The organism is Erwinia sp. B116 (genome assembly GCF_002865965.1).
GTDB lineage: Bacteria > Pseudomonadota > Gammaproteobacteria > Enterobacterales > Enterobacteriaceae > Erwinia.
On the sequence record NZ_JRZZ01000007.1, the window covers coordinates 137,327 to 180,502 of the forward strand.

At 56.6% G+C, this 43,176-nt stretch carries 47 protein-coding genes and 3 pseudogenes; 26 read left to right on the top strand and 24 right to left on the bottom strand.

Going from position 1 to position 43,176, the window contains the following annotated elements; translation table 11 throughout:
• The 4 genes from NV64_RS23970 to NV64_RS07780 all read right to left on the bottom strand — a co-directional run.
• A partial coding sequence (locus NV64_RS23970; protein ID WP_233208952.1) for an ATP-binding cassette domain-containing protein occupies positions 1–888 on the bottom strand: 888 nt, incomplete at its 3' end.
• Between the two features lie 347 nt (positions 889–1,235).
• Entirely contained in the window at positions 1,236–2,024 is a 789-nt protein-coding gene (locus tag NV64_RS07770) for an ABC transporter ATP-binding protein (protein WP_101505680.1), read from the bottom strand.
• Complete coding sequence (locus NV64_RS07775) at positions 2,024–3,043, bottom strand: iron ABC transporter permease (protein WP_056241256.1); 1,020 nt, start codon at positions 3,041–3,043, stop codon at positions 2,024–2,026. Before NV64_RS07775 ends, NV64_RS07770 begins: the two co-directional genes overlap by 1 nt.
• On the bottom strand, positions 3,040–4,032 hold the full coding sequence (locus NV64_RS07780) for an ABC transporter substrate-binding protein (protein WP_056241762.1): 993 nt from the start codon (positions 4,030–4,032) through the stop codon (positions 3,040–3,042). The genes NV64_RS07775 and NV64_RS07780 overlap by 4 nt, the downstream gene beginning before the upstream one ends.
• Positions 4,033–4,154: 122 nt before the next feature.
• Between NV64_RS07780 and NV64_RS07785 the strand changes: the two genes are divergently transcribed.
• Positions 4,155–5,351, top strand: coding sequence for a GTP-binding protein (locus tag NV64_RS07785; RefSeq protein ID WP_056241253.1), 1,197 nt, complete (start codon positions 4,155–4,157; stop codon positions 5,349–5,351).
• A gap of 213 nt (positions 5,352–5,564) precedes the next feature.
• Positions 5,565–5,984 (top strand): TraR/DksA C4-type zinc finger protein, encoded by a 420-nt coding sequence (locus NV64_RS07790; protein ID WP_056241251.1) that lies wholly within the window; start codon positions 5,565–5,567, stop codon positions 5,982–5,984.
• A 57-nt stretch (positions 5,985–6,041) separates the two neighbouring features.
• Here the strand turns inward: NV64_RS07790 and NV64_RS07795 are convergent, their stop codons facing one another.
• Positions 6,042–7,514 carry an amidase gene (locus NV64_RS07795; RefSeq protein WP_101505681.1) on the bottom strand — a complete coding sequence of 491 codons (1,473 nt, stop codon included), beginning with the start codon at positions 7,512–7,514 and terminating at the stop codon, positions 6,042–6,044.
• Positions 7,515–7,516: 2 nt separating this feature from the next.
• Positions 7,517–8,839: an MFS transporter gene (locus tag NV64_RS07800; RefSeq protein ID WP_056241247.1), complete on the bottom strand. Its 1,323-nt coding sequence runs from the start codon at positions 8,837–8,839 to the stop codon at positions 7,517–7,519.
• A gap of 566 nt (positions 8,840–9,405) precedes the next feature.
• On the opposite strand from NV64_RS07800, the gene NV64_RS07805 reads away from it, so the two are divergent.
• Positions 9,406–10,305 carry a LysR family transcriptional regulator gene (locus NV64_RS07805; RefSeq protein WP_101505682.1) on the top strand — a complete coding sequence of 300 codons (900 nt, stop codon included), beginning with the start codon at positions 9,406–9,408 and terminating at the stop codon, positions 10,303–10,305.
• Between the two features lie 111 nt (positions 10,306–10,416).
• On the opposite strand, the gene NV64_RS07810 is transcribed toward NV64_RS07805, so the two are convergent.
• The gene (locus NV64_RS07810; RefSeq protein ID WP_056241244.1) at positions 10,417–11,433 is read right to left on the bottom strand and encodes a lipoate--protein ligase A; all 1,017 of its coding nucleotides are present in this window, start codon (positions 11,431–11,433) and stop codon (positions 10,417–10,419) included.
• 207 nt (positions 11,434–11,640) lie between these two features.
• Here NV64_RS07810 and NV64_RS07815 point away from each other — a divergent pair, with 207 nt between their 5' ends.
• The gene (locus NV64_RS07815) at positions 11,641–11,850 is read left to right on the top strand and encodes an osmotically-inducible lipoprotein OsmB (RefSeq protein WP_056241241.1); all 210 of its coding nucleotides are present in this window, start codon (positions 11,641–11,643) and stop codon (positions 11,848–11,850) included.
• A gap of 53 nt (positions 11,851–11,903) precedes the next feature.
• Here NV64_RS07815 and NV64_RS07820 read toward each other — a convergent pair whose 3' ends face one another.
• Entirely contained in the window at positions 11,904–12,263 is a 360-nt protein-coding gene (locus NV64_RS07820) for an MmcQ/YjbR family DNA-binding protein (protein WP_056241239.1), read from the bottom strand.
• Between the two features lie 236 nt (positions 12,264–12,499).
• On the opposite strand from NV64_RS07820, the gene NV64_RS07825 reads away from it, so the two are divergent.
• Entirely contained in the window at positions 12,500–13,429 is a 930-nt protein-coding gene (locus NV64_RS07825; protein ID WP_101505683.1) for a nucleoside recognition domain-containing protein, read from the top strand.
• Here NV64_RS07825 and NV64_RS07830 read toward each other — a convergent pair.
• Complete coding sequence (locus NV64_RS07830) at positions 13,418–14,518, bottom strand: Fic family protein (RefSeq protein ID WP_056241232.1); 1,101 nt, start codon at positions 14,516–14,518, stop codon at positions 13,418–13,420. The genes NV64_RS07825 and NV64_RS07830 overlap by 12 nt on opposite strands.
• Before the next feature lie 352 nt (positions 14,519–14,870).
• Here NV64_RS07830 and NV64_RS07835 point away from each other — a divergent pair, with 352 nt between their 5' ends.
• From NV64_RS07835 to NV64_RS07855, 5 genes are all read left to right on the top strand, one after another.
• On the top strand, positions 14,871–15,353 hold the full coding sequence (locus NV64_RS07835; RefSeq protein ID WP_056241229.1) for a GNAT family N-acetyltransferase: 483 nt from the start codon (positions 14,871–14,873) through the stop codon (positions 15,351–15,353).
• Positions 15,354–15,674: 321 nt separating this feature from the next.
• A complete protein-coding gene (locus NV64_RS07840; RefSeq protein ID WP_101505685.1) occupies positions 15,675–16,784 on the top strand; it encodes an ISNCY family transposase in 1,110 nt (369 codons plus the stop codon).
• Between the two features lie 102 nt (positions 16,785–16,886).
• Entirely contained in the window at positions 16,887–17,777 is an 891-nt protein-coding gene (locus NV64_RS07845; protein WP_101505686.1) for a LysR family transcriptional regulator, read from the top strand.
• Positions 17,778–17,969: 192 nt separating this feature from the next.
• The gene (locus NV64_RS07850; RefSeq protein ID WP_233208953.1) at positions 17,970–19,028 is read left to right on the top strand and encodes an alpha/beta hydrolase; all 1,059 of its coding nucleotides are present in this window, start codon (positions 17,970–17,972) and stop codon (positions 19,026–19,028) included.
• Between the two features lie 12 nt (positions 19,029–19,040).
• On the top strand, positions 19,041–20,159 hold the full coding sequence (locus NV64_RS07855) for an NADH-dependent flavin oxidoreductase (RefSeq protein WP_101505687.1): 1,119 nt from the start codon (positions 19,041–19,043) through the stop codon (positions 20,157–20,159).
• Between the two features lie 296 nt (positions 20,160–20,455).
• Here the strand turns inward: NV64_RS07855 and NV64_RS07860 are convergent, their stop codons facing one another.
• From NV64_RS07860 to NV64_RS07875, 4 genes are all read right to left on the bottom strand, one after another.
• A complete protein-coding gene (locus NV64_RS07860; protein WP_233208954.1) occupies positions 20,456–20,638 on the bottom strand; it encodes a type II toxin-antitoxin system YoeB family toxin in 183 nt (60 codons plus the stop codon).
• Positions 20,619–20,864 (bottom strand): type II toxin-antitoxin system Phd/YefM family antitoxin, encoded by a 246-nt coding sequence (locus tag NV64_RS07865; RefSeq protein WP_056238463.1) that lies wholly within the window; start codon positions 20,862–20,864, stop codon positions 20,619–20,621. Before NV64_RS07865 ends, NV64_RS07860 begins: the two co-directional genes overlap by 20 nt.
• A 127-nt stretch (positions 20,865–20,991) precedes the next feature.
• On the bottom strand, positions 20,992–21,531 hold the full coding sequence (locus tag NV64_RS07870; RefSeq protein ID WP_056237929.1) for a GrpB family protein: 540 nt from the start codon (positions 21,529–21,531) through the stop codon (positions 20,992–20,994).
• Positions 21,532–21,569: 38 nt separating this feature from the next.
• Positions 21,570–22,325, bottom strand: coding sequence for a DeoR/GlpR family DNA-binding transcription regulator (locus NV64_RS07875; protein WP_101505688.1), 756 nt, complete (start codon positions 22,323–22,325; stop codon positions 21,570–21,572).
• An 86-nt stretch (positions 22,326–22,411) separates the two neighbouring features.
• Between NV64_RS07875 and NV64_RS07880 the strand changes: the two genes are divergently transcribed.
• Both NV64_RS07880 and NV64_RS23975 read left to right on the top strand, forming a co-directional pair.
• The gene (locus NV64_RS07880; RefSeq protein WP_056237935.1) at positions 22,412–22,996 is read left to right on the top strand and encodes an NUDIX domain-containing protein; all 585 of its coding nucleotides are present in this window, start codon (positions 22,412–22,414) and stop codon (positions 22,994–22,996) included.
• Positions 22,997–23,011: 15 nt separating this feature from the next.
• A pseudogene (locus tag NV64_RS23975) lies at positions 23,012–23,140 on the top strand (NUDIX hydrolase); the annotation flags it as partial.
• Between the two features lie 91 nt (positions 23,141–23,231).
• On the opposite strand, the gene NV64_RS07890 reads toward NV64_RS23975, so the two are convergent.
• The 4 genes from NV64_RS07890 to NV64_RS07905 all read right to left on the bottom strand — a co-directional run bounded on the left by NV64_RS07890 (position 23,232) and on the right by NV64_RS07905 (position 26,224).
• Positions 23,232–24,209, bottom strand: coding sequence for a GlxA family transcriptional regulator (locus tag NV64_RS07890; protein WP_101505689.1), 978 nt, complete (start codon positions 24,207–24,209; stop codon positions 23,232–23,234).
• A gap of 100 nt (positions 24,210–24,309) precedes the next feature.
• Positions 24,310–25,086, bottom strand: coding sequence for an MBL fold metallo-hydrolase (locus tag NV64_RS07895; RefSeq protein WP_056237947.1), 777 nt, complete (start codon positions 25,084–25,086; stop codon positions 24,310–24,312).
• A 235-nt stretch (positions 25,087–25,321) separates the two neighbouring features.
• Positions 25,322–25,567 (bottom strand): DUF2543 family protein, encoded by a 246-nt coding sequence (locus tag NV64_RS07900; protein WP_056237949.1) that lies wholly within the window; start codon positions 25,565–25,567, stop codon positions 25,322–25,324.
• 150 nt (positions 25,568–25,717) lie between these two features.
• Positions 25,718–26,224: a GNAT family N-acetyltransferase gene (locus NV64_RS07905; protein WP_056237951.1), complete on the bottom strand. Its 507-nt coding sequence runs from the start codon at positions 26,222–26,224 to the stop codon at positions 25,718–25,720.
• A gap of 199 nt (positions 26,225–26,423) precedes the next feature.
• On the opposite strand from NV64_RS07905, the gene NV64_RS07910 reads away from it, so the two are divergent.
• From NV64_RS07910 to NV64_RS23400, 3 genes and pseudogenes are all read left to right on the top strand, one after another.
• Entirely contained in the window at positions 26,424–26,834 is a 411-nt protein-coding gene (locus NV64_RS07910; RefSeq protein WP_056237954.1) for a GFA family protein, read from the top strand.
• 253 nt (positions 26,835–27,087) lie between these two features.
• A complete protein-coding gene (locus NV64_RS07915; RefSeq protein WP_056237957.1) occupies positions 27,088–27,423 on the top strand; it encodes a gamma-glutamylcyclotransferase family protein in 336 nt (111 codons plus the stop codon).
• Positions 27,424–27,644: 221 nt separating this feature from the next.
• Positions 27,645–27,772: pseudogene (locus tag NV64_RS23400) on the top strand (NUDIX domain-containing protein); the annotation flags it as partial.
• 209 nt (positions 27,773–27,981) lie between these two features.
• Here NV64_RS23400 and NV64_RS07920 read toward each other — a convergent pair.
• From NV64_RS07920 to NV64_RS07930, 3 genes are all read right to left on the bottom strand, one after another.
• Entirely contained in the window at positions 27,982–28,506 is a 525-nt protein-coding gene (locus NV64_RS07920; protein WP_101505690.1) for a GNAT family N-acetyltransferase, read from the bottom strand.
• A gap of 108 nt (positions 28,507–28,614) precedes the next feature.
• Positions 28,615–28,995, bottom strand: coding sequence for a DUF4354 family protein (locus tag NV64_RS07925; RefSeq protein WP_056237968.1), 381 nt, complete (start codon positions 28,993–28,995; stop codon positions 28,615–28,617).
• A gap of 216 nt (positions 28,996–29,211) precedes the next feature.
• Entirely contained in the window at positions 29,212–29,823 is a 612-nt protein-coding gene (locus tag NV64_RS07930; protein ID WP_056237972.1) for a GNAT family N-acetyltransferase, read from the bottom strand.
• A gap of 226 nt (positions 29,824–30,049) precedes the next feature.
• Between NV64_RS07930 and NV64_RS07935 the strand changes: the two genes are divergently transcribed.
• Positions 30,050–30,685, top strand: a complete 636-nt coding sequence (locus tag NV64_RS07935) for a carbonic anhydrase (protein WP_056237973.1) — start codon at positions 30,050–30,052, stop codon at positions 30,683–30,685.
• Positions 30,686–30,880: 195 nt separating this feature from the next.
• Here NV64_RS07935 and NV64_RS07940 read toward each other — a convergent pair whose 3' ends face one another.
• Entirely contained in the window at positions 30,881–31,843 is a 963-nt protein-coding gene (locus NV64_RS07940; RefSeq protein ID WP_056237976.1) for a LysR family transcriptional regulator, read from the bottom strand.
• A gap of 655 nt (positions 31,844–32,498) precedes the next feature.
• On the opposite strand from NV64_RS07940, the gene NV64_RS07945 reads away from it, so the two are divergent.
• The 8 genes from NV64_RS07945 to NV64_RS07980 all read left to right on the top strand — a co-directional run bounded on the left by NV64_RS07945 (position 32,499) and on the right by NV64_RS07980 (position 37,591).
• Positions 32,499–33,677: a Gfo/Idh/MocA family protein gene (locus NV64_RS07945; protein WP_101505691.1), complete on the top strand. Its 1,179-nt coding sequence runs from the start codon at positions 32,499–32,501 to the stop codon at positions 33,675–33,677.
• 9 nt (positions 33,678–33,686) lie between these two features.
• Positions 33,687–34,628: a sugar phosphate isomerase/epimerase gene (locus NV64_RS07950; RefSeq protein WP_101505692.1), complete on the top strand. Its 942-nt coding sequence runs from the start codon at positions 33,687–33,689 to the stop codon at positions 34,626–34,628.
• Between the two features lie 184 nt (positions 34,629–34,812).
• Positions 34,813–35,247 carry a 6,7-dimethyl-8-ribityllumazine synthase gene (locus NV64_RS07955; protein ID WP_056237983.1) on the top strand — a complete coding sequence of 145 codons (435 nt, stop codon included), beginning with the start codon at positions 34,813–34,815 and terminating at the stop codon, positions 35,245–35,247.
• Between the two features lie 376 nt (positions 35,248–35,623).
• A complete protein-coding gene (locus NV64_RS07960) occupies positions 35,624–35,935 on the top strand; it encodes a hypothetical protein (RefSeq protein WP_056237985.1) in 312 nt (103 codons plus the stop codon).
• Positions 35,936–36,187: 252 nt separating this feature from the next.
• The gene (gene ycgZ / locus NV64_RS07965) at positions 36,188–36,430 is read left to right on the top strand and encodes a regulatory protein YcgZ (RefSeq protein ID WP_056238465.1); all 243 of its coding nucleotides are present in this window, start codon (positions 36,188–36,190) and stop codon (positions 36,428–36,430) included.
• Between the two features lie 40 nt (positions 36,431–36,470).
• Positions 36,471–36,761 carry a hypothetical protein gene (locus NV64_RS07970; RefSeq protein WP_056237988.1) on the top strand — a complete coding sequence of 97 codons (291 nt, stop codon included), beginning with the start codon at positions 36,471–36,473 and terminating at the stop codon, positions 36,759–36,761.
• 88 nt (positions 36,762–36,849) lie between these two features.
• Entirely contained in the window at positions 36,850–37,104 is a 255-nt protein-coding gene (locus NV64_RS07975; protein ID WP_056237989.1) for a biofilm development regulator YmgB/AriR family protein, read from the top strand.
• 178 nt (positions 37,105–37,282) lie between these two features.
• Entirely contained in the window at positions 37,283–37,591 is a 309-nt protein-coding gene (locus NV64_RS07980) for a hypothetical protein (protein ID WP_056237991.1), read from the top strand.
• A 194-nt stretch (positions 37,592–37,785) separates the two neighbouring features.
• On the opposite strand, the gene NV64_RS24485 is transcribed toward NV64_RS07980, so the two are convergent.
• The gene (locus NV64_RS24485; protein WP_369878862.1) at positions 37,786–39,021 is read right to left on the bottom strand and encodes a hypothetical protein; all 1,236 of its coding nucleotides are present in this window, start codon (positions 39,019–39,021) and stop codon (positions 37,786–37,788) included.
• Between the two features lie 212 nt (positions 39,022–39,233).
• On the opposite strand from NV64_RS24485, the gene mqo reads away from it, so the two are divergent.
• Positions 39,234–40,889, top strand: coding sequence for a malate dehydrogenase (quinone) (mqo, locus tag NV64_RS07990; protein WP_101505693.1), 1,656 nt, complete (start codon positions 39,234–39,236; stop codon positions 40,887–40,889).
• Between the two features lie 84 nt (positions 40,890–40,973).
• Here the strand turns inward: mqo and NV64_RS07995 are convergent, their stop codons facing one another.
• Positions 40,974–42,026 carry a hypothetical protein gene (locus tag NV64_RS07995; protein ID WP_146005462.1) on the bottom strand — a complete coding sequence of 351 codons (1,053 nt, stop codon included), beginning with the start codon at positions 42,024–42,026 and terminating at the stop codon, positions 40,974–40,976.
• A gap of 456 nt (positions 42,027–42,482) precedes the next feature.
• A pseudogene (locus NV64_RS08000) lies at positions 42,483–42,698 on the bottom strand (VF530 family DNA-binding protein); the annotation flags it as partial.
• A gap of 188 nt (positions 42,699–42,886) precedes the next feature.
• On the opposite strand from NV64_RS08000, the gene NV64_RS08005 reads away from it, so the two are divergent.
• A partial coding sequence (locus NV64_RS08005; RefSeq protein ID WP_233208955.1) for an SrfA family protein occupies positions 42,887–43,176 on the top strand: 290 nt, incomplete at its 3' end.

Below are 43,176 nucleotides of genomic sequence, written 5' to 3' on the forward strand. Positions count from 1 at the left end.
CAGCAGCCGGTCCGCCGCCAGCGCCTCACCGGCCAGACGCAGCTGCCAGCGCGAACCGGCGCTGACCCCGGTCTGCTGCTCCTGCAGGCGCGCCACCTGCTTCTCCATCTGTTTCGCCTTGCGCGCCAGCCCTTCGTTGTCATAGTCGCGCCCCCACAATGCCAGCCGGCGGGCGCTTTTGGCCACCCGGTCGATCTCGTTTTGCTGCGCCTGACGCCGGTGGCGGTCGGCATCATCCTGCTCCGCCAGCGCGGCGCGTGCCGCCGTGCAGGGCAGCGCAATGCTGACTATCTGACGGTCACGCAGGATCCAGCTCACGTTGGTGACGGCGTCCAGCAGCTGGCGGTCGTGGGAGACCATCACCAGGCTGCCGCGCCACTGCTGTAAAAACTGCTCCAGCCACAGCAGCGTCGGCAGGTCGAGGTGGTTGCCCGGCTCATCCAGCAGCAGCAGGTCCGGCTGGCGGATCAGCGCGCGGGCCAGCAGCAGGCGGGTCTGCTGGCCGCCGCTCAGTTCGGCGGCGGTTTGCTGCCAGAGCGGGGGAGCGAAACCGGTCTGCTCCAGCAGTAGCTCAGCCTGCCAGCGCTGCGGCGGTTCGGCGTTGCCGGGCAGGCCGTGCAGCAGCACCTCCGGCAGAGGCAGTCGCGCCAGTTCCGGCGGCAGAAACTGTTCCACCTGCGCCACCACGCAGCGGGCGGCACGGGTGAGGCTGCCACGGCCGGGGGCCAGCCTGCCGCTGAGCAGGTTTAACAGGGTACTTTTACCGCAGCCGTTATCGCCGATCAGGCCGATACGGTCGCCGGTATTGAGGGTGAAGTTCAGGTCAGACAGCAGCGGGCCGCCGGCCAGATCGAGGCTCAGCGCCTGGGCAGAAAGAAGTGTACTCATAATGACTGGTCCAGTTTTTTGGGCGTAACAATGCCCTCGTCATAGTCGCTGACGATAACCGGTAAGCCGGAGGGAAGAACTCAGATTAGTGGGCTTCGCTCAGACCCGTTATCGCAGCACGATAGCAGAGAGGTCTGAGCAGCGACGATCGCTGATGACAGGTGAATAAAGAAACCATTCACGTGTGAGCATAGCCATCCTCCTTAATATATTTATCTGAGTGAATCGGTGAAAAAAGTATAAGCAACAACCGCAGCGGCGGCCAGCTAAATAATAAAACTGGCCGGATTAGTGCGGCTTCAGGGTTAAGTTAAATAGCGGCAAATCAGCGCTGAATTGTTGGCTGGTTATCCCGCCGTAACACCAGCTGCACAGAGCGGGCAGTGGAAATCGATGCGCATCACCCCCGGATGGCGCTGCTCGACGCTGGCATCCACCTGCCAGATGGCGGCGATACGCTGCGGCGTCAGTACCTGCTGCGGCGTGCCGGCGGCGGCGACCTCACCCTGCTTCAGCACCACCAGATGCTGGCAGTAGCGCGCGGCGAGGTTGAGATCGTGCAGCGCCACCACCACGGTAACCGGCAGGCTGGCGATCAGCTGCATCAGCGCCAGCTGGTGCTGAATATCCAGATGGTTGGTCGGCTCATCCAGCAGCAGCACATGCGGCTGCTGCGCCAGCGCACGGGCAATCTGACAGCGCTGTTTTTCGCCGCCGGAGAGCTGCTGCCAGCGGCGCTGGCGCAGCGGCTGCAGGTGGGTCATCTCCAGCGCGGCGGCGACCGCCTGTGCGTCCTCTCTCTGCCACGGGCTAAAGGCTCCCCGGTGCGGGCTGCGGCCAAGACGCACGATCTCCTCCACGCTCAGCGCATCTTCTGCCTCGGCGTGCTGGCTGACCAGCGCCAGCCGCTGCGCTCGCTGGCGGGCCGAGAGCAGGCGTAAGGGCTGCCGGTCAAGCAGCACCGTGCGCTGCGGAGCGGGATGCAGCCCCGCAAGGCACTTGAGCAGCGTCGATTTCCCGCTGCCGTTCGGCCCCAGCAGGCCAACGGTCTGCCCGCTGGCGGCGTCAAAATCAATCCGTTGTAAAATCGTCTGCGCCTGGCGGGTCAGGGTCAGCTGCCGTGCGCTAAGCTGCATCAGGCTGCCCCCCGTTGCCGCCAGAGGATCGCGGCAAACACCGGTGCACCGACCAGCGCGGTAACCACGCCGATCGGCAGTACCTGATGGGCAATCAGGCTGCGCGACAGCAGGTCGGCGATAATCATAAAGTGTGCCCCGGCGAGGAAGGCAGCCGGCAGCAGCCGCAGATGCGGCGGTCCGATAAAGAAGCGGGTCAGATGCGGGATCACCAGCCCGATAAATCCTACCGCGCCGATAATGCTCACCAGCACCGCGGTCAGCAGCGCGGCGGTCAGTAACAGCAGAATACGTACCGGTGTGACGGCGGTACCCAGCGTGCTGGCCACCTCCTCACCAAAGCTGAACGTGTCCAGCGTGCGGGCAAACGACAGAAACAGCAGCAGCGCCGGACCGGTAACTGCCATGCTCAGTAGCACGTCCGGCCAGCGCACGCCGCTCAGGCTGCCCAGCAGCCAGAACATCACGCCGCGCGACTGCTCGGCGTTGGCCGAGGTGCTGACCACGCAGGCGGTAAGGGCGTTAAACAGCTGCGTTGCCGCAATACCGCTGAGGATAATGCGCGCCGGGCCGTCGCGCAGCCCGCGCGCCAGCAGCATAATCACCGCAAACGCCGCCAGCGCGCCGAGAAACGCGCCGCCGCTCACCGACAGCAGGCTGCCGCCGAAACCCAGTAGCATCACCAGCACCGCGCCGGTGGAGGCACCGGCGGATATACCCAGCAGATAAGGTTCGGCCAGTGGGTTACGCAGCAGAGCCTGCAATACCACGCCACAGATCGCCAGCCCGCCACCGCTAAACGCCGCCATCACCGCCCGACTCATCCGGTACTGCCAGACCACGCCCTGTTCGATAGCCGGCAGCGGATACTGGCTCACACCCAGCCCGTTACTCACCGCCTGCAGGGTATGGCTGAAGGAGACCGGCAGCTCGCCGCTGGCGGCGGCCAGCAGGGTGAGAGCACCCGTGCTCAGCGTTCCCGCAGTCAGCAGCAGGGACGTTTTCAGCAGCGGGTTCATGGCTGCGCCGCAGAACGGGCAATCTGCTGACCGATCAGCTCAACGGCGTCGACGTTACGCAGCGACGGATTGAGCGACATCGCCGGTACCACGATCAACTGGTTATTTTTTACCGCCGGTAGCTCTCTGGTCACCGGATCGCTGTGCAGAAACGCCATTTTCTGCGTGATATCGTCTGCCGGGTAGAGGCGGCGATCCATACTGGCCAGCACAATGACGTCCGGCTGCAGGCGGGCGATCTGTTCCCAGCTGACCGCCGGCCACTCCTGATTTGACGCAATCACGTTTTGCAGGCCCAGCGTGCGGCTGATCCAGCCCGGCGCGCCATCGCGCCCGGCCACCCAGGGATCGCCGTTCAGCCGGGTGCTGGAGAACCAGTAAAGCACCTTCAGCGGCCGCACCTGCGACGCCTTCAGCTGCTGCTGTACGCGGGTAATGCGCCCGGCCAGCTGTTCGGTCAGCGCCAGCCCACGCGGCTCAACGTCAAAAATCTGCGCCAGCTGGCTGATTTCCTGGTAGATCGCATCCAGCGAGAATGGCGCGCTGCGGGCACCGTCACCGTTTGATTCCGCCGTCACCGCTTTGCCGATGCAGTCAGCGGGGGAGAGCCAGGTGTTGATCCCCAGCTGCTCAAAGCGTTCGCGGCTGGCGACTTCCCCCTGGGGGCCGAGATGCCAGCTGTACTGCGCTAATACCAGATCCGGCTTCTGTGCCACTACCGCCTCAAAGCCGGGGGCATTATCGGCCAGTCGCTTAAGATCCTTTCCGGCTGCCCGTACCCCATCCGGCAGCGGACCAAACCACACCGAAGTCCCGGCAATTTTCTTCTCCAGACCCAGCGCCAGTAGCAGTTCGGTTTCATGCTGACCGATGGTTACCACCCGCTGTGGGGCGGCCTGAAAGGTTTCATCGCGATCGCAGTTATGCACGGTTAGCGGATACGCGGCAGAGACGGAAAGAGAGACGGCAAGGGAGAGGGCGGAGAGCATCGGCAACAGCAGTTTTCTGGATTTCACGGGGTTAACACCTGAATTTAGATATGTTATAACATAACAATTATTCTGCATTCAGGCGTATCCCGAGTCAAGCGCCGTGACAGTGAGATCTCAGCATGCAACCGCGACTTCCCCTGACCATCCTTAACGGCTTTCTTGGCGCCGGTAAAACCACCCTGCTGAAAAGCCTGCTGCAGCAGGCCGGGCAACGGTCGCTGCCGGTTAGCGTGATCGTTAACGACATGAGCGAACTGGACGTGGACGGCGTGCTGATTGCCAGTACCGGTATCGCCGGCCACGAAAACCGCTTTATTACGCTCTCAGCCGACAGTATCAGCAGCGTTACCGGTGTTCAGAAGCTTGAGCTGGCGCTGCAACGGCTGGTTTCCGGCAATCGCCCCGCACATATCCTGCTGGAAACCTCGGGGAGCAGCCATCCGCTGCCGCTGGTGAGAGCGCTGCGCGACCATCCCTTAGTCCGGTTAACGGGATTTCTGACGCTGATGGATGCGGTGATGCTTAACGGCGACTATCACGGCGGCGCGGACCTGCTGCCACGCTGGCAGCGTCATCTGGCTGCCGGGCAACGCGGCGTGGAGAACCTGCTGGCCGAGCAGCTGCTGTTCTGCAGCCAGCTGTTGCTGACGAAAACCGACCGGCTGACGGCAGAGCAGGTGGTCAGTATCGCCCAGGCGGTACATCCGATTAATCCGGGCGTGGCGGTGATGGCCCTGCCGTGGGGGAATCTGCCGATAGAGAGGGTGCTCAACGCGCCGGACTATGACTTTCATCGCGTGGGACGGCTGATTGAGGAGCTGGCGCCGCAGGTGGACCGCATGACGCCGCAGCGCGCGCCCTATGATATTGAGTCACGGGTGATTGAGGATGACAGACCGTTCCACCCGCAGCGGCTGTGGGATACCTGGCAGCAGTTTACCGGCATGGGTATCCATCGCAGTAAAGGCTTCTTCTGGCTGCCGGGGCGCGACGATCTGGCGTTGCTGTGGAACCAGACGGCGGGCAGCATCGGGCTGGAGTTTATCAGCTACTGGAAGGCGGGGGTGTTGCGCCACGAGGATAACCGACTCAATGCCGGGGAGCGGGCGATGCTGCAACAGCAGCTGGACGCGATGCCGGGGCGCTTTGGCGACCGGCGCTGCAGCCTGACGGTGATTGGCCTGCGCGACCAGCTCGATCCGTTTGTCGCGGCGCTTAAACGCTGTTTTCTGACCGAACGGGAGATCGCCTGGTGGCAGGCGGGCGGGGAGTTTAGCGATCCCTGGCCGACGAGCGTGGCGCGGCTGCAGGTTTGACCGCCACCACTCAGCTTCAGGGAAAGGCCCCGCGTCCATCGACGTATTGGTCATACATAGCCGCTGAACAGTCAAAACCCTTTGCGTGAGCGAATCACGCGGCTACGGCTTTGACCGGAGAGTGTGCAGAGCACGTAAAGAATCATGACTACTACCGCATCAACTATCTACTAAGACGGCGTGATGACCGTTCATAAGCAGCAGAGGGCAAAGATGCCAGCAAAGAAACAGACCGAAGAACAGAAAATCCTGGCGATGAAACCAGAGCACTATATGAATACGCAACAGCAGGCATTTTTCCGTCAGCGGCTGGAGCAGGAGAAACAGGCCCTGCTGCTGCATATTGCCGAGCTGAAGCAGGGGCTGCAGGGCGGCGATAATCACGGTGACGAAGCGGATAAAGCGTTAAGAGAGGAGGAACTGCGGCTGCTGTTCCGGCAGATCGATCGCCAAAGTCGTCTGCTGCCGAAAATAGATGCGGCGTTGCTGCGTCTGCGTAACGGCGAATACGGCTACTGCCTGGAGTCCGGCGACCCAATCGGCCTGCCGCGCCTGCTGCTACGGCCCACGGCGGAGCTGAGTATTGATGCCAAGGCAGCGCAGGAGATTCGGGAACTGGGGTACAGGAAGTAACTGTTTTGAATCCGTTTAAGCCGCGATAATCTGATGATTTATCGCGGCTTTCTGTTTTTACCCTGTCACGTGCACCATTGGCTGGTGGCCAATACCAAATCGTCCGCCCAGCGCACGTTCCAGCTGGGCGGCCAGCTGCAGCAGCTGCGCGTCGTTGCCCTGGCGGGTCTGCGCGTGAATGCCCAGCGGAATGCCGGACTGCTGGTGGCCGAGCGGCAGGGAGATTCCGGGGGTACCGGTGACGCTGGCCAGCGGCGTATAGGCGAAGATATCCCACAGGCCGTAGAACCAGTCCAGCACGTCCGGGTTGTCGCTGGTGGTCAGATAGCGTTTATCACCGAGCAGCGGCGTCGGTTTGGCAAAGGTCGGGGTGAGGATAATATCCCACTGCTGATAAAAGTTACCCAGCCGCCGTGCGGTAGTGTTAAACACGTCCTGCATTTTCCAGCGTTCGCCGTAGCTCATATCAATGCCTTTCTGCCAGATCTTAATATTGATTGGTTCGACAAGATCTTCCGGCGGCGCGTCCAGCCCCTTTTTCTCCAGCAGGCGGGCGATAAACTGCGCAAAGTTGCCGATATAGCAGCTGGTCTGCGCGGCAAACGCCGCCTCAAAGTCGATATCCGGCACCTGCCACTCTACCTGATGCCCCAGCTCGGCCAGCAGCCCGGCGGCGCGCTCCAGTTCGCGAACAAAGTGCGGGTCGGCGCGGTAATCCCCCCACTCATGGGAGATAGCGATGCGCAGCGGCGGCGGGTCGCGTTTGATCAGCTCGCTGCACGGCTCCGCGCTCTGCCAGTAGGGCATAAACTCCCCCGGCGCACCGCCGCGGCAGCTGTCGACAAACAGGGCGCTGTCCCGCACCGAGCGGCTGACGCAGCCCTGGGTGGAGACGTAGCCGCTGATATCGGAGAGCGCCGGGGCGATGGAGAACACGCCGCGCGAGCTTTTCAGGCCGATCAGCCCGTGCGATCCGGCGGGAATACGGATCGAACCGCCGCCGTCGGTGGCGTGCGCCAGCGGCAGCACCCCGGCGGCCACCGAGGCCGAAGCCCCGGCCGAAGAACCAAAGGTGGTGTATTCCGGATTCCACGGATTGCGGGTGACGTAGATGTCAGGGTTTTCCGCCGAGCCGCAGACGCCAAACTCCGGCGTGGCGCTGCGGCCGATAATGTTCAGCCCGGCGTGGCGGATCTGCTGCGTCAGGAATGCATCCGCCGCCGGGCGATTGCCGCGCAGAAATTTCGATCCCTGCTCCTGCAGGCGGCCTTTAACGCCCGGGCCGAGGTCTTTCATCAGGAAGGGTACGCCAGCAAACGGGCCATCCAGCCGCGTACCGTCGGTGGCCGGCGCGTGGATGGCGTCGTCAAACAGTTCAACCACCGCGCCAGTCGTCGGATTGACGCGGGCAACGGCGTCGGCGGCCTGATGGGCGAGTTCCGCCGCCGTTACCTCACCCGATTTAACCTTTGCCGCCAGCGCGACGGCATCCGCGGAGGCCCATGCCTCCCAGCTCATTACAGTGCTCATAGTCAGAGATCCTCAGGGTTTAACAGAGGGCGATGCGTGATGACCGGCGGCCGCGACGAGGTGCGGGTCTTAATCAGCGCCACCGAGATCAGGCACAGAATATTGGCGGCAATCAGATACCAGCCGGGCGACACCGGGTCGCCGGTGCTTTTGATCAGCCAGGAGAAGACGATCTGCGCGGTACCACCGAACAGGGTGATGCCGAAGGCATAGGCGATGGAAAAACCGGTGGAGCGGATCGCTTTCGGGAAGTTCTCGCACAGCACGACCAGAACGCCGGAGCCGCTGATGCACTGCAGTGCCGCCAGCACGGCGATCACCGCAAAGAACACCGGTTCACTGCGCGTGCTGTTAATCAGGTCCAGCGCCGGCAGCAGCAGTATCAACAGCAGCAGGCGCGGCGCGATAATGGTCACTTTGCGGCCAAAGCGATCCGCCATCCAGCCGCCGACCAGCGAGAAAACCACCACGCAGCCGCCGATCATCATGGTGGAGATCATTGCCGTACCGGAGTCAAAGTGCAGCTCGCTCAGCGCATAGGTGGTCATATAGTTCAGGAAGTACTGGGTGATGGTGCTGCCGGAGAGCATAAAGATCCCCAGCAATACCAGGCTGCGGTGATTTTTCATCACCTGTGACAGCAGCCCGCGGGTGGTGGTTTTGCTGCTCTGTTCTGCCGGGGTAAAACTTTCATGCAGGTGGCGGCGCAGGTAGATGGCAATCGGCAGGATCAGCAGGCCAAAGGCGAAGGGCAGGCGCCAGCCCCAGCTGGCGAGCTGCTCCGGCGTCAGCCAGACGGTCAGCGAGTAGCCGATCAGCCCGGCGCTGATGCCGGCAACTCCCTGGGCGACAATCTGCCAGCTGGCGTAGAATGCCCGTTTGCCTTCCGGTGCCGCTTCCATAATAAAGGTGGTGGCCGGTCCGGCTTCGCCGCCCCAGGCCAGCCCCTGCATCATGCGGATCAGCACCAGCAGGATCGGCGCGGCGATACCGATGGTTTCATAGCCGGGCAGGAACACCAGCCCGCCGGTGCCGATGGTCATCAGCGCCATGGTCAGCAGCATCGCCGGTTTGCGCCCGGCGCGGTCGGCGTAGCTGCCGATAAAGATCGCCCCCAGCGGCCGCACAATAAAGCCGATGCCGAACACGGAAACGGAGAGCAGCAGGCTCATAAACGGCGTTTCCGACGGGAAGAAGACGTTGCCGATCATAATAGCGAAGGTGGCGTAGGCGCTGAAATCAAAAAACTCGACCGCTGCCCCCAACACCACGGCAACCACTTCTTTACGGCTTGCGCGCCGGGGCGCGGTTGTTTCATGCGACATAGCAGAAGCTCCTGTTGAATTGAGCAGAATGTTATTATTGCTGGTCAGGGTTAATGCCCGTCGTGATGATGATGACTGCCTGAATTAATTGCCGCAGCAGGCTGCGAAGGTCAGATATAACAAAGGCCGCGTGCCCCGACCAGCACAATTGCGCTGGAGTAGTGTCAACAAAATGTGAGCACTCAGGAGGTGGCGATAAAAATGCCCGTGAAGATGAACCACAGTAATGCATTGAAATTGCTGGATTAGAGTCCAGCCATGCCGTCACACCGATCTGTTTTCAAAAACAAAAATGATCATAACGCACTAAAAATGTGCGCTCTGTCATGGTTTGCTTATCGATCCGCTGAAAGGGGTTTTCCGGTTAATATGATGATTGCTAACCTGTTTCTTTCAGAACGAAAAATGTGATCGGACGCTTAAATTCAACGCTGCACAAATAGCGATCGCGATGCGCCATAAGCGGGCAGCGATATATTCATTCCTGTCGCTGAGGGTATTTGCATCATCAATAAAAAACGGTGATGATAATTTTCATCTTATAACTTTGCATGGCAGGAGCAATTATGCAGCTCAGGGCACTGCGATATTTCAGTCAGGTCGCCAGATCCGCGTCGCTGCGCGAGGCGGCGGAGAAACTGTTTGTCACCGCCACGGCGGTGAGCCGCCAGATTGAGATCCTCGAACACTACTACGGTGCCGCTCTGGTTGAACGCAGCCCGCGCGGCATTAAGCTGACGCGCGAAGGGGAGTTTCTGGCGCAGGCGATCCACGCCACGCTGACCGAGCTGGACAGCGTTAAGGATAAGATTGCCGCCTCGAACAGCATTGTCTCCGGCAGCGTGCGGCTGTGCGCCGCCGAAAGCCTGATGTCTTCGTTTATCGCGCCGGCGATTGCCGGATTCAGCGCGTTGCATCCCAGGGTGACGTTTGAGATTGAAACCGGCAGCGCACCCCATATCGCTGCCGAACTGCTGGCGGGGCGGGCTGACGTGGCGCTGACCTTTTATCTGCCGGTCAGCGCCGACCTGCAGATCACCCACAGCTGTGAACTGCAGCACAAGGTGGTGATGTCGCATCAGCATTCGCTGGCGGTGAAAAGTAGCCTGACGCTGAAGGAGGTGGCGCAGTATCCGCTGTGCATTCCGTCAGAGAACTTTGCCGTACGCCAGCTGATGGAGTCGGCCGCCCGCCGCGAAGGGCTGACCTTTGATATCCGCTACGTTGCCAGCTCGCTGGACGTGCAGAAGCGGCTGGCGGTGCTCGGCCTGGCGCTGATTATCCAGCCGCAGCTGAACGTTAACGATAGTACCGACCACGACCAGCTGATTGCGGTATCGCTGGCCGACCCGGTTATGGGGCGGGTAAAGGTTGACCTGTGTCTGCCGCGCCAGCGCAATCTGTCGATGGCCACCCGGCTGTTCCATCAGCAGCTGGCGGCGATCGTGGTCAGGCAGAACGGCTGACAGCTGGGGTCATATCCTATCGCCGACCCGCAGGGCAGCTGCGCGTCGGCCAGCGCAATCCGGACCGGCCGGTAACGGATGCCCGGCCCCCTGAAAGCGGCAGGGCCGCTGCTAACTAATGCTAATCAGCAGCCATTCGCGCAGCTGTGCCAGTTCAGCCTGCTGCTGCGGATAGTCGGCCTGTACCGACGCCAGGCAGGCGGCTACGTCCGCCGGCCGATAGGTTACGCCCGGTAACGCCAGCGCCAGCTGCTCCAGAGGGGCGGGATTCAGGCTGTCGGTAAAAATCTGGCAGCGCGCGATCGTTCCACGCTCAACGTCGAAATGGATCTCCACGCCGCCCCAGCTAAAGCGCTCGTCCAGCTGATGGCTGAACTCCGGCGCCTGACCAAAGTTCCACTCCCAGCTGCTCTGACGGGCAAACAGCGCTTCGAAACCGGGCAGGTCGGGCAGGGCATCCGGCGAAATCAGTTCCGGCTCGCAGCGTTCGTTAAAGTGGCTGAAAAAGGCTTCCTGTGTCGCCTCACAGATTTGAGCAAAGTCGATCCCCGGCACCAGCTCCCGCAGATTGGCCACCCTGGCCCGCACCGAGGTAATACCCTTGGCCTGCAGCTTTTTCTGGTCCGGGTTGAGGTAGTTGGCCAGCCGCGACAGATCGGCATCGATCAGCAGCGTGCCGTGGTGGAAACCGCGATCCGCCGCCTCTTTATAGGCCGACCCGGAAACTTTCCGCACGCCGTCTGCGGTGTTGACCACCAGGTCATTACGGCCGGACGCCTCCGCCTGCACGCCCAGCGAAGCGAGCGCCTGCAGGATAATGCCGGTAGAAACGCTTTTATCGTATCCGGGTTTGCCGGCCATAAAGGTAAAGCAGCAGTTGCCGAGATCGTGAAACACCGCGCCGCCGCCGCTGCTGCGCCGCGCCAGACGCACATTATCTTCCGCCATTCGCCGTGTATTGCACTCTTTCCACGCGTTCTGCGCGCGGCCGATCACCACCGTTTCGGCGTTCTGCCACAGAAACAGCACCCGCTGAGTCGGCGGCATCTGGCGGAAGATGCACTCTTCAACGGCAAGGTTAAACCAGGGATCGTGCGACAGCGACAACAGCAGGCGTAGTGAGGACATTCAGTTTCCCGTTCATTTAGTTATTAAAATCATCCTGGAAGATGCTTTTTTACTCATTAAAAAATAAGAATTTTTACCTATCGTAATAAACTAGCAGAGAGTAAATTGACTGCAAAGGGAATAGCAGGCTAAAACGGATCGGGTCAGTACAAATAACACACTTAACTCTACTACATTCCATTATCATTAATGGTAATGAGGTCTTTGATGCTCTTAAAACGCAGCTGTACTATTGCCGTCGTCCTGTTGGTCACCTTCTCGATCACCGCGTGCGGTATGTCCCACCGCGGACGTAACACCGCCATTGGCGCGGGTGTCGGTGCCGTGGGTGGCGCGGTTCTTACCGGCGGCAGCACCTGGGGTACTCTGGGCGGCGCGGCCATCGGTGGCCTGGTCGGACACGAAGTGAGCCGCTGAGTCTCGCTTGCCTGGCGGTGGTTATCTCCGGTAACTGCCGCCACAAATTCCGCTTAAAATTTCGGCCGCCGGTATTTCGGTACACCCTCTAATACTAAACGATACGACTCTTCAACCAGCTGGCTAATTAACGCTGCGCTAATCTTTTCCCCCGGCCACACCGTAATCCAGTGGCGCTTATTCATATGATAGCCCGGTCTGATGCTGTCATAAATAGCCCGGTGCAGCTCACCGTCCTGCTCGCGACACTTCAGGGTAACGATCTTCTCGCCGTGACGTTCGGTCAGCAACAGAAAAATTTTATCGGCGACTTTAAACACCTGATGTTCCGGCCCGAACGGATAGCTGCACGCCGAGGCGGCCAACAGCTCTGCCGTGGCGATCGCCGCCTGATGGATCTCATTACCCTGCATTGTTGCTCTCCTTAAACGTCTTTTCTCGTTCACCCATGTTCACCAACGTTGTTAAGCGCCAGCGTGGTGATTAGTCAGAAACGATTCCACACTCTTGCTTACATTCTGCCGTTAATACTGCTTTATGCAAATGATTACTCAGCAAATTATTTCTCTGCCAACCAGCCTTAAGCATTGGCAGAGGCAAAAAATGCGATAAGCTAAGCCAAACTTTACTCAACCTTACGGAGCAGGGAATGGATATCATTGGGATCATCATGGCGGCGGGCAAGGCTTCGGTTGACGTGGCGCTCTACACGCTGATCCCGGTTATGGTAGTGATGCTGATTATTATGAAGTATCTGGAAGCACGCGGGATACTCGATCGCATCGTGGCGCTGCTCAGCCCGCTGTTAAAACCTTTTGGCATTACCGGACTGGGCATTTTCGCGCTGATCCAGCTTAACTTCGTCAGCTTTGCCGCACCGCTGGCGGCGCTGGCGATTATGGAAAAACGCGGTACCTCCGATCGCCATCTGGCCGCTACCCTGGCGATGCTGTTTGCCATGGGGCAGGGTAACGTGTTCTATCCGCTGATCCCGTTCGGGCTGCAGTGGGGCGCGGCGATTGGGATCTCAGTGGCCGGCGGGCTGGCCGCGTCGGCGGTGACCTGGTATCTGTCTGGCCGGCGCTTATCGGTTAAATCGTTGCTGCCGGAGACCATGCCGGTTGAGGACAAGTCATCCAGCGGGGCGATCGCCATTATTAACGGTGCAGGCTCGGACGCCATTCGTCTGTCGCTCGGTTCGGTGCCGATGCTGATCCTGTCGCTGACCATCGTCGGCATTCTGAAAGAGGCGGGCGCTATCGATCTGCTTACCCGTCTGATTTCGCCGCTGCTGGCCGCGGTAAGTATTTCCGACGTCTACGTGTTACCGGCGCTGACCAAGTGCCTGGCCGGCGGCACCGCGTATTTTGGCGTGGCATCCGACCTGCTGCAGCGCGGCCTGTTAACCCCGCAGCAGATCAACGCCTCGGCCGGCTTTATGGTGCAGACGCTTGATCTGCCCGGTATTGGTATTTACCTCGGCATCGCCAGCCGCTTTGTGCGTCTGTTCCGCTTTGCGCTGCCCGGCGCGCTGATCGGTATTGCGCTACGTTCGGTGCTGCATGCTTTACTGTTTTAGCGCTGGAAGGCTGTAACGGGTGCTGCGGCCGCCACCGGGGTTAACGACCAGGTAGCCCAGCTCAACCAGCTGGGCCAGATGACGGGTGGCGGTGGCGCGGCTGACTCTGGCCACCGCTTTATACTGGCTGTTGTTAATCCCGTCGCTAAAGTCTCCGTCGAGCAGGCGGTTCAGTACCTTAACCTGTTCACCGCCTAACGCCGACCGCCCGAAGCGCTGCCAGTAGCGGGTTTTAAACACCGTTTGCTCAATCACCGTCAGCGTCTCTTCGATCGAGGCTTTCAGCATATCGATAAACCAGCTGAGCCAGCCGGTGATCTCCAGTTCGCCACGCTGCGTCTGTTCCAGCACCTGATAATAGTCACGTCGGTGGGTATTGATGGTCCGCGACATGGCGTAGAGTCGTACCGTATTACGTTCGGCCTGCGCCAGCGCAAGGTCCATTATCAGGCGCCCGATGCGGCCGTTGCCGTCTTCAAACGGATGCAGGGTTAAGAACCACAGGTGGGCGATGCCGGCGCGCAGCAGCGGATCGATCTGCCGATCGTCGCCGCTGGTGTTAAACCAGCGGAGGAAAGCGTCGACCTCACCGTCAACCGCTTCACTCGCCGGGCCTTCAAAGTGAACCAGCGGTTTATCCAGCCGGCCGGAAACGACCTGCACCGGGCCGCTGCGAAACTGCCCGCCGGCGATCGGATGAAACAGTGCCGCGCCATCCGGAAAGAGCAGGGCGTGCCAGTGCAGCAGGCGTTCACGAGTCAGCGGCTGGTCAAGGTTTTCGATGGCGTCCAGCGCCGAGGCGACCAGACCTTCAGTTTTCTGGTCCACCGGCCAGGCCAGCTCGTTATCCACGCCCAGGTGCAGCGCCAGCGATGAACGTACCGAACGGGCGTTAAGCTTTTCGCCCTCGATATCACTGGAATAAAGGATATTGGCCAGCACGTTATCCAGCGTACTGGTTGTGGTATCCAGCAGCAGGCTGCTGCCGTAGAGTTTTCCCTGCAGAAACCGTACGTCACGCAGCAGCGGATCGAGCTGCTGGCGATCCCAGCCAAACGCCGGCCAGTTTTCCTGCTGCCAAATCCACATGCTGCGCTCCTGAGTCAATTAGAAGGGGTATTCGCCTCACTTTATGAGTCGATTAAAATCTTATTCTACTCATAAAACGAGTCGATTATAAGAGTTAATTGACTCACCGACTGAGGATTACGCGGTCGGGCAGGGATCCATGATGAGGTTGTGGGGGTAAGAACGTGATTAATCCCGATCGGGATAGTGCTGAATGCGTTATCGTAGAGGCCGGCGAGCGGATTAAGACAATTTCTGCGGCCGGATTTTGCCTGCGCTGTGTGAAATCTGCAGTATCATTACCCTGATGTTTTTGCAGATTTCACGTAGCGCGATCGGCAGGAATGTATTGTATATAATCATGAGGTTACAGATGAATTGCAATAAAATCGTACTCAGGCCTTACCAGCCAGAGGACCTGGAGCAGATTATCACTCTTTACCAGGCATCGGTCAGGCAGCTGGCCGCCGGTGATTACACTCCTGGCCAGATTGCGGCCTGGTCGACCTGCGACCGCGAACGCTGGCAGCGAATGATGAGCAGCGGGCAGATCCTGTTGGCGATTATCGGTGAGAGAATTGCCGGATTCAGCCGTACTGAGCCAGACGGGTATCTCGATTTGCTGTTTACCCATCCGGATTTTCCGCGCCGTGGTGTGGCAACGCGGCTGGCCGATCGCCTCGAAAGCGACCTGAGGCAGCAAGGTATTAAACAGGTCACCACGCACGGCAGCATTACCGCGCAGCCGTTTTATCTTGGCCGCGGTTATCAGGTGCTGGAACAGCAGCAGGTGGAAGTGAGAGGAGAAACCTTTGTGAACTACCGGATGAGTAAGGCGTTGAGTGAGGAGAGTTGAACCACCGCAAACGCCAGACGTTGAATCCGGAAGGTAGGCGCTGGTGCTGATGACTGACAGAAGCCGGCACGGCGCCGGAATATCTGATGTTCATCGCCTGGCCGTTTAGGCAGGTCAGGTTTCATAAGAGCACTACAGCATAATAACGACGATCTGGCTGGGGAAAGGCAGGTCAGGGCTGAGCCTGAATGGGTATCGCCAGGTTGATATTCAATTTAACATAATATGCATTATGCGCACTCGCCATGTAGTAGCAAAGTTGTAATGTCCGCTCTGGGCTAAGTTAAGATGTCCGGCGTATATAATCAAGTAAGGATTACCATGACGGCTCTCGCAGCGGAGTTTTTCACTTTGGATGAAGTTAACAGACTCAAGATCATTCAGGACGTCATCGACCGGCGTCTGACAACACAGATGGCAGCTCGGCGGCTTGGTATCTCCGACCGTCAATGCCGCCGCCTGCTTGCGCGTTATCGTGAAGATGGTCCGCTTGGCATGACCAGCCGCCGTCGTGGTAAATCGAGCAACAATCAGTTGCCTCCGGGACTGGCAACATACGCATTGAACATGTTCGTAAAATCGGAGTCTACGTTTACCTATTTTGAAGCGACCCGGGGCTATATTGAAAAACACGGCAAACCGCTGGCGCTGTATAGCGACAAAGCCAGTGTATTCAGGATAAACAATAAAAATGCGACTGGCGGTGACGGCGAAACTCAGTTTGGCCGTGCGATGCATGAACTGAACATTCAGACCATCTGTGCAGAAACCAGTGCAGCCAAAGGTCGTGTTGAACGAGCACACCTGACGCTTCAGGACCGACTGGTTAAGGAACTCAGGCTCCAGGGCATCAGCACCAGGGAGGCTGCGAACGCATTTGCCGAAGAGTTCATGAACGATTACAACCGTCGTTTTGCAAAAGCGCCTCGTCAGGAGTTTGATGTTCATCGGGAACTGGATGTCGATGATGACCTTGATATGGTGTTTAACTGGCGTGAGGCTCGCAAGGTGTCGAAATCACTCACAGTACAGTACGACAAAGTTCTTTATTTAATTGAAGACAGCGAACTGAGTCGTCGGGCGATTGGCAAATACATCGATGTCTGGCATTACCCTGACGGACATAAAGAGCTCCGGCTAAATGGCGTATCACTTCCCTACTCCACCTATGACAAGCTTTCTGAAATCGACCAGGGGGCGATTGTAGACAACAAACGTCTGGGTCGGGCGCTGGAAATGGCGCAACTGGTGCAGGCAGAACGGGATAATAACCGGTCACAGTCTGTGCCATCCGGAGACGGTCCTTCACGCAGGCGTAAAGCCCCCACGACGAAGAAATCTCAGCGTTCCCTGGATCAGGACGATATGTTCAATGCACTGGTGAAACTTCAATCGCGCTCTGAAGAAATATTTGGGAAGAAACAAACATAACTCAACATTATTTGCCAGGCGTTAATAATGGACAAATTGCCTCTATCCGGATTATTTTGTTAATGCCTCTAATGACTCCCAACTTAGAAACTGGTTTAATAAATGCGTCGTAAAAATGTTAACGATTATCAAGCTTTTATCGCAGTTGCCCGTGAAAAAAGTTTCACAAAAGCGACCGCTCAGTTAGGTGTCTCGCAGTCGGCACTGAGCTACACGGTAAGGACTCTTGAAGCAGACCTTGGTCTTCGTCTTCTTACCCGTACCACGCGTAGCGTTTCTGTGACTGAAGCTGGCGAGCGGCTACTTTCCCGTATAGGACCCCATTTTGACGAAATTGAAAGTGAGATAGCTGCGCTGAGCGGATTGCGAGAAAAACCAGCCGGTACTGTGCGTATTACTGCCGTTGAACATGCAGCCGATACAATTCTCTGGCCTAAACTCGCCCCGGTGATGCTTGAGTATCCCGATATCAACATTGAAATTATCAGCGAGTACGGACTTAAAGATATTGTCGCTGAACGTTATGATGCTGGCGTTCGGTTGGGCGAACAGGTCGATATGGATATGGTTTCCCTGCCTCTTGCCAGGGATTTCCGTTTTGCAGTGGTCGCAGCGCCCTCTTATTTCAAGCGAAAAAACCATCCGGTAACGCCTCGTGATTTAAACGATCATAGCTGTATCAGATTACGCCTGCCCACTCATGGCGGATTCTATACTTGGGAGTTTCGCAAGGATGAGACGGAAATGAAGGTCCGTATTGATGGACGAGCGACTTTCAGCACAATAAATATGATGAGGCAGGCCGCCCTGGATGGGCTGGGACTTGCTTATCTGCCGCTAGATACCGTGGAGAATTATCTTGAAAACGGGATGTTAGTCCAGGAGCTTACTGACTGGTGTCCACCGCGCCCTCCCTATCATCTTTACTACCCCAGCCGTCTACAACATTCTCCGGCATTTGCACTTGTGCTCGAAGCACTCCGTGCCCCATAACCTTTGAGCACTGTTTTTCCTAGTCCATATCGAACTCAGTTACTTATAACCCTATTAATAAAACCTCCTTCTAAGCCCATGCGAAATTAAGCATCTAATTTCTCAATACTAAAGAGATTAAGATGGCCGCTGAAACAATCCATGTTCTTTCAGCGGCCAGGGTCGCTATCATATATATGAAGGAGTCTTGCAATGAGTAAAAAAACAGGTGGGTTAAGTCGCCGTAATTTTATCCTGACGAGTTCAGTGGCCTCCGCAGGATTACTGATGGCGGGTCATGCTTCAGCCCTGCTCTCACCTACCCCTCGTACATCTGGCACCACGACACACGTAGATGGCGTCACAGTCAGCAGCGTCCTGTTCCGCAACAATGAAATAATGATGTCCGGAAACGTCTACGTCCCTCCGGATTTCAGCGAAAACCGTCAATACGCTGCTATTGTCGTTGTCCACCCAGGTGGTGGCGTTAAGGAACAGACTGCTGGCCTTTATGCCCTAAAACTGGCTAAAGAAGGATTTGTCACTCTGGCGTTTGATGCCTCCCATCAGGGGGCCAGTGGCGGATTACCGCGCTTTATCGATGATCCCATGAAACGCGTTGTCGATTTCTATAGCGCAGTCGATTACCTGACGACTCTCCCTTATGTCGATAATAATCGCATTGGCGCATTAGGCGTTTGTGCAGGTAGTGGTATCACGGTTAAAGCGTCAATGACGGAACGTCGAATCAAAGCGCTGGCAACAGTCAGTGCCGTGGATGTCGGAGCGGCGACCCGTAAAGGCTGGGAGGGAACAACATCTGAATCTGAACTCATTGCGACTCTGGATGCTGTTGCTAAACAGCGTACAGCAGAAGCAGCGGGCGGCGCACCGGTTTATGTCAACTATGTACCCAAATTGGGTGATACCAGTGCACCAAAAGATCTTCAGGAAGCTGCGGACTACTATCTGACTGAACGCGGAAAATATCCGACTTCTACCAATCAAATGCTGATGACAAGTATCAGTACGCTGGCGTCGTTCACCGGATTTGAAGGGGCGGATGTCTTTTTAACACAACCACTTCTGATTGTAGCCGGTAGTAAAGCAGGATCGCTCTGGCACAGCCAGGAATTACACAACACTGCGGCTTCTGTTAAAAAAGCGCTGCATATCATTCCGGGTGCAACACATATGGACCTCTATGATGGTCAAGGTGCAACGGTTGCAGCGAGTAAACTGGCTCCTTTCTTCAAGAAAAATCTCGCATAGGTATGACTATCCATGAAACAAACTCCACTACTTGAAAGATTTCCACTTGGTAAAGGTGTGACGCTGCGCAACCGTATTGTGATGGCCCCGATGACGACCTGGGCTGGTAATGATGACGGCACGGTATCTCATGAGGAAGAAGCATATTATCGTCGACGCGTTCAGGACATCGGTCTGGTCATTACTGGCTGTACACATGTTCAGGAAAACGGTATTGGGTTTACGGGAGAGTTTGCTGCGTATGACGACAAATTTATTCCCGGTTTGAAGCGCCTGGCTATTGCTGCAAAAAGCGGTGGAGCACCGGCAATCTTACAAATATTCCATGCAGGCGTGAAAACCAGCCCTGAACTGGTTTCGGATATTGTTGCTGCAAGCGCTATTCCCGGTGACGCCGGTCCTTTCGCACCGTCCGTTACCCCTCGTGAACTGACATGCACTGAAGTCGAAACTGTTATTCAGGATTTCGGGGAAGCAACTCGCCGTGCGATAGAAGCAGGATTTGATGGTGTTGAGTTACATGGTGCCCATGGCTTTTTACTTCAGAACTTTTTCTCCCCTCATTCCAACCGAAGAGAAGATCAATGGGGAAGCTCTCTTAAAAACCGTATGCGTTTCCCTCTCGGCGTCATCGAGAGTGTGCGTAAGACGATTGCTGAGCATGCAACCAATCCCTTCCTGATGGGATACCGCATTTCACTGGATGAGCATTACGAAGATGGGTTGCGCATTGATGAGTCGCTTGAGCTAGTTGACCGCCTGGTCGATGAGGGTATTGATTATCTTCATGTATCACTCGGTAATGCACTTGAAGCCAGACCCGTTGATGCACCGAATGGCCCCAAAGTCATCGAAATCGTGCGCGATCACCTGGCTGGACGTATACCTCTGATTGTTGCCGGGCAGTTGCGAACACCAGAGCAGGCCGAGGATGCTGTTAAAGCAGGAGTATCTTTGACGGCAGTAGGTCAGGGAATGGTTATGAACCCAGACTGGGTTAAGTTTGCAGGGGGTAATGTTGAAGGAAAAATTGCTCTCAATATTGCTGCATCAGACGTAGAGCAACTTGCTATACCCCAGAAACTCTGGCGCGTAATTGAGGAAACGACAGGCTGGTTCACTATTCGTTAAATTTATCTAAGCGGCCCGAAATTTAATTAGGGCCGTTCTATAACCACATGTAGTCTTAAATCTACCACGGTCAAATAAAGGCGAACTCAGGCTTGGACCAACTGACTAGACACTTCCCCCCCATTTTCGAAAAGTTACTTTAACCGTAGGAGACAAAAAACCGGGGCACCAAGGGTAATTCAACTTGTATGCTTTCATTTTGTAAATTTTAATAATCCATCAATGTCGGTTTCTTCTGAAAAATAGCCCTTCAATACTCTTAAGTGAGTATCTGGTATCCCAAGTTCAAATTTAAATTAATAGAGCGCCGGATCTTTGTGATGCCGCAACCGTTCAGGTTTTCCGATACCTGCTAACGGATCAGCCTCGATGCTGTGAAGTAGCTGTCGAATGCGATCGAATTTCTTTTTGTCAGCATCACGCCAGTAGTTAATGTCATCGGCGCCATTCTTCGTGAACTTAATATTCCACTTCGACAAATTCGCCGCGCTCCGCCTGTTTCATTGACTCATTGATATGCGCTGCATTTGCTGGGTTGCTGAACAGATAAACCGTTTCTATAAGCGCCTCATACTCTTCCGCATCCATTATCACAACGTCAGGTGCGTCACGGCGTATGACGCGCACAGGCTCAGCGTCATCGGTGACTCGCTGCATTGTGTCGGCAAAATTTTTACGGGCATCAGTAAAATTGATTGCATGCATATTGTTAGCTCCCATCAGTTAATGTCCCAGTATGGTACATGTACGTGATCAAGTACAACTAATATTCCCTGCCCGGCACAATCAGCACATCCAACCTGGCGGCCAGATCGAGCAGATGGTCGTAAGGTCAGTCACCGCTGTCCAGTACCGCCTTACGTGCCTTAACCAGCATGGCCGATTCTTTAAGGTGGTTTTCAATAAACTCCGCCTTCAGCATACTATATTGATGGCAGTTATTACGGTTTGCTAAGGCTATCGCGCGTTTAATCCCGGCATAGCGATTGGCTACCTGACTGTTTGCAATGAGATAATCACGGAACGCCAGATGTTTAAGGATTTGCAGATCGCCCATTATGAAGGCATGGACATGGTGACTACGCCGCTCGCCACCTTTAGTGAAATATCTGCGATCGCAGATCCCATTTTCACCTCGCACAGCGTATCCAATGTGCTCCATTGCCGCGTTATGTTTATCGAGTTCACTTAGGCTGGCCACTTCCAGCAGTATATCTATGACGGGTTTTGCTGCCAGGCCTGGCACTGCCGTACTACCAATGTGATGAACATGCAAAATGATAGCGCCAAGCGTTTCCTGCAACAGCTTGCTTTCGGCCTCAAATAAATCAGGCCATTGTGGATCGTAGTCGGAAATGATGATCTTTCGCATGTTTAGCTCCATTTTCCCTGTCAGGAGGTTTGAGTCCCCTACGCTTTCACTACCGTAACGCCCTTCTCTTCTATGCTGCTGATCCACTGCTCATCCACTCCGTCATCCACCACCACGGTGTCGATCAGCCCGAGGCCGCCGATCACAAACGGCGAGGCGGTGTTGATCTTCTCCGGGGAGAGCAGCACCACGGTTTCCGCCGCTCTGCCGGAAAATGCACGTTTGATGCACGATTCTTCGTAATCACCGGTGGTTAAGCCCGCTTCGGGATGAATACCGGTGACGCCCATAAAGAAAATATCGGCATGAATCGCGTTGATCCCTTCAATGGCGGTGCTTCCCACGGTGACGATTGAGTGCTTGTAGAGCCGTCCTCCAATCAGAATCACCTCAATCAGTGGATGGTCGATCAGCCCCAACGCGATGCTCGGGCTGTGCGTGACCACGGTAATCTGCAGGTCGTGCGGCAGATAGCCGATCAGCTCTGAGGTGGTGGTGCCGCCGTCAATAATCACCACCTGCCCGGCGGAAATCAGCTGCGCCCCTCGCAATGCCACCCTCTTTTTTGCACTGGTTTTTAATGACTTACGTTCCGTAAAGGTGGCAACCGCCGTCGACGAGGGCAAAGCACCACCGTGAACGCGTTGCAGGTGCCCTTCTGCTGCCAGCTCGCGCAAGTCCCGGCGGATGGTGTCCTCTGAGACGGCAAAGCGGGCGCTCAGATCTTTCGACAGTACCTGCCCATCGGCCGCCAATTGTTCAAGTATATGTTGTTTGCGTTGACTGGTGAGCATAAATCATTCCTGATGTTGCACGATTTTTCTTGAGCATGCACGATAATGCTGTTTATTATGGTTACTCTACGGTCAGAGGCCTTATCATGCAATCAAAACGTGCAGAAATACGGATCGTCGACAGCAGGATCCTGTCTGACGACTGGTATTCACTTAAAAAATATACCTTTGAACTTCAGCGGCGCAGCGGCGAGTGGCAGCGCCAGAATCGCGAAGTTTACGACCGCGGCAACGGGGCGACGGTGCTGCTTTACAACCGCGAGCGGAAAACGGTGATCCTGACCCGCCAGTTTCGTTTTCCGGTGTTTATCAACGGTCACGATGGCTATCTGATTGAGACCGCAGCGGGCCTGCTCGACAATATGGACCCCGAAAGCCGCATTAAGGCGGAAGCCGAGGAAGAGACCGGATACCGCGTTTCACAGGTGCAGAAGGTGTTCGAAGCCTTTATGAGCCCGGGCTCGGTAACGGAAAAGCTCTACTTCTATATCGCTGAATATGCGGCTGCCGATCGGGCAACGGCGGGCGGCGGCATTGAAGCCGAGGGCGAAGATATCGAAGTGCTGGAGTTGACCCTCGTCGAGGCGCTGGCCGCCGTCGACAGCGGTCAGATCGTTGATGGTAAAACCATTATGTTGCTTTATCACCTGGCCCTGAAGGGCATTTTATGAGGTTCCAATGACGCAATTCTGATTGCCGGCCCCTACCGCAGCGGTACCGAAGGAAAGAAAGCGCTGATCGACGCCAATCTCGCCCGGCTGGAAGAGGCGGCGCTGACGGTTTACCAGCGCGGGCACGTGCCGGTGATCGGCGAATGAATGCCTGCAATTTTGCTGGCATTGTTGCATTTAACCCTGAGCGACCAGCCGCCCGCTGACTCAAGCGGTACGGCGGCAGTCGTCCCTATCAGGCTGATGCGCACGACATCCGGTGGCCGGGCCCGCGAAAGGTACGGCGCCACTCGCTGGGGCTGACATTAAAATGTGCTTTAAAACTCTGCCTGAACGATACGGGCGACTGATAGCCTGCCAGTAAGGCGATCCGTTCAATGCTGTGATCGGTGGTTTCCAGCAGCTCCTGGCTCCGCTGCAGGCGCTCGGCACTGAGCCACTCCCCAATCGTCATTCCGGTGGCTTTGCTGAAGTGCCGGGTCAGCGTACGTCGGCTCATGCCGACGGCAGCGGCCAGCGAGTCAATATCGTGCCGTTTTTCCAGGCTGCGCCGCAGTAACGCGATCAGTTCGTTGATCTGCACGTCACGGGTGGTTTCCGGTATCACCCGCTCGATAAACTGAGCCTGACCGCCTTCGCGATAAGGCGGGACGACCATTCTGCGGGCGACGCGGTTAGCCAGCGCTGCGCCATATTTTTCACGCACGATATGCAGGCAGCAGTCGATCCCTGCCGCCGTTCCGGCCGAGGTAATCAGGCGTTCGTCACGGGTATAGAGCGCGTTGCTGTCCAGACGGATATGCGGGAAACGTCCGGCAAAATCGCGCTCATACTCCCAGTGAGTGGAGGCTCGGCGGTTGTTCAGCAGCCCGGCATAGGCAAGGACGTACGCCCCCAGGCATAATCCGGCCACTTCCGCACCACGCTGCCAGGCCGTACGCAGTGCCGCAAGCAGCTCCGGTGAGGGTTCAGTGGCAGGATGTTCCCAGAACGGTACGATAATAATGTCCGCCGTGTTAAGCAGCTCAAGCCCGTGCGCCACGTTAAGCGACATGCCGATGTCCGATTCCACCCGCCCTGGCTGCTCAGCACAGATATCCACCCGAAACAGGCCAGGCTCCGGCATAGCCTTATCAAAGACCATTGACGGCACCGAAAAATGAAACGGGCTGAACCCGTGAGTGGCAATCACTACAACCCGCAGAGCGGACATCGTTCAGATCCTTATACTGTTGTAAACTGCGGGCTGCCACGCTGGCGACATCGCCTGGCAACCGGATGCCATTGCCCTGCGCCTGAGGGTATCAGGTCTTTCAGAAGATCAGCGTTTCACCGTCTTCCGGCACCAGCACTCGATCGGCAACGCCCTGTTCAGCCGCATAGTGTCGAAGTTCAGCTCGGGTCAGCAGGCAGTGGTTAACTGCTTCCATATGTGAGGCCACGACGATGGCGGCAGGCAGTACCTTCAGCGTGCGTACCGCGTCCTGCTTGCCCATGATAATCGCACCGATCCCGTCCACATGGGCAAAGCCGATATTCAGCACCACCACATCAGGCTGATGGCGATGCAGACTCTCCGCGTAAGCGGGAACCCAGACGGTATCACCGGCGACGTAGAGCGTTTTTTCCTCCGGGTGTGAAAACACCAGCCCGCAGGCGTCACCCAGCCGTTCGGCCACCTCGGGGATAGCGTAGGCGTCATCGCTGCCGTGCTGGCCGTCCGTTTTATCGATCGTTATGCCGGCAATCCTGGTTATATCGGACAGCGCACTTACCGCGGTAAACCCCTGTGCGCGAAGCAGCGCGGCATCATGGTCATTCTGGGTATAGATCGGCCGGTCTTTGGGGATCTGTTGCTGCGCCGCTTCGTCCCAGTGATCCTGATGAGTATGGGTGATAATAATCGCATCCACATCCAGCAGCTCTGCCACGGATACCGGTAACGGCACCATCGGGTTACGCAGGTGGCTACGGGCCGTGCCGGGGAAACCGGGCCAGGCCTCTTTATCTGACAGCATAGGATCGATAAGAAAGCGGCTGCCGGCATAATCCAGCTTCAGTGTTGCGTTACGAATTTGGGTCAGTTTCATGGTGCACTCCATCGGTAAAGGCACGGCGGACGGTCTTAAGGTTGAGTGCAGAGTATAAAAAAGCTGCCGAACGGCCGTGAGTGGCCCGCAGGTCATTGTTCGATGGAATAAGGTCAGGTGGATCTGACCGACACACGGTGCCACAGGGTTGAGGCATTACCGCTTGTGGTCCTGCTGAATACCCTGCCCACCAGCGCTGCCGGCACACGTCGTACCGGCAGAGCCTCAGCCGGCGTTACTCATTGCCCCACTGATTGAGGAAGTTAGCGATATCGTCGATACGCTGCTCTGCGATACCCGTTTCAACGGCCATATCCTGCTGCGCCTGTTCATCGATCTCTTCGTTGTTGGTCAAACGTTCGATTAGCAGCTGGAAATAGCGCGCCAGCGGATCGCGTTCGGCATCGGCCACCGGTTGTGCGGTTTCCGTCGCGTACTCATCCACGATGTCATAATATTTCAGCGGTATTGCATTGGTCATAAAAAGCTCTCAAAGTTAACGTTTCGATCCCTCGCTGGCCTGAATGGTCCACCAGCAGCACAGCGCTGATTGTAGCCGACCAGGCCCCCTTTCGGCATCAGAGATTAACGGTTTTATCAGTCGGCTATTAACGGGGCTGGGCCGAACGGGCTAGCGTGAGTTCTCGCTACGACGGACCTGACGTTCCAGTATCTCTCCAGGTAAACCATCAAAATCCTTTAGTTCACGCGTGGTAAACCCGGCACCGGTCAGGATCTTCCTTGAGGGAAGATTGCTCGGATCGATAATGGCAAACAGGCTGCGCAGCCCCGGCTGGCGGTCGGCTAATTCAACCAAAAGACGCGCAACCTTGCCGCCGATACCCTGTCCCCAGTATTCAGGCAGCATCATATACCCCAGCTCAGCAGCGTGCGGATCCTCCTTCGTCAGGGACAGTTTGGCCAGCCCGATAAAGTCGCACTGCGGTGCAGAGAGGATCCTGAAATGCCCCAGCGAGCCCTGTGCCTGATTATCCGCCAGCAGCGTATCATAATCACGACGGGCTTCATCAGCGGGGATGCTACGTTCGGTAATCATCGCCATTACCCTGATGTCGCTGACCAGTCGCAGATAGTCGTCAAAGTCGACACTGCCGAATTTTTTTAACACGATTTCCATTTCTTGTTCCTTCAGGGCTACGATGAATAGTGCTGACATCCAGGCGATCGCTACTTACGCTTTTCGATGTTAACAATGGCCTGCCCTAATTTCAAAGATAGCTAAATTACGGCCAGGATATGAGCCCTGTGCAGGCGGGTTGTCATGCCGCTGTCACCGCCGGATGATACGCTCTCTGCCATAAAATTCAGGAGGATTAATGACCGGTCTGCTTGCGGCCCGCTGCCACTGCGGAGCCATCAGCTTTAACGTCGAACTGATTGACGGATTTAACGGCGTGCGCCGCTGTAACTGCTCGTTCTGCCGCATGCGCGGCGCGGTGGTGGTCCCTGCCCGCCTGCCCGAACTTGAGACGCTGAAGGAGAACCCACAGCTTAGCGAATACCGTTTTAACACCCGGACGGTGGCGCACTACTTTTGTCAGGTCTGCGGGATCTACACCTTCCACCAGCGGCGATCGAATCCTCAGCAGTATGCGGTAAACGTGGCCTGCATTGAGGGGGTATCGCCGTTTGATTTTGCGGTGGTTGACGTCGCCGACGGCATCAATCATCCGCAGGACGGCGGTAAGGGTGATACTGCGGGCCGTTTGCACTACGTTGCTAAATAGCCTGTCATCCTTACTGATAGCCCCTTAACCCGGCTTCCGCTGGCATCGTGCTTCCGGCGGATGGTTCCGGGGCAGGCATCCGATCTGAAATGTTTCCCGCGCCCTTTCTCCAGGCTATTCTGTGGCAGACTCAGGTCTTATCATTGACGGTGGCAGAAGACCGCTGACGGCAGGCAGGTTGCGCCGGTGAGTTGTGGCTGCCTGGCTTTTTTACGCGTAAAAATGTCCAACATCAGAAGTCGATCGGGAAAAAATGAAAAAACTGTTTGTCTACGGGACGTTATGTCCGGGGCGTTCGAATGCCCATATTCTGGAAAATATCGGCGGCGAGTGGCTGCCGGGCTATGTCACCGGCACCTTCTATGAGAATGGCTGGGGGGCGGCCGCAGGTTTTCCCGGCATCGTACTGGATAATCAGGGGCCGCGCGTTGAAGGCTATCTGTTCCTGTCTGAACATCTTGAACCGCACTGGCCGATGCTGGATGAGTTTGAAGATGGCTACGATCGGGTGGAGGTCAGGGTGACCACCGCTGGCGGCGGGCAGGAGGTGGCGTGGATCTATCAGCTGCAGCCGCGAGAAATGGCGTAGCGGGGTAGCGCTTACAGTAGCTGGCTCAGCCACTCCGCCGCCGTAGCATTAAAATCATGGCGGTTTTGGTTGCATTATATGAGAATGCTGCGGGCATTTTAACCCCAGCAGGACTCAATGAGCTGTCGTGCTTTGCAACCATTTTGATTGATAATTGAGTTTGTCAACCATAATGATTGCACAAGCAACAATGTAGTGTTCTTAACAGCGGAAGGCTGCTGATGATCGATGCTGACGGTCGTGTGCTGCTGTTCCGCTTTAGCCATCATAATGATGCACTTGCCGGGCAACGCCAGGCGGTGGCGTGGAGAACGGTGAAACTTTTACGCAGGCAGCCGTGCGCGGTTTGCTTTGAGTTATACACAACAAATATTAAACTGTATAAATATACAGTATCACTATTAAACCGCATTTATTCCTGTTCGCAGCAAGATATTGATCATGAAACGTACCATAACCAGCCCTTTCAACCTCGAGTCGGCGCGCAACCGTTAAGCAGAATTACAGAGATCGGCGGTTAAGCAACGTGGGTCAACACATAAGCCGCGGTGGCGTTGATCAGACCAGCGCTTTACTCAGAATCACGCTGCGGTAGTTGGTATGCGACCACTGCACGTGTTCGGTAAAGCGATAGCCGAGCCGGGTGTACCAGTTGACCAGGTGCGTGGCCGGTTCGGCGGTATCCAGCGCCAGCTCGGTGGCACCGCTGAGCCGCGCCTGCGCCTCGGCTGCCTGCAGCAGTTGCCGCCCTAACCCCTGCGCCTGCAGGGTCGGGTCGACGGCAAACTGAGCGATTGAGGCCACTTCCGGGCGATCGTACCAGCCGCAGCCGTGGGTCTGTTGTGGATTGCGAAACAGGATGGTGCCGCGCAGACGGGTATCCTCGCTGGCGATCAGGTACAGCCCCTGCGCCACGCGTTCTGCGGTGACCGCCACGCTCTGGTTTACGGCCATATAGTTCAGCCCCAGATTCGCGAGCTGCCGATAGGCGCTATGCAGCAGCGTGGTCAGTTCCTGCAATGAGTCCGCTGCGCTGAGCGGTCGAATGATGAGTGACGGTATCTGGTGCGTAATGACCGACATGCGGTGAATTCCCTGTCTGAGCCGTTAAAGATCGTCAGGGACTTTACCCCGCACAGGCACAGTCGGCCAATACGTTTTACTGATAAACATCACCACAACGGTCGGCCGTTAAGGACAGTCGTGAAAAACCTTGACCATCCCGGCCTGATAAACGTCCCGCTTGCCTGAGGAAAAATCGACCACGCCGCTGACCGTACTCCCTTTTTTCAGCCAGCCTTTCGTCAGCAGCTCATCCGCCGTATCGACACCGAAGCTCTGCGTGTCTGTCGCATAGGCTCTCAGACAGAGGGTCGCAAGATCGATATCCTGGTCTGTCAGATTGACGATAGACACGTTAAAGGTTTTGGTAAACGCACTCTTACTCCCCGCCCACATGGACCCCTCTGACTTTGCCTGCGCGTACACCAGCAGATTTGCAGGCGCGTTAGCGACTGCCGCGCCACAGGCAGCAGAAAACAACATGGTGCAGGCGATAAACAAGCTCTTCATATTAATTTCCTTGTGCAATTGGTTACGGATGCCCCACCCCCAAACAGCACGGTGGTCCGTTTAGTACGTTAATCGCACAGTGATAAACGCAGGCACAATTATAAAGACGCACTGGGGAAAGAAAGAGCGGTTCGACGCGCAGGAAACGGAGCAAAGAGCGTGCAGGCAGGAGCAGAACGCTCCCCGCCCTCAGCAGCAGGCGGGGGACGTTCCTGTTCAGTCACGAATCAGCGGCACATGGGGCGCGGCGTCAGCAGGCAGGTGGCCGCTCAGGCGCGGGTCAGCTTTCACCTCAACCTGAAACGCATAAGGGGTAAACCCGGAGCGGATGTAAAAATTCAGCGCTGCCGGGTGGTCAAAGCTGCAGGTGTGCACCCAGAAGCGGTTGATCGGGTTTGACCACGCGCGGGTTATCGCCTGGTTCATTACCCAGCGCCCCAGACCTTTGCCGGTTGCTGCGCCGGTCAGGCCAAGGAACGACAGTTCGCACTGGTGCGGCTGGCTGAAATCCAGCTCCAGCATGCCAGTGTCCTCAGCGCCGTCGCGCACCACGTAAATTTCCACGCTGTCGTTGCGGAGGATCTCCGCCAGTTTCTCGTCGGACATCAGCAGCCGCGAAAACCACAGCCAGTCGCTGCCGACCTTGCGAAAAAGTTGACGGTAGGCCAGCAGATCGCAGCCGCTGAAGCGTTCGAGGCTGATACCGGCAGGCTGTGGTACAGCCTTCAGTTGCGGTTTAGTGTGCATTTCCAGACAGGTCACCACGGTGGCAACGTGCCCGGCGGGAACATCAGAATAACCGGCTGGCAGAGGTGTGTTCTCAGACATCTGTAAAATCTCCCTGGATTCAGTGGCAAGAGAGTACCCGCTGGCGAACCGGATGGGAACGGCGTGGGTCATAAGAAAAAATGATATCGCCCCCCGCTCTGTGAGAATTTTTTCAGATAACGCCGTAGCAATTTTGCAGACCGGTTATGTTTTCCGGTGCTACACTGTCAAACTGTGATCGTTGTCATGTCGTCATTATAAACACTGAGAAAACAGAGATATCACTATGCAACACATTGTCGAAGGTTTCCTGAACTTTCAGAAAGAGATTTTTCCGCACCAGAAAGAGCTGTTCCGCAGCCTTGCCTCCAGCCAGAATCCCAAAGCGTTGTTTATCTCCTGCTCAGACAGCCGTCTGGTGCCCGAACTGGTCACCCAGCAGGATCCGGGACAGCTTTTTGTCATTCGTAATGCCGGCAATATCGTGCCCTCTTTCGGCCCCGAGCCGGGCGGCGTCTCTGCCACCATCGAGTATGCGGTCGTGGCGCTGGGCGTGACCGATATCGTGATTTGCGGCCATTCTAACTGCGGCGCAATGAAGGCGATTGCCACCTGTCAGTGTCTGGATCCGATGCCGGCGGTGGCCCACTGGCTGCACTATGCCGACGCGGCCAGGGCCGTGGTGGAGAAAAAAGAGTACGCCACGGAAGAAGAGAAAGTGAATGCGATGGTGCAGGAGAACGTTATCGCCCAGCTGAACAATATCAAAACCCACCCGTCGGTGGCGGTTGGCCTGCGCGATAAGGCGATCCGCCTGCACGGCTGGGTCTATGATATCGAAACCGGCGTGATCCGCGCGCTGGAAAAAGACACCAAAGAGTTTGTCACGCTGTCTGAAAACCCGGGCGTATTCTTCGAATAAGCCCAACGGGCAGGGACGCCCGCAAATTTTGCATCCCCCTCCCTATTTTCCCGCGACAGCTCCCAGTGTTCAAATACCGGCCTGACCCCCTGCTCTTCATCGCGTTTTCCCAGCGCGCTGACAAATGTATCGTGCCGTTCGGCCGCCAGCTGTAAGCGCTGTTCAATATCGGTGTTCTGCTGGTGGATCTGCGCGCTAACCGTCCTGATGCAGCATCCGCATTACCCGCGGGTGATCGCTGGCCGGTAAGCGCTGAAAAGCAGGCAACAGTTGCTCTGCCGCCTCGGCCAGCGCGGCGATCAGACGGTCGGCCGCTGGCGACAGCTGGCGCCCCTGCGGGGTGATCACGCCAAAGAAATAGGGGATCTCTTCCTGCAATTCGCGAATGGCGACGCCCTGCAGCGGCATGCCCCACGCGGTTACCGGCTCGAGGATCGCCACCCCCAGCCCGGCGCGTACACAGGAGAGAATATTGGCCGAGGAGTTGGTTTCGATCGTTTCGTGCGCCGGAACCCTGAGTTTTTTCAGCACTTTCTCGAAACGTCCGCGCAGGCGCAACGGGTTCCACGGCGCAATCAACCGCCGGCCGGCAAGGCTGGCCAGCGCGATCCGGGGCTGTGCGGCCAGCTCGTCGTCTGCGGGCAGCGCCACCACGCAGCGCGCATGGCCGATCCAGTGCAGTTCCACCGCGTGATGCTCCAGCGGCAGGCTGCACAGGCCAACGTCTGCCTGGCCACTGATCACCGCGTGGGTGGTCTGCTCCGCGGCTTCGCTGATGATCTGCACTTTATTCTCCAGCCCCATTCGCGCAAGCGCCAACGGCAACAGGCCCGCCGCCAGCGCAGGGGTGGCGGCCACCGCCAGCGGCCTGACCATCTGGTGGCCAATCTCCTGCGCCCGCAGGCGGATCTGCTCCAGCGACTGCAGCGCCTTTTGCACGTACTGATGCAGCTGCAGCGCCTGTTCCGTCGGATGAATGCGCGGGCCGTTACGGATAAACAGCGGATAGCCGAGCACCGTTTCCAGTTCCTGGATCAGCCTTGATACGGCCGGCTGCGAACGATTTAACGCCCGCGCCGCCGCCGTGACGCTGCCGGTCTGGATCACCGTGGTGAACGCTTCCAGCTGCTTTAAATCAATATCGTTGAGGGCATTCATCGGTAATGTCAGATCTCTTACGGGCTGGGTAACCCAACCCTCAAAATTTGCAGGTCAGTTCTGGCACATAATAGTCAGCCTGGGCTGAATAAGCTATTGATTAGCCGCTTAATGGCATCATTGCGCGATTAGGTGACACCGTCACGTAAACATTCATTGCGCGGTGTTTAAAAGTACCTGCCATCTCCACGAGGCAGGGCAAATTAACTCGCCCTGCCCGGCGTTCTCATCGCATCAGTTAAAGGCTCTGCCAGCGGGCGCCGCGCACACTCAGAACAGCCCCTGTCCGACCAGAGCAGGAAGTAAGCGTTTGTCTTCCCCGGCGTCGAATCTATGCAGCAGGTAGCATCATTCGAATCTGGCGCCGTCGCGAAGCGAATATAAAAAAATACAATTATTTTTCATTACCTTCCGTTAACTTTTGCTATGAAAATCTGTTTCATCCCTACTGCTGGCGCTAAATTTGCACCCGGGTGCTTTATGTTGATTTTTTGTGATCGCGCTACTGAAATCTGCATAAAGTCGATTGACGAAAATTGTGCCGTGTTGAAAAGTGCAGCTCATGACAGGCAGCGCCACAACGCTCAACCCGGTCTGAATTACGTCTTGTTGCCAACACTTTTGCACCCGGGTGCAAAGAATTAAGGAATCACACATGCTTAACGGTGAAAGAAAAATCCCTCGCCCCCTGCGCTGGGCGATGATCGGTGGCGGTCGCCTGAGCCAGGTCGGCTATAAACATCGCAGCGGTGCCCTGCGCGATAACACCGCTTACCAGCTGGTCGCCTGCGCGTTCGATATTGACGCCGCTCGCGGCCGCGATTTTGGCGTTAATCTGGGCGTGGCGGCGGATCGCTGCTACGACACCTACCAGCAGCTGCTGGCGGAGGAAGCCAGACGGGAAGACGGCATTGAGGTGGTGACCATCGCCACGCCAAACGGCACCCACTATGAGATCGCTAAAGCCGCTCTGAATGCCGGCATTCACGTAATTTGTGAAAAGCCGCTGTTCTTCACCACCGCGGAAGCCAGGGAAATCAAAGCGCTGGCCGCGGAGAAAAATCTGATCGTTGGCGTCACCTACGGCTTCTCCGGGCATCCGCTGCTGATGCAGATGCGCGCGATGATTGCCAACGGTGAGATCGGTGAAGTGCGCATGGTCGAACTGCAGTACACCCACGGCTTCAGCGCCAACGACAGCGCCGATAAGTTCAGCGAAGCGCAGAAGTGGCGCGTTGACCCGAAAATCGCCGGGCCAACCTTTGTGCTGGGGGATATCTCTACCCACACCTTCTATATCTCGCAGCTGGTGCTGCCGGCCCTCAGGATTAAGTCGCTGCTGTGCGATCGCCAGAGCTTTATCCCTTCCCGCGCGCCGCTGGAAGACAACGCCATGGTGCTGATGCACTACGAGAACGGCGCCGTCGGCCGTATGTGGGCGTCCTCTATTAACGCCGGTTCTATGGACAGCCAGTTTATTCGCGTGATCGGCTCCCAGGCCAGCCTGGAGTGGAGCGACTACAACCCGGGCGAGCTGAAGTATGAGGTGCAGGGCCAGCCGAGCCAGATGATGCACCACGGTATGCCGTACCTGCACGAGAGCGCACTGGCCGACGAACGTTTAGGGGCGCTGCACACCGAAGGCCTTGCCGAATCCTGGGCGAATATCTACCTGAAATTTGCCATTGCCATCAGCGCCACCCAGCGCGGCGACCAGCAGACGCTGGATGCGCTGATCTACCCGGATATCGATGCCGGGCTGGAAGGAGTGCGCTGGATTGAAAACTGTGTACGTTCTGCCGACAACGGCGCCACCTGGGTTAACTACGAGTAAGGCCTGACCATGAAATTATCATTCTGTACCGACAGCCTGGGCCACCTGCCCTTTGAAGCGATGCTGGATAAACTGCTGGAGCTGGGCGTTAACGGCGTTGAAATGACCACCGGTGGCTGGTCTTCAGCACCGCACCTGCGCACCGACGAACTGCTGGCCAGCGCGCAAAAGCGCCAGCAGCTGCGGCAGGCGCTGGAGAGCCGCGGCATGGCCATCGCCGCGCTGAACGTCTCCGGTAACCCGCTTGACCCGGGTGAGCTGGGCCAGCGCCACAAAAGCGACACCGAAAAAGCGCTGCAGCTGGCCGGTGAGCTGGGGGTGAAGAAGATCGTGATGATGAGCGGCCTGCCGCCGGCAAGCCCGCACGACACCATCCCGAACTGGATCACCTATACCGTCAGCTGGCCGCCAACGCTGAAAAACTGCCTGGACTATCAGTGGAACGAAGTGGCGATCCCTTACTGGCAGGGGCTGGTGCAGCGTGCGAAGGAGAACGGCGTGGAAAAATTCGCGCTTGAGAACTTCAGCTCGATGCTGGTGTGGAACCCGGAAACCCTGTTCCGTCTGCGCGACGCGGTGGGCCCGACCGTCGGCCTGAACCTCGATCCGAGCCACCTGCTGTGGATGGGCGCTGACCCGATCGCCGCCGCCCGCGCCCTTGGCCCGGCCATCCACCACGTGCACGGTAAAGACGTGCGCCTGGAGCGCGGCCTGGTCGGAATTAACGGCCTGCTGGAGACCAAACCGGTGGAAGACGTCGCCAACCGTGCCTGGAACTACGTCGCGGTCGGCTGCGGCCAGGATCTGCAGTGGTGGAAGGAGTTCTTCTCCGTGGTGCGCATGATGGGCTATAACGACTGGGTCTCGCTGGAGATGGAAGACCTGACCATGTCGGTTGAGGCCGGTGTTACCTCCTCTATCGCCGCCCTGCAACAGACCATCAGTCAGTAACTGCCAGAATGCCGCACCGGATTAACAGATGGTGCGGCGAGTAGTGCAACCATTAACTCAACATGGACATATTACGAAATAGGATGTAAAAAGGAGGCACTTTTTCTTTTAATTATAATGCCTGGTGAAAACCCGATCCGCTGCTTCGCCCGGCGGGGTTCACCGCCCTTTTCTGGAGTCATTCATGTCCGCGTTAAGAGTCGCCTTTATTAAAGCTAACTGGCACAGTGAAATTGTTTCTCAGGCGCTGGCTGGTTTTCAGCAGGAGCTGGATAGCAGCAACACCCCGTATGAACTGAAAACCTGGGATGTTCCGGGCGCGTTTGAGATGCCCCTGCTGGCACAGCGTCTGGCCCAGAGCGGCAACTTTGATGCGATCGTCTGCGCCGCGCTGGTGGTTGACGGCGGCATTTACCGCCATGATTTTGTTGCCCAGGCGGTAGTGACCGGTCTGATGCAGGCCCAGCTGGCGACTAACGTACCGGTTTTCTCCGTTTCACTGACCCCGCATAACTTCCAGCCGTCGGCTGAATTTATCGATTTCTATACCGAGCATTTTGTGAAAAAAGGCAAAGAAGCGGCGCGCGCCGTGGCTCAGATTCACGCCATTGCAATCTGATTCTCGCCCGTTGTTCTGGCACGCTGCGGCGTGCCTGAACCCTGACGCTGCCCCCGTTTTGCCCATAACCCGCTGAACGATTAGCCTTCCGTAAGCAGTACCGCTTTGCCACAGATGACAACAGGATGTCAGCAAATCCGATAGCGATCACAAAATACGATAAAGTTTACAAAAAGACCGTTACGGATCGGTCCTTTTAGTGAGACAAAAGTCTTATACAATCAAGTTGTTACCGATTACATTGCTTGATTGATAGCCCAGGGCTATGATTAGCCCAAAAACATCCAGGTAAATTGTTCGTTTGATTATAAGCGCCGTTGCTAAAATTATCGGGTAAGTCAGATGAACGTGTTGAAGCCATTGTGGAGGAGTTAATTTGTATTTTTCTGATGAAGAGACAGGTAACGTCGTCGTCGGCGAGGCCGCCATTCACCTCATCTTCAACTCGGAAGAAGTGACCCTTCGATCGCTTATCGACACCCTGCGGGAGATGGCGGAAAGTGAAGCCGACGATCTGCGCGTTATGCAGATTTATAAAGCCCGAAAATGGCTGATGGGCTTACGCGAGCCCGCCACCAGCCTGAGCCTGCCGCATGGCATGAAAACGCCGCGCAGCGCTTTACCTGCCGAGCCACCGCTGCCTGCCAGCGCCACTATGTTGAGTTTTGCTGGCGCGACCCGACGATAAAACGTCCGCTTCCCTGACCGGGTCGCATCTGATAAGCCGCCGGGTCACGGAAGACCGCACCCCCACTGTATAATGCGCACAGCGTTGCTGGCGCCCTCTCATTGTGCCGATTTAACTTATTGATTTTATGCAATAAGCACTTTTTGATCAATCAACCGCTCAGTAATCCCACAATATCCTGTACCATTTAGACATTATTGTATAACTTTATCCCGACAGGCTGGGAAATCCCTTACGATTGAGGACGTAATGATGCGCCAGAGTGGCCATGAATCCGAAAATGCTGAAAACCACTCGCATTTTATCAGCTCCCCCTCACTACCTTCGCAACAGGAGACGATGGGGAAAATTGTGGTAGAAATTCTGCGTTCCGGTGAACCCCTGAACCGCAAATCCCTGTGCGCCCGGCTACTGGGGCATCTGGAAGCGGCGAGCAGTCAGGAACAGGAACGTCATTACCATCAACTGATTGAACTGCTTTTTGGTCGGACGTAAGGGACAGCACACAGAGACGTAGTGATACAGAGACGTAGTGATGAAGCACAGTGATGATGACAAAATGATCGATATCCTGATCGGTGAAGCGGTTCTCTCGTTGTTACATGAGAACGGCCCGATCAGCAGCGCGGCGCTGGTGGCGCGGCTGGAGCTGATGTCAGAGAATGAAGATGCCGCACAGGTTTCTTTGCTCCATCGGGCGATTGTTGAAGTGCGTGAAGGCATCTCCACCGCGCGCAACCGCAACCACGCCGAACCCAGCGCCAGTGATTCTCACCGGCACGTTTCCAGCATTAAAAACGTGCCGCAGGGCAGCAAAAAACATTAGTTGTACGCTTTATTCCGGCGACGGGCAGGATCGCCCCGCCGTACCGGTTTCGATCGCTAAACAGCACGCCTACCCATAAGAGAAGAAAATGCAGCAAGTCTACTCAGAACTCTCTGTTCTTAATTTCTTTCGTAACGCCGGTGAGTCGCTTGCTCAGGAAACCGCCCTGCTGGGTTTAGTCATCAAGAAAATCGTTGCTGCCAGCAGCGAGGTCAGTAACAAGACGGTGATTATTCAGCTGATCGCTGAACTGGATCAGAGTACCGATGAGGCTTACAACGAGGTGATCCGCAATACGCTGGAACTGGTGGTCAGCTATACCCCGGATGACCCCAGCGTTTAACCGGCGTCTGGCAAACGCCAGCTTGTCACTTAAATAGTAATCTGTCCATTTACACCTGCCCCGTGCCCGGTCGCTACATCGGGCCACTTTTCCCATTGCTCATCCTCCTATAGTGCCCTGCGGGCCACCGCCGTGGCCCGTACTCGCGGAAATGTTCCGTTCGATCCAGGAGAGAGCCATGTCAGTGAATGTGATCCCATCCGGCCTGTTTATCTATCGCTATCAGGATCGACAGATCGAGGTCAGCCCCGAACAGATGCACCACGCCAGTCCGGTTGTCTGCCCCGGTCAGTCCGCTGGCGCGGAGAACGAAACCTGGCTGTTTACCTTCTCTGCAGAGCTGGCCGACGGCAGCGAGGCCGTCTGGCAGGTTTACGTTGAGGTCGGCCCCGAGTATCCCTACGCCGTACGCTGCAGCGGCGCGCGGCTGGTGAACGGGGCCGTGGTGAAACTGGAGGATTTTAACTTTAGCTGCGGCCACGAATAGCACAATGGCCAGGTTCGCTCAACGAGCTCGCCAGGCCACTTTTTTCAGCATGATTGACGGCGTTCAGTGCAAACGCATTCCTCAGCGTTACAGAAGCTTACCTCGCCTGACTCAGCGTTACCGATCGCACTCGCCGGCCAGGGTTGCCAACGCTTTGCTGATAACCCGTTCGGTTCTGCTCCGCTGTATTCAGTCTAACGGTGTTTCTGCAGCGCAAAAGTCGGCTTGTTGCGGGTAACCGAATAGGTCACGCTCACCGGTTTGCCCGGCGTGGTGGTGACGTCCACCGAATCGATGGTTACACGACCATAGCCAAACAGCGTCTTAACGTAGCCACCCACTTTATGCTTGCCGGCGGCCATAAACAGCTGGCGTTTTTCACCTTTACCCAGCGATCCGGCATCGGTCCCGTCGATGGTCAGCGTCAGCTTTGAGCCGTCATCGGCTTTGGTGACGACATGGGTAATACTTATCTGGGTCGGGCCGCTGCTGAACGGCGGCGCGTTCGGATCGGCTTCTGGCTTAACGTTTGCCGTACTGCTGGCCGGTGCCGAGGCGATATCGTTGCCGGCGATAACCTTCGGTGCCGAAGCGATCTCGCTGCCGGCAAGCACTTTTGCCGATGAATCCGCCGCCGGGGCTGCTGCTGCGTCAATGGCGGCAGATGGCGCGGTCACCGTACTGGCCTGGCTGGGCGTTGCCGCCGGGGCGGCGACGGTGTCAGTCCCGGACTGAGTGGCCGCCGTGGTAGCAGACGGCACCGTCTGCCCTGCGGCGTTAGCCGTTATGGCCGTTCCTGCTGAACCTGCTTCGTTAGCCGCTGTGGCCGCAGCTGTTGTCGCTGCGGGCTGGCTGACGCTACTGGCAGCGGGTGCCGTCGTTCCAGCGGCAGGCGTGGCGGTCGCCGCTGCTGCGGTCTCACCGCCGGTCGCTGGCGTTACGGATTCGGTACCCGGTGCGGCGATCGGACGCGACATCGATCCGACGGCGGCCTGCCCGGCTGCTGCGCCGCTGCTGCCGCTGGCCTGAGTAGCGGTATCACCAGCCGCTGCCGTATCTGCCGGTGTTGCTGCCCCGGCGGCCTGCTCTGTGGCCACGCTGCTGCCGCTGGCCGCGTTAACGGCCTGTGTGCCGGAGGTTTCGTCCGGCTGGATGGCCACCCAGCCCGTCGACGGTTGCTGTGTACCGCCGGCGGATGAGGATGCCCCACCCTCCACCGGGGTTACGGTGGCGCTGGCGGAAGTGTCCACCGGCTGAGCACCGCTCACCGCAGCGGTTTGCGCTGCGGGCGTAGTGTTTTCAGCCGACGCCGGGCTGGAGGCCTGAACGGGGGCCGGTGCCTGCGACAGGGTAGTCAGGCTGCTGATGCTGGTGCAGCCGCTCAGCACGCAGGCGGCGGAAATAAGGGTCAGAGCAGAACGACAGGACATGATGACGCAACTTCCTTAGCTAAAAATTTAACAGCGCATGATAACGCGCCCGGGACAACGACAACAGCATGACAGCGTTCGGTTTACTCTGATTTACGCCGCTTTTAGCGCAGCGGACGCCTTTCAGCCGGGCTGTTCTGCTGGAAACCTAAAACAAAGTGCGTTAAAATATTTTTTCATTTTTTAAAAAAGTATTGATGCGTGTTATAAAAATGTCGAATTCTCCTAAATTTATTCCCCTGCTTTCTCTCTCAGCGCTGCTGGTCTGCTCCAGCCTGCATGCTGAAACGCCAGCCACCCCTAAGACCGACGTTCTGCTGATTGGCGGCGGTATCATGAGCGCCTCACTGGGCACCTGGTTACAGGAACTGCAGCCTGGCTGGAAACAGCTGATGGTTGAGAAGCTGGACGGCGTGGCGCTGGAATCCTCTAACGGCTGGAACAATGCCGGTACGGGCCACTCGGCCAATATGGAGCTGAACTATACGCCGCAGCGCGCCGATGGCAGCATCGACGTGACTAAAGCGCTGGAGATCAACGAACAGTTTATGATCTCCCGCCAGTTCTGGACCGCACAGGTCAAGCGCGGCATCCTTAACAACCCGCATTCGTTCATCAACTCCACGCCGCACATGAGCTTCGTCTGGGGCGACCAGAACGTCAGCTACCTGACCAAGCGCTACGAAGCGCTGCAGCAGACCACCCTGTTCCAGGGCATGAAGTTCTCTACCGATCAGAACCAGATCAAACAGTGGGCTCCGCTGGTGATTGAAGGTCGCGATCCGCAGCAGAAAGTGGCGGCCACCTGGACGCCGGCCGGTACCGACGTTAACTACGGCGAGATCACCCGCCAGCTGATCGGCAGCCTGAAAAAAGACACCAACTTCACGCTGGAAACCTCGGCTGAAGTGACCGATTTCAAGCGCAATGACGACAACTCCTGGCATGTGACCATCACCGACGTGAAAAGCGGTAAAGAGCACGCGGTGGACGCGAAATACGTGTTTATCGGTGCCGGCGGCGGCGCGCTGAAGCTGCTGCAGAAAACCGGTATTCCTGAAGGTAAAAACTATGCCGGTTTCCCGGTGGGTGGATCCTTCCTGGTGACCGAGAACCCGGAGCTGACCAGACAGCACCTGGAGAAAGTCTACGGTCAGGCGTCGGTTGGCGCACCGCCAATGTCAGTACCGCACCTCGATGCCCGATTCCTGGACGGTAAGCGCGTGGTGCTGTTTGGGCCATTCGCCACCTTCTCCACTAAGTTCCTGAAAAACGGTTCGCTGTTTGACCTGCTGAGCACCACTACCACCAGTAACGTTATGCCGATGACCCACGTGGGTATGGACAACTTCGATCTGGTGAAATACCTGATCGGCCAGGTGATGCTGAGCGATGACGACCGCTTTGAGGCGCTGAAGGAGTACTTCCCGAACGCGCGTAAAGAGGACTGGAAACTGATTCAGGCCGGTCAGCGCGTGCAGATCATCAAGAAGGACGCGGAGAAAGGCGGCGTGCTGAAACTCGGTACCGAAATAGTTACCGACCAGCAGAAAACCGTAGCGGCCCTGTTGGGTGCCTCCCCGGGCGCATCCACCGCCGCACCTATTACCCTGAACGTGATGAAGAAGCTGTTCCCTGAGCAGTTCAACTCACCAGAGTGGCAGAGCAAGATCCGTGGCATCATCCCAAGCTACGGTCAGGAGCTGAACGGCAACGTTGGCCTGACCCAGCAGGTGTGGAACGACACGGCTGCGACCCTGCAGCTGGTCACCCCTCCGGTGATTGATATGAACCACGCGGCTCCGGCTGCTGATGCTGCCCCGCAGCAGAAGCGCGCCGACAGCCCGCAGCACGATATGGCACTGTAACAGCGTCAGGCGCCCCCGCGTTACGCGGGGGCGCTGAATTTCTCCTCGGCAATCTTATCAAATTCCACAGGCACGGGCCGACGTTTAAGCGTTTTTGGGTGGTTTTGAACTATCAATAGCCTCACAGTCTGCTAAAACCCGAAGCAACTGCGCAGTGTCCTCAAAAAAATCTGATTGTTTGATAATAATCGTGGGAGCGGTGGGTAGAAGCACTTCCAACTCTGACTCAACGTTATCCATAATGGGCTTTAGCACTTCCAAATCTCTGTCCATTAATTTTTTTGCTTCCTCAATGGAGTCGATACCATGATGAATTCTTTCAAGCAACCCTATTTTTGTAGCTAAGAAACTACCCTCTCCATAAATATCTGAATAATCACGATTGAGCACTTTACCTGCAGTATCTATAAGAAATCCTGAAACTTCTTTTAAGATTTCATCTTTTCTGTTTGCTTCACTGTTATCAACAACGGTGCGAATGTTAAAAAAACCCTGCAAAATGTCAGTATGTTTTGAGATACGACCCGACAGATCTGATCCACCTGAAAAACGGACGCTTATAGACCTTAATAACAGGTATAACTCATTTAGCGGCATCGCATCTCGAAACTTGTTAAACGTTTCGTAGTCTTCACTCATACCTATTGCATACTTTTCAATGTCGCCATTTTCAATATGAATTTCAATTTGATGATGAAATCCGTAAATTAAATTCAGAGCCTTTTCATTGCAGTCATTTGAGCAGTAGATGTGGTAGGTAAAATTTTTAGGGGTTGGGATAAGTGAAGGATCTAAAATTGAATGCAGTAGAAGTTTAATGAGTTCTTTTAATACCTGGGGTAAAGTCAGTCTGGCAGCATACTTCTTGCATTGAATAACGCCGTTAGGGATGCTGTCAAGGTATAATGAACAGTCCCGTCCACGATCTCCAACACCTTGCATCAGAGCAACTTTGTCTGACGTATTAAATACGCCACTTTCGATTTCACGATTAACTAATTTGTAGCATAGAATCTCAAAATCCCTGTCGCTTAGCATCGACAGGGGTAGTGACTGAAAACTCGCATCCGTGGGTGTCGGCTTATAACCAACAGAACTCTCTTCTTGAAGCTGCTTAGCTGGAACTTCATAACGCAAACCTCACCTTCAGTGATTATTTTTGAATTAAAACTATCCTGCAAGCAGCTATTATAGCGCTTGGATTTGAAATGCACGCGGCACCTTATGCTCTTCCACTCTGGTCAGCGGCTGGCCGGTGGCACGGTCCAGCACAAACAGCTGGCCGGCCTTTTTCCGCTGAAGAAATAGCGCTGCCTGTAGTTATTCTTTTCGCCATTTACTCCACGGGTCTTCAGCCGGAGGCTCGGGGCTTTTTTTCACCGCCGCCTCACTGGCGGGCGTGCTGGCACCTTGCGCAGCAGGTTCGCCAGGCGGCGTGGCATGCTGTTGCGCAGCAGAACCGGCTGGCGGGGTAATATCAGGCCGATCGGCACGTTTCGCCGGATCAGCGCCGCGCGCCGGACGGTCGTCAGACGGCGAAGCCTGCTCTGCGAGCGGGTGAGCAACCGAAGGTCTGGCATGGCGCTGCAGTGCGTCCTGTAAGGCCAGGTATAACGCCTCAACTTCCGCGCGTGCCCACGGGGTACGCCGCAAAAACTTCAGGCTGGATTTGATGCTGGGGTCGCTTTTAAAGCAGTTGATGTTGACCCGCTGCGCCAGTTCAGCCCAGCCGTAACGCGCAACCAGCGCATTCAGCAGGGCCTCGAGCGTAATGCCATGCAGGGGATCTTTTGAGCCAGGATTCGTCATTTCATTCCGGTCAGTTAGCGTGTGGGACGCACACCATACTGAGCGCCTCTGGCTTATGCAACGACCTATGCCGCAAGTACTCGGCAGTTTCACCGCTTATTTACGCATTTGATTTAAGTCGCTCCGGCTAAAGTAGGCTGATTACACGTGGTTTTTTCTAACGAACTCTGACTATAAGGCCTTATTGCGTGGCAAAAATCTTCTTACGCAGCGGCAGCCTGGATGCGCTGCTGGCCCTCGGTGAAAATGGCCAGCCGCTGTGGCTTTCTGCCTTACAGCTGCGGGAAACGCTGCGCCTGCGCCAGCAGCCGCAGATTGCCGACTGTCTGGCGATCCCCCAGCCTAACGACGCCGGCGATCGCCTCGACTGGTATTCACCGGTCAGCGGCAAAGTCACCTCCTGGGCCGCCGCCAGCAACGGCGCGCGGGCGGCGGCGCTGACCCAGCTGCGCGCCTGCCAGCAGGTGATGCTCCAGCT

Bases quoted from the DNA above. Each gene is read 5' to 3' on its own strand.
- NV64_RS07770 (WP_101505680.1), bottom strand. From the start codon at position 2,024: ATGCAGCTTAGCGCACGGCAGCTGACCCTGACCCGCCAGGCGCAGACG.
- NV64_RS07775 (WP_056241256.1), bottom strand. From the start codon at position 3,043: ATGAACCCGCTGCTGAAAACGTCCCTGCTGCTGACTGCGGGAACGCTG.
- NV64_RS07780 (WP_056241762.1), bottom strand. From the start codon at position 4,032: ATGCTCTCCGCCCTCTCCCTTGCCGTCTCTCTTTCCGTCTCTGCCGCG.
- NV64_RS07785 (WP_056241253.1), top strand. From the start codon at position 4,155: ATGCAACCGCGACTTCCCCTGACCATCCTTAACGGCTTTCTTGGCGCC.
- NV64_RS07790 (WP_056241251.1), top strand. From the start codon at position 5,565: ATGCCAGCAAAGAAACAGACCGAAGAACAGAAAATCCTGGCGATGAAA.
- NV64_RS07795 (WP_101505681.1), bottom strand. From the start codon at position 7,514: ATGAGCACTGTAATGAGCTGGGAGGCATGGGCCTCCGCGGATGCCGTC.
- NV64_RS07800 (WP_056241247.1), bottom strand. From the start codon at position 8,839: ATGTCGCATGAAACAACCGCGCCCCGGCGCGCAAGCCGTAAAGAAGTG.
- NV64_RS07805 (WP_101505682.1), top strand. From the start codon at position 9,406: ATGCAGCTCAGGGCACTGCGATATTTCAGTCAGGTCGCCAGATCCGCG.
- NV64_RS07810 (WP_056241244.1), bottom strand. From the start codon at position 11,433: ATGTCCTCACTACGCCTGCTGTTGTCGCTGTCGCACGATCCCTGGTTT.
- NV64_RS07815 (WP_056241241.1), top strand. From the start codon at position 11,641: ATGCTCTTAAAACGCAGCTGTACTATTGCCGTCGTCCTGTTGGTCACC.
- NV64_RS07820 (WP_056241239.1), bottom strand. From the start codon at position 12,263: ATGCAGGGTAATGAGATCCATCAGGCGGCGATCGCCACGGCAGAGCTG.
- NV64_RS07825 (WP_101505683.1), top strand. From the start codon at position 12,500: ATGGATATCATTGGGATCATCATGGCGGCGGGCAAGGCTTCGGTTGAC.
- NV64_RS07830 (WP_056241232.1), bottom strand. From the start codon at position 14,518: ATGTGGATTTGGCAGCAGGAAAACTGGCCGGCGTTTGGCTGGGATCGC.
- NV64_RS07835 (WP_056241229.1), top strand. From the start codon at position 14,871: ATGAATTGCAATAAAATCGTACTCAGGCCTTACCAGCCAGAGGACCTG.
- NV64_RS07840 (WP_101505685.1), top strand. From the start codon at position 15,675: ATGACGGCTCTCGCAGCGGAGTTTTTCACTTTGGATGAAGTTAACAGA.
- NV64_RS07845 (WP_101505686.1), top strand. From the start codon at position 16,887: ATGCGTCGTAAAAATGTTAACGATTATCAAGCTTTTATCGCAGTTGCC.
- NV64_RS07850 (WP_233208953.1), top strand. From the start codon at position 17,970: ATGAGTAAAAAAACAGGTGGGTTAAGTCGCCGTAATTTTATCCTGACG.
- NV64_RS07855 (WP_101505687.1), top strand. From the start codon at position 19,041: ATGAAACAAACTCCACTACTTGAAAGATTTCCACTTGGTAAAGGTGTG.
- NV64_RS07865 (WP_056238463.1), bottom strand. From the start codon at position 20,864: ATGCATGCAATCAATTTTACTGATGCCCGTAAAAATTTTGCCGACACA.
- NV64_RS07870 (WP_056237929.1), bottom strand. From the start codon at position 21,531: ATGCGAAAGATCATCATTTCCGACTACGATCCACAATGGCCTGATTTA.
- NV64_RS07875 (WP_101505688.1), bottom strand. From the start codon at position 22,325: ATGCTCACCAGTCAACGCAAACAACATATACTTGAACAATTGGCGGCC.
- NV64_RS07880 (WP_056237935.1), top strand. From the start codon at position 22,412: ATGCAATCAAAACGTGCAGAAATACGGATCGTCGACAGCAGGATCCTG.
- NV64_RS07890 (WP_101505689.1), bottom strand. From the start codon at position 24,209: ATGTCCGCTCTGCGGGTTGTAGTGATTGCCACTCACGGGTTCAGCCCG.
- NV64_RS07895 (WP_056237947.1), bottom strand. From the start codon at position 25,086: ATGAAACTGACCCAAATTCGTAACGCAACACTGAAGCTGGATTATGCC.
- NV64_RS07900 (WP_056237949.1), bottom strand. From the start codon at position 25,567: ATGACCAATGCAATACCGCTGAAATATTATGACATCGTGGATGAGTAC.
- NV64_RS07905 (WP_056237951.1), bottom strand. From the start codon at position 26,224: ATGGAAATCGTGTTAAAAAAATTCGGCAGTGTCGACTTTGACGACTAT.
- NV64_RS07910 (WP_056237954.1), top strand. From the start codon at position 26,424: ATGACCGGTCTGCTTGCGGCCCGCTGCCACTGCGGAGCCATCAGCTTT.
- NV64_RS07915 (WP_056237957.1), top strand. From the start codon at position 27,088: ATGAAAAAACTGTTTGTCTACGGGACGTTATGTCCGGGGCGTTCGAAT.
- NV64_RS07920 (WP_101505690.1), bottom strand. From the start codon at position 28,506: ATGTCGGTCATTACGCACCAGATACCGTCACTCATCATTCGACCGCTC.
- NV64_RS07925 (WP_056237968.1), bottom strand. From the start codon at position 28,995: ATGAAGAGCTTGTTTATCGCCTGCACCATGTTGTTTTCTGCTGCCTGT.
- NV64_RS07930 (WP_056237972.1), bottom strand. From the start codon at position 29,823: ATGTCTGAGAACACACCTCTGCCAGCCGGTTATTCTGATGTTCCCGCC.
- NV64_RS07935 (WP_056237973.1), top strand. From the start codon at position 30,050: ATGCAACACATTGTCGAAGGTTTCCTGAACTTTCAGAAAGAGATTTTT.
- NV64_RS07940 (WP_056237976.1), bottom strand. From the start codon at position 31,843: ATGAATGCCCTCAACGATATTGATTTAAAGCAGCTGGAAGCGTTCACC.
- NV64_RS07945 (WP_101505691.1), top strand. From the start codon at position 32,499: ATGCTTAACGGTGAAAGAAAAATCCCTCGCCCCCTGCGCTGGGCGATG.
- NV64_RS07950 (WP_101505692.1), top strand. From the start codon at position 33,687: ATGAAATTATCATTCTGTACCGACAGCCTGGGCCACCTGCCCTTTGAA.
- NV64_RS07955 (WP_056237983.1), top strand. From the start codon at position 34,813: ATGTCCGCGTTAAGAGTCGCCTTTATTAAAGCTAACTGGCACAGTGAA.
- ycgZ (WP_056238465.1), top strand. From the start codon at position 36,188: ATGCGCCAGAGTGGCCATGAATCCGAAAATGCTGAAAACCACTCGCAT.
- NV64_RS07970 (WP_056237988.1), top strand. From the start codon at position 36,471: ATGAAGCACAGTGATGATGACAAAATGATCGATATCCTGATCGGTGAA.
- NV64_RS07975 (WP_056237989.1), top strand. From the start codon at position 36,850: ATGCAGCAAGTCTACTCAGAACTCTCTGTTCTTAATTTCTTTCGTAAC.
- NV64_RS07980 (WP_056237991.1), top strand. From the start codon at position 37,283: ATGTCAGTGAATGTGATCCCATCCGGCCTGTTTATCTATCGCTATCAG.
- NV64_RS24485 (WP_369878862.1), bottom strand. From the start codon at position 39,021: ATGTCCTGTCGTTCTGCTCTGACCCTTATTTCCGCCGCCTGCGTGCTG.
- mqo (WP_101505693.1), top strand. From the start codon at position 39,234: ATGTCGAATTCTCCTAAATTTATTCCCCTGCTTTCTCTCTCAGCGCTG.